This window comes from Amycolatopsis pittospori (assembly GCF_013870525.1).
Taxonomy (GTDB): domain Bacteria; phylum Actinomycetota; class Actinomycetes; order Mycobacteriales; family Pseudonocardiaceae; genus Amycolatopsis; species Amycolatopsis pittospori.
In genome coordinates this window covers 1-57671 of the sequence record NZ_JACBXD010000034.1, presented here as the reverse complement: position 1 = coordinate 57671, position 57671 = coordinate 1, and the positions used below count along the sequence as shown (strand labels likewise).

Here is a 57671-nt window from a genome sequence, read left to right as displayed (position 1 = left end):
CGGCACGACCATCCTCGGCGGCTGGCTGTTCGACCGCTACTTCCACGACCACGGCCGCTGGTACCTCGGTTCGATCGCGCTCGTGACCGTCGTACTGCTGATCCTCATGGTGAACGCCGAAACCACCGCGGAATTCACCCTGTACGAGACGCTGGCCCTCGCGGTCTTCGGCATGGCGACGATGTGCGTTTTCGGTCTGCCGCTGCGTGTCCTCCCCACCGCGGTCACCGGGATCGGCATGGGGGTGATGAACTTCGGCGGCCAGGTGGCCGGCGCGGTCGCCCCGGTGGCGATGGGTTTCCTCGCCGACGCGTTTTCCTACACCGCCGCGTTCAGTTTCCTCATCGGCACCACCATGATCACCGCCGTGATGGCGTTCTGGGTTCCCCAGACGCCGGCGCAGTTCAAGTTCTCTCCGGCGAGTCCTCAGTAGACAGCAGGGCGCCGGTGGCGTTTCTCGTGCTTACCCCGTGGCCGCTTGGTCCCGCGGAAGGGGTTGCGAAAGCCACTTTCGCAACCTTCAACGTTGCGAAAGTGGCTTTCGCAACATCTTCGCCCCACTTCCCCTCTGCGCCCTCACCCCGCTCACGACAGGAGCCTCATGACCAACGTGTCCGAAACCCTCGAAGCGATCAACGACCGCGCGAAGGAGGTGGGAGTCCGGGTCCGGTTGCACGCGGCCGAAATCGACGGCACGCGGCGGATCGGCGTCGATGAGGACGCGCCGGTCGTCACGGCGTCGGTGTTCAAGGTCCCGATCGCGCTCGAACTGGCGAGGCAGGCCGCGGAGGGCGTGCTCGACCTCGGCGAGCCCGTCACCGTCCCACCAGGACATCCGACACCGAGCCCGTACGGCCTCGCGACCTTCCGGCACGAGGTGACGATGTCCTGGCACGATCTCGCGATCCTGATGATCGGGATCAGCGACAACGTCGCCACCGACCTGATCCTCGCGAAGGTGGGGAAGGCGAACGTCGACGAAACGTTGCGGCGTCTGGGTTTCGAGGTCACCAACGTCCCGCAGGACTGCGGTGAGGTGCTCGGCACCATCGGCGAGGATCTCGGGATCTCCTACGAGGACGACGAACGGCTGCTGACCGAACTCCCGATGGAGCGGCTCACCGCGTTGCGCGCGTTGCGGCCGGCGGACACCTGCGCCACGACCGCCGAGGAGATCACCCGGCTGCTCGGGATGATCTGGCGCGACGAGGCCGCCTCGTCCACGGCGTGCGCGGACGTCCGGCGCTGGATGGAGCTCCAGGTGTGGCCGCACCGGCTGCGGTCCGGGTTCCCGGACGACGCGATCGGGGTCAGCGGCAAGACGGGAACCCTGCCGTCCGTGCGCAACGAGGTCGGCGTGGTCGAGTACCCGGATGGGGGCCGTTACGCGGTAGGGATTTTCACCGACGCCGTCGACGCGCGGTCGAGGGTGCCGGAGCGGGACGCGTTCATCGGCTTCGCCGCCGCGCGGGCGGTCGAATGGCTCAGGCTTCCCGAGGCCGGGAGCGAATGATTCGTCCTCCCGGATGAATTTTCCCGTCGCTCTCGTCGTTCCGCACGAACCGGTGACGCCCGTCACCGCCCTAGCATTCCGGAAACGCCGGTCCACCCCCACCCGGACATGAGGTCGCATATGTCGAAACTCTCCGAAATCGATGCCTGGCTCGACCAGAACCTCCCCGCCCTGCTGGCCGAACACCAGGTTCCCGGCGCGGCCGTCGCGGTCTTCGCGAACGGCGAGGTGATCGACCACGCGGCCGGTCTGCTGAACACCGGCACCGGTGTCGAGTCCACAGTGGATTCCCTCTTCCAGATCGGGTCGATCACCAAGGTGTGGACGACCACGCTGGCGATGCAGCTCGTCGACGAGGGCATGCTCGACCTCGACAAGCCGGTCCGCGACTACCTGCCCGAGTTCGTCCTCGCCGACGACGACGCCGCCGAGCGGATCACCGTCCGGCAGCTGACCTGTCACACGTCCGGATTCGAGGGGGACATCTTCACCGACACCGGCCAGGGCGACGACTGCGTGGCCAAGCTCGTCGCGACGCTGTCCGACGTACCCCAGCTGTTCGGCCCGGGAGAGATGTTCTCCTACAACAACGCCGGCTACTGCGTGCTCGGCCGGATCGTCGAGGTGCTGCGCGGCAAGTCTTACGACGACTGCCTGCGCGACCACCTCTTCGCGCCGCTCGGACTGACCCACTCCGCGGCCGGTCCCTACGACGCGATCCGTTACCGCGCCGCGATCGGCCACCTCCAGCCGACACCCGAGGACGCGCCGGTTCCCGCGCCGGCCTGGGCGCTGACCCGGTCCAACGCCCCCGCCGGCTCGCATCTCGCGATGCGCCCGCGTGACCTGCTGACCTTCGTGCGGATGCACCTCAACGAGGGCCGGGCGGACGACGGCACGCAGGTGCTCAAGCCCGAGACCGCGCGTGCCATGTGGGAGCGGCAGGTGGAACTGCCCTACCTCGGCCTGATGGGCGGGGCGTGGGGGCTCGGCTGGATGATCTTCGACTGGGACGGCGGGCCGGTGATCGGCCACGACGGCGGCACCATCGGCCAGTCGGCGTTCCTGCGCGTGGTTCCGGGCAGCAACGTCGCCGTCGCGCTCCTGACCAACGGCGGGAAGCCACTGCACCTCTACCTGGACATCTTCCGGAAGGTGCTGGGCGATCTCGCCGGTGTCGAGGTTCCCCCGCTGCCCGAGCCCAACGCCGCCGAAGCCCCGGCCGACGCGTCCCGTTTCGTGGGCGAGTACTCCTCGCAGGTCGCGGACATCGTCGTGAGCCAGGACGAGGACGGTGCCCTCTGGCTGGAACGGACACCGAAGGGCATCTTCGCCGAACTCGGTGGGCCGCCGGAGAAGAGCAGGCTCCAGGGTTACAAGGGCGACACGCTGGTCGCCGAACACGACGGGCTGGGCCTGCACATGCCGCACGCCTTCGTCGGTGACGACGGCACCGGCCGCGCGCTGTTCGTCCACACGGGCCGTGCCGACCGCCGGGTGAACCGGTGACGGCGATCGCCGCCGAGATCGAGGCCGTCTTCGCGAACGCGGGGGCACGCGGTTTCGTACATGCCCGCGAGGTCGGCGTGTCCGGCGGACCCGAGGTCGGCGTCGGCGCGGACGACCCCGTCGTGCTGGCCTCGGTGTTCAAGATCCCGGTCGCGGTCGCCTTCGCCCGGGAAGTGGCCGCGGGAAGACTCGACGAAACCGAACGGACTCGCGTCACCGCGCGGTACCGGATCGGCGGGATCGGCACCGCCGGCTGCGCCGACGACGTCGAGATGAGCTGGCGCGACCTGGCGCATTTCATGCTGACGATGAGCGACAACGCCGCGACCGACGTGATCTATCACCGGGTCGGACAGGCGGCCGTCGACCAGGTGCTCGCCGACCTCGGGCTCACCAGGACACGGCTGATCGGCTGCTGCGAGGACCTGTTCGCCTCGGTGATCGCCGACCTCGGCGCGAAACCGGACGACGATCTGGAAGCCGTCTTCGCCGGGGCCACCGAGGAACAGCTGTGGAAGCTTTCGGTGGTGGACCCGGAGCGCACCACCTCCTCGACACCGCGCGAGACCACCGCGCTGCTCGACGCCATCTGGACCGACCGCGCGGGTGACCCGACCGCCTGCGAACGGGTCCGGACGATCATGGCGCAGCAGATCTGGCCGCACCGGATCTCGTCCGGGTTCCCGGCGGGGGTCGCGATCGCGGCCAAGACCGGAACCCTGCCCGCCGTCCGCAACGAGGCGGGTGTGGTGACCCATGTGGACGGTCGCCGCTACGCCGTCGCCGTCTTCACCCGAGCCGAATCCCTCGCCGACCGCCTTCCCGCGGTCGACGCCGCGATCGGCGAGGCCGCCCGCCTCGCCGTCGACCACCTCCGCGCGCAGACCTGACCCCGTAGGAGAACCCCATGAAGAAAGCCCGGCTCACCGCCGCGATCGCGAGCGTGGTGGCCTTGACCGTGAGCGCGTGCGGGGGGACGTCGCAATCCGGGGAGGACCGGACCGCGAACCAGAAACTCACCGAAGGCAAGACCTTCACGATGGCCATCGCCACCGACCCGGGAGCGCTGGACCCGGCGATGACCGTGCTCGCGGTCGCCCTGGAGATCGGCCGCTTCCTCTACGACAGCCTGATCAACCTCGACGACGCGGGCAAGCCGATCGCCGGTCTCGCGGAGAAGTGGGAGGCCACCACGACCACGGCCTCCTTCACGCTCCGGAACGGGATCACCTGCGGCGACGGCAGTCCGCTGACCGCGAGCGACGTGGCGGCGAACATCAACTTCGTCGGCGACGCCGCCAACAAGTCCCCGATGTCGGGGCTGACGGTCGCGCCGGGAACGAAGGCGACCGCGGACGACGCGGCGCGGACCGTCACCCTCACCAGCGGGAAGCCGGACGCCTTCCTGCTCCGCAACCTCGGTGGGATGCCGATCGTGTGCGGCAAGGGTGTCGCCGACCGGTCGGCGCTGGCCAAGGGACAGCACGGTACCGGCATGTTCACCATGACCGAGATCGTGCCGAACGACCACTACACCCTCACCCGGCGCAAGGAGTACGCCTGGGGCCCGGGTGACTGGAAGCGTGAGCAGCCCGGGCTGCCCGAGAAGGTGGTCTTCCGGGTCGTCCAGAACATGACGACGTCGGCGAACCTGCTGTTGTCCCGCGAGCTCAACGCCGCCCGGATCGTCGGTCAGGATCAACAGCGCCTACGTGCCCAGAAGCTGTTCCACGGCGACCAGGTCGTGCCGATGGGCGAGCTGTTCTTCAACCAGGCGCCCGGCCGGGCCGGCGGCGATCAGGCCGTCCGCCGGGCTCTCGTGCAGGCACTCGACCTCGCCCAGATCGGCAAGGTCCTCACCAGCGGCAACGGGGCTCCCGCCCAGGGCATGGTCACCACCGAGCCGAGGCCGTGTACCGGGGACGCGGTGAGCGGCAAGGTGCCCGGATTCGACGTCGCGGCGGCGAAATCCACGCTCGACACCGCGGGCTGGGCTCCGGGCGCGGACGGTGTCCGTGTCAAGGACGGCAAGCGGCTCGCGCTCACCGCCATCTACGGCACGCAGCTCGGCCCGACGATGGCGCCCGCCGCCGAACTGATGCAGCAGTCCTGGAAGGCCGTCGGCGCGGACGTCACGCTGAAGGGCGTCGACAGCCCGGGGACCAACCAGGTGCTCTTCAACACCGGGGAATGGGACATCTCGCTGGCGCCGGTGGGGCTGCTGCTGCCGAGTCAGATCGTGCCGTTCGCCTCCGGCCCGAAACCGCCCGGCGGCACGAACTTCGCGCATATCGAGAACGACCGGTTCCAGTCGCAGGCCGCCGAGGCGGCGAAACTGCCGGGTGACTCCGGATGCGCGACCTGGCTCGCCGCCGAATCGGCGCTCATCGAGCGGCTGGATGTGGTGCCGTACGTCAACTCGGTCATCCCGACCTTCGGCAGCGACGCGAAGTTCAAGATCAATTTCGGGTCGATCGAGCCGTCGTCGATCCGGATGTACAGCTGATGACGGTCGCGCTCGCTCCCGCCGTCGTGCGCGGCAACCCGTGGCTCTCCTTCGCCGCGCGTCGCCTCGTCCGGTTCGCGATTTCGCTGTGGGTCCTGGTCACCACCGCGTTCCTGATGATCCAGCTGATCCCGGGTGACCCGGTCCGGGCGGCGCTCGGCCTCACCGCGCCGGTGGAGCTGGTGAACGCGCGGCGGGCGGCACTCGGTCTCGACGATCCGCTGTGGCTGCAGTACGTCCACTACCTCGGGGGGCTGTTCGGCGGCGACTTCGGGACGTCGATGATGAGCGGGCAGCCGGTCTCCGAGGTGATCGGCGATCGGCTGCCCGCCACCGTCGGACTGGCGCTGCCCGCGTTCGCGGTGGTCATCGCGGTGGCGATCCCACTGGGCGTGCTGTTCGCCGTGCTGACGCGCGGCGGACGTCGCCGGGGGAGTGAACTGGCGTTCACCTCCACGAGTGTGCTGCTCGCGGCCATTCCCGAGTTCCTGCTCGCGGTCGCGCTGGTGGCGTTCTTCTCGGTCCAGCTCGGCTGGTTCCCGGTCGCCGGGAGCGAAGGGGCGGGTTCGCTCGTGCTCCCGGTGATCGCGCTGGCACTCGGGCCGGCGTCCGTACTCGCGCGCATCGTCCGGGTGGAGACGCTTTCGGTGCTGGGCAACGACTTCATCCGGACGGCGCGGGCGAAACGGTTGCCGGCGCGGCTGGTCTACCTCCGGCACGCACTGCCGAACGCGCTGACCGCGACGCTGACCATGGGCGGGCTGATGCTGACCGGCATGGTCGCCGGGACGGTGCTGGTGGAGAACGTGTTCGCCTGGCCCGGTCTCGGGTCGACCATCGCGCAGTCGATCCTGCAGAAGGACTACCCACTGGTGCAAGGGATCGTGCTCGTCTACGGCGTCGGGGTGCTGCTGGTGAACCTGATGGTGGACGTGCTGCTGTCCGTCCTCGATCCGCGTTCGACGATCCGGGAGGGTTGAGATGGTGAATCGGCGCGGAGCGAAATGGTTCGCGGCCCTGCGCACGCCGGTGGGCGCGTTCGCGGCGACGTTGCTGGTCCTGGTGATCGCGCTCGCCGTGCTGGCCCCGATCCTGTGGCACGACAAGGCTTTCGAGGTCGACACCGAGGCGATCGCCCAAGGTTCGTCGGCGGCGCATTGGCTGGGTACCGACGAACTCGGCCGGGACATCCTCTTCCGGGTCTTGGTGGCGACCCGCCTTTCGGTGCTGCTGGCGGTGATCGCGACCGTGATCGGGGTGGTGACCGGCCTCGTGCTGGGCACGTTGCCCTCGTTGCTGCCGAGGCCGGCCGCCCGGTTGCTGATCTCGGCGGTGAACATCGCCGTCGCGTTCCCCGGGCTGTTGCTGGTGCTGTTCTTCTCGGTCATCTTCGGCGTCGGGACGCAAGGCGCGGTGCTGGCTGTCGGCTTCGCGCTGGCACCGGCGTTCGCCCGGCTGGCCCAGACGCTCTCGGCGTCCGTGGCCGGGCAGGATTTCGTGTCCGCCGCCCGGATCTCCGGTGTGGGCCGGATCCGGTTGCTGGTCCGGCACATCCTGCCCAACATCGGCGAACCGCTGGTGGTGAACGCGACCATCGGCGCCGGGTCTTCGCTGCTCGCCTTCTCCGGGCTGTCCTTCCTCGGGATCGGTGTGCAGGCACCGGACTACGACTGGGGACGGCTGCTCGGTGAAGGGCTCAACGGGATCTACGTCAACCCGGCCGCCGCGCTGGCACCCGGTGTCGCGGTGGTCCTGGCCGGACTCGCGTTCAACCTGGTGGGGGAGACCGTCGCCGGGGTGATCGGCGTCCGCACCGGACTTCGGAAGCTCACGCCGCGGCCGGTCACTCCCGCCAGGGAAGACCTCGCCGAGGACCGTGACGACGAGGCCGTGCTGGTGGTGGAGAACCTCCAAGTGGCGTTCCCGCGTCCGGCGGGCTGGACCGTCCCGGTGCGAGGCGTGAGTTTCACCGTCCGGGCGGGTGAGGCGATCGGCGTCGTCGGCGAGTCGGGCTCGGGGAAGAGCCTGACCGGGCTGGCGGTGTCACGGCTGGTCGAAGCACCCGCCGTCGTCACCGCCGACAGGCTGGAGTTCACCGGGAAGCCGTTGCTGACGACCCCGGAACGGGAACTGCGCGGCCTGCTCGGGACGTCACTGGCGATGGTGTTCCAGGACCCGATGACGTCGTTCAACCCGACCAAGCGGATCGGGCGTCAGCTGGCGGAAGTGGCCGAACAGCACCAGGGACTGCCGCGCGCCAAAGCGTTCGCGCGGGCCGTCGACCGGTTGCGCGCGGTGCGGATCCCCGCCGCGGAACGGCGAGCGAAGCAGTATCCCCACGAGTTCTCCGGCGGGATGCGGCAGCGCGCGATGATCGGGATGGGTCTGATGGGCGATCCGCGGCTGATCATCGCCGACGAACCGACCACCGCGCTGGACGTCACGGTGCAACGGCAGTTGCTGCGTCTGCTGGCGCGGACCAGGACCGAACGGAATACGGCGATCATCCTGATCAGCCACGACATCGCGGTCGTTTCCCAGACGTGTGAACGCATGCTGGTGATGTACGCCGGCCGGGTCGTCGAGGACCTTCCTTCCGCGGGGACACCGCGACATCCGTACACCAGGGCGCTGCTGGCCGCGACGCTCGATCTGGACACCGATCGCGACGAGCCGCTCGCGGTGATCCCCGGCCGCCCGCCGGAGCCGGATCGGGTGCCGAACGGCTGCGCGTTCGCGGACCGGTGTCCCTCGGCCACCGACCGGTGCCGCCTCGAAGACCCGGTCCTGGAGCGTGTGGAGTCCGAGCACCGCGTCGCGTGCTGGTATCCGCACGAGACGTCGTTCTCCCGGCCCGCCAAGGAAACCGTGACCGCTGGAGGTGCCGAGTGAGCGATCTCGTCTTCGACGCGGTGAGCGTGCGATATGGCGGCGGACGCGGTCTCACGGCCGTCGACCAGGTCGGGCTGACCGTCCCTTCCGGACAGGTCGTCGGGCTCGTCGGCGAATCGGGCTCGGGGAAATCGACGCTGGCCCGCGCCGCCGTCGGGCTCTCGCCGGTCAGTGCCGGGCGAGTACTGCTGGGCGGTGTGGACGTCCGCAAGCTGCCTCGGCGGCGGCCGCTGCAGATGGTGTTCCAGGACCCGTATTCCTCTTTGGACCCGAGGATGAGCATCGGCGAGTCGATCACCGAAGCGATCCCGCGTGGCGCCCTGCCCGGCCGCGCCGCGCGTCGGGACGAGGTCGCGCGGCTCCTGGAACTGGTCAACCTCGATCCGGACCGTGCCGGGCATCTGCCGGGGCAGCTTTCCGGCGGCCAGCGGCAACGGGTGGCGCTCGCCCGTGCGCTGGCGGGACGGCCCGAGGTGCTGATCGCGGACGAGATCACCTCCGCGCTCGACGTCTCGGTGCAGGGTGCGGTGCTCAACCTCGTCCGGTCCGTGCAGCGGCGGCTCGGGTTGTCGATGCTGTTCATCTCGCACAACCTCGCCGTCGTGCGGTATCTCAGCGACATCGTCGCCGTGATGTACCTCGGCCGGATCGTCGAGGTGGGCCCGGCGGAGCAGGTGCTCACCGATCCGCGGCATCCGTACACCCGCGACCTGCTGGCCGCCGCGCCGTCCGCGCACACCTCCCTGTTCGACACCGGCGCGGACGAGGCGACCGCAGACACCGAACCCGCCGACCCGCACCATCCGCCCGCCGGATGCCGCTACCACACCCGATGTCCGGTCGGCCCGCTCGTCCGCGCCGACCGCGAGCTCTGCCTCCAGGCGGATCCGGCCGAGGGCGCGGCACACCGACGTCATTCGGCGGCCTGCCATTTCAGCGAAACCGAGAGCCACCAGCCCGCGATCTCCAGAGGAGCAAGCGCATCATGACCCGACGTCTCGACCTCGACGATCTCTACGCCATCGCCGCACCCAGCCAGCCTTCGCTTTCGCCGGACGGCGGCAAGATCGTCTACGTGCTGCGCACCGCGGACCGCGACGAGGACCGGAACGTGCACACCCTCTGGGAGGTCGGCACCACGGACGGCGAACCCCGGCAGCTGACGCGCGGGAAGGCCGACGTGGCGCCGAGCTGGGCGCCCGACGGCACGCGGATCGCGTTCCTGCGGGCCGAGGACGGCGCGCCGCAGGTGTGGTTCCTGCCGGCGTCCGGTGGCGAGGCGGAACAGATCACGAAGCTCCCGCTCGGGGCGGGTGCGCCGGTGTGGAGTCCGGACGGGACCAAGATCGCGTTCTCGGCGGCCATCGATCCGGCGGGCGGGGACGACGCGCCCAACGCGCCGGTCGTCACCGACCGGCTGGACTTCAAGGCCGACGGCGCCGGGCTGATCAAGACCATCCGCAAGCATCTGCACGTCCTCGACGCCGCCACTCGCGAGGTCCGCCAGGTCACCTTCGGCGACTGGCATGCCGGCGATCCCGCCTGGTCACCCGACGGCACGCACCTGGCGTTCTCCGCCGGGCGTGACGCCGACGCGGATCTGACCTTCCGTTCGGGTGCCTACGTCCTCGACGTGACGCTGAAGACGTCGGAACCGCGGCTCGTCGGCTCCGGCGAAGGTATGGCGGGTCCGGTCGGCTGGACCGCCGACGGCGGCGCGCTGCTGGTCGTCGGCCGCGGCGACACCGAGGTCGGGCATCTCGGGCTGCTGCGGGTACCGCTCGACGGTGGCGAGCCGGTCGACCTGGCAGGATCCCTGGACCGCAACGTGATGGCCGGCGGTTCCGGCTATCCGGGCGCGCTCCCGAAGCCGACCGCGAACGGAACCGTCCTTTTCGGACTCCGGGACCGCGGCTGCACGCATCTGTACGAGGTGGGCATCGACGGCGGGAATCCGCGCGCGGTCCTCGCGGGTGCCGACAACGTGGTGTCCGGAATGGACCTCGCGGCCGGCCGGGTGGCGGTCGTGCTCGCCACCGCCACCTCGTTCGGCGAGATCGCCGTCGTCGACCCGGACACGGGGGCGGTCGACGTTCGCACCGACCACGGGGAGCCGCCCGCGGAGCTCTTCCGCCACGAGGAGCGGGAATTCACCATCGGCGACGGCGGCGTCGTCCATGGCTGGCTGCTGCGTGACCCCGCACGGACCGGCGCTTTGCCGCTGCTGCTCGACATCCACGGCGGTCCGCACAACGCCTGGAACGGCGCGGCCGATTCGATCCACCTCTACCACCAGGCACTGGTCGCACGCGGCTGGGCGGTGCTGCTGCTCAACCCGCGCGGCAGCGACGGCTACGGCGAGGACTTCTTCACCGGCGCCGTCGGTGCCTGGGGTCTCGCCGACTCCCGCGACTTCCTCGAACCGCTGGACCAGCTGGTGGCCGAAGGCGTCGCCGACTCGGAGCGGCTGGCCGTCGCCGGGTACAGCTACGGCGGCTTCATGACGTGCTACCTGACCAGCCGCGACGACCGTTTCGCCGCCGCTGTCGCCGGTGGTGTGGTGAGCGACCTGACCAGCATGGAGGGCACTTCCGACGCCGGGCACTACCTGGCCGTCGGCGAACTCGGCGGGCGATCCTGGGACAAGGGGAACGCGCAGCTGTCGCCGTTCGCCGAGGTCGGAAAGGTGCGGACGCCGACGCTGGTCGTCCAGGGCGCGGAAGACGACCGCTGCCCGGTGGGCCAGGCGGAACAGTGGTTCGGCGCCCTGCGCGCCCGCGGCGTCCCGTCCCGGCTGGTGCTGTACCCGGGCGCGTCGCACCTGTTCATCCTCGACGGCCCGCCGTCGCACCGCCTCGACTTCAACCGGCGCGTCCTCGACTGGGTCGAGCAGTACGCGGCTCCGGCGGACGGGGTGTCGCGGGTGCCGATCGAGGCGGCGCACTGGCAGCGTCGTCTCGCGGAACTCGCGCGCAAGCACCGCGTTCCCGGTGCGGCGCTGGGCATCACGCGGATCGGCGACGACGCGGAGGTGCACGCGAGCTGCGGAGTGCTGAACACGGCGACCGGGGTGGAGGTGACCGAGGAGTCGGTGTTCCAGATCGGCTCGATCTCCAAGGTGTGGACGTCGACCGTGGTGATGCAACTGGTCGACGACGGGCTCCTCGACCTGGACGCGCCGATCGCCGACGTCCTCCCCGAGCTGCGGCTGGCAGATCCGGACGTCGCCAAACAGGTGACCATGCGGCATCTGCTCACGCACACCAGCGGCATCGACGGCGACGTCTTCACCGACACCGGCCGCGGCGACGACTGTCTCGAGCGCTACGTCGAAATCCTCGACGAGGCCGCGCAGAACCATCCCCTCGGCGTGACCTTCTCCTACTGCAACTCGGGTTTCGTGCTCATGGGCCGGGTGATCGAGAAGCTCACCGGGCTGGGCTGGGACGCCGCCATGCGGGAGAAACTGTTCACCCCGCTCGGCCTCACGCACACCGTGACCCTGCCCGAAGAGGCGCTGATGTTCCGCGCGGCCGTCGGTCACGCGGTCTCGGGAGACGACGACCCGAAGCCCGTGCCGGTCTGGGGCCTGCCCCGGAATATGGGCCCGGCCGGCCTGATCACCGCCACGACCAAGGACGTCCTCGGCTTCGCGCGGCTGCACCTGACCGGTGGGCTCACGCCGTCCGGTGAGCGGATCCTGACCACCGCGTCGGCCACCGCCATGGCGTCGAAGCAGGCCGACTTGCCGGACAAGCACACGATCGGCGACTCGTGGGGACTCGGCTGGATCCGCGACGACTGGAGCGGACGGCGGGTCATCGGCCACGACGGCAACACGATCGGGCAGGCGGCGTTCCTGCGCCTGCTGCCGGATCAGGGCCTCGCCGTCACGTTGCTCACCAACGGCGGCAACACCCGCGACCTCTACGAGGAGCTGTACCGGGAGATCTTCGCCGAACTCGCCGACGTCGCGATGCCTCGCCCGCTCGAACCGCCCGCGACCCCGGTCACCGTCGACGCTTCCCGGCACATCGGCGTCTACGAACGGGCCGGTGCGCTGACCGAGGTCTTCGCCGAGGGCGACGGGTTGCGGATCCGGCAGACCGTCACCGGGCCGCTGGCCGACCTCATGCCGGAGAAGACGATGGAGTTCGACCTGATCCCGGTGACCGACTCGCTCTTCGTGTTCCGGCAGCCGGGGACCCAGACGTGGGTTTCGGTCACCTTCTACAACCTGCCGACAGGGGAGCCGTACGTGCACTACGGCGTGCGCGCGACGCCGAAGGTTTCCTGAGTAGGTAAGCCAAACATGGCACGTAGGGATCGGCGTCGTGAGTGGTAAGTGTCGTTCTAACCCTCCTTATCACTCACGACCCCTGGTTGCTCCTGAGTGCAAGTTGTCCACCGGCGAGACGGTGTTGCGAAAGCCACTTTCGCAACGTTCAAGGTTGCGAAAGTGGCTTTCGCAACCCCTCACCTGAGCCGGGCTCCAGGAGTCGAACGCGCCATGTTCGACTTACCTCTCGATGAGTCTGCTTTGGACGGGGTCGATCTCCCGTTGTCGGCCCCGTCCTCCTGCTCAAGCCTTGCGCCGCGCCAGATGGCGGACGATGAGCAGGACGATGCACACGACGGAGACACCGCCCGCGATCATGCGAAAGGTCCAGTCCATTCCGGCGAACTGGCCCACGGAGTTGGTGGCCGCGCTGACGAGCAGGACGAGCCAGAGCGAGGCGGTGACGAGGGTGCCGCGTGCTTTTTCGGTGTCGTTCATAGGAAAGACGTTAGGGATCGGCGGGATGCGGTAGTAGGGGAGTGACCCCCGGTTGTGGGGTGGTGCTGGCGCTACCGATCTCCCGGTCGTGGAGCGGTAAGGCCTGACTCGTCGTGACAGAGTTCCGGCACAGGACCTGGTGGTGGCCTCGGTCCCCGGCTTAGCGCTCGGTCGCGGTGGTGATGAGATCCGCGATGGCTTCGGGTGCGCCGAGCATGGCCACGTGGCCGGTGGGAACCTCGACGACGGTCGCGTTCATCCGCTCGGCCATGAACCGTTGGCCGGCAACGGGAATCATCTGATCCTCGGTGGCGATCGCGTAATAGCCGGGGTGTCGCTTCCACGCCGGCGCGCCGGCCCGTTCGAGCATCGCGGCCAATGCGAGCGGACGCTGAGCGGCGGCCATGACGGCGGCGTTCGCCGCTGTGGTGTCCGGGGCGAAGACCTCGTGGAAACGGGCGGGGTCGATGCTCAGCTCGACCTGCGGCGGGCCTTCGGGGGCGGCCTGGTCGGCTCCCGGCAGCGGCCGCGCGGTGGTGACCTGCTGGGCCGCGCCACCGAAACGCTGGTCGAGTTCGCCTGCGGACTCGTCCTGGTCCGGGGCGAAGGCGGCGACGTAGACCAGTGCGGTGACGTTCTCGGCGTCGGTGGCCGCCTGGGTGATCACCGCGCCGCCGTAGGAATGGCCGACCAGCACGATCGGACCGGGGGTGGTGGCGAGCGTCGTGCGCAGGTATTCCGCGTCGTGGTGGAGGCAACCAGGGCGGAGGTGCTGATCGCCGCCCATACCCAGGCTTACGCCACCGCGGGTGGTCTGGCCCGGCGAACCCGGCTGGCGGCCGAATTGGTCGCGCTGGGACAAGAACACGAACTCGTGGTGTCCGAACGTCTGGGCCTGTTGTGGCAGCTCTACGCCGCCGAGCAACGCGGCGACCTGACCGGAGCGGAGCATGCTCTGTCCAATCTGGACAGTCAGGTCCGCAGGCTCCCGCACCCCGCGAGCGCCGCCAGAGTGCGGTGGCATCGCGCCATGCTGCTCGACCTGGCCGACGCTCCCGACGAGGAGGTGACGAAGGCCTACCAGGCCGGCGCGCAGGCTCTGGAGGACGCCGGGGTCCAGCGAGCCGATCTCCTGCTCATGACCGTGCGATGGTGCCGGGCCTACCGCACCGGCCGCGCAGCGGAACTCCTGCCCGACTACGCAAACCGTTACCCGGCATGGCCCGCCTCGCCCCAGCTCTTCGCGCTCACCCTCGCCTTGGCAGGCGACCTCGACCGGGCGCGCGAAATACTCCCGGCGGCCCTGCCGGCGTTTCCGGACGCAACGTACGAACTCGACATCGCGCTGGTCGGCTTGACCGCGATCCGCACGGACGACGAGCACATCGCCGAGATGGCCTACCAAGCGCTGCTGCCGTCGGCCGACGAGATCCTCGGACCAGGAGCCTGCGTATTCGTCCCGGCCCGGCAGGTACTCGCCGAACTCACCGCCTATCTCGACGCGAGGTGACTCGGAACCACGGTCGACGGTCAGCGTGTGTAATCCACCGTTCCCAAAGCGATCGGGGCCGGATTCTTCGTGACCCAGGCGACGGCGAGTTCACTCAAACGGTCGAGGTGGCCTTCCGCGCCACGGCCTGACCTGATCTGCTTGACGATCTCCTTGGCTTCATGGAGTTCTTCGTCGCCAAGGGGTTCGCCCCGCGTCAGGAAGTCCGGGAACGCATCGGCCATCGCACGATAGTCGCGGTCCCAGTTCGCCCCGCCGTTCCGGAACATCTCGTCGGCGATCCGGCCGGTGACGCGGATGGCCTCACACTGCACGGTCGTGCCGGCGCCGCTCGACGGCACGAGAAGCTCCCAGAGCGCTTTGTGCCGCTCCTGCCAGGATCCGTCGGGTACGACGATCGGTGATGACCCGTCGTGCGTCGACCGCCGGGCGACCGGCTCGACCCGAAGATCCGGTACAGCTCACCGAGCGCGGCGTCGGTCTCTTCGAGGAAGTCGGGGTTGAAGTTCTCCCGGTGGAACTCGAAACCACGGCCGATCCGCTCGACCTGCCTGCGGGTCTCAGCCGTGATGCTCGCTCCGTGTGCGAGCAGCAGCTTCATGATCTCGACGCACTCCGGGATGTCGGCGTTTCGAGTACCGATCAGGCCGCGCATCATCAACGTGACGCCGCGCCTGTCGAGAACCTCGGTCGAGGCCCCGTGCTCGATCAGCACTCGCGCCGCCTCGGCCCGCAGCCCGGCCACCGCGACCTGGAGCGGCGTTTGCCCGGATCTGTCGGCCGCCTCGATGTCCGCGCCGAGTGAGAGCAGCAAGGGGATCTGCGCGACCGGTTTCGGAGTGGCGCGGGAAGCTCGCGCATGGAGCGGGGTCCTGCCGTGGCTGTCCGCGGAGTCGACGGCGAGCCCCTGCCCCGTCAACCAGACGATGAGCTCGTCCGGGCACGCCGGGAAACCGATGGCGGTGCCTTGGGCATAGCCGCCTCGCGCGTCGATCTCACATTTGTCGAAGACGGCTTCGAGTTCCTCCACCGAGGCCGAGGTCAGCATCTCCTCGAAGTCTTTGGGGAGGGTTTTCCGCTTTCGTGCCATCGTTCTCGTCCTTTCAGCCGGACTCCGGACGCGGTCGGCGGCTTCGGAGCACATCAGGAAGCTCACCGTGCGCACCGCGTCGTCGACGAGGTCCGGGTAGGCGCGGCGAACCGCACGCTCGACCTCGTCCTCGATTCGTCGCCAGTCACGCCGCTTCACGGCGTGCTCGCCTCCGCGCCGATCGCGAGAAATCCGCATCCCCGCGCACGCCTGCTCCGCGGTGGCGATCACCCTCATGACCTCGGGCAGCAGATCGGGATCGACGGCATCGGGCTCCCTCGCCGGGGCCTTCCCGCCCTGCAGGTGGCGGTCCGTGTAGTTGAGGAGCGCTTCGTCGAGCGGGCCAAGCCGGACGCCCCGCCGGGCGCGGTCCCGGCCCGCGTCGTACTCCCGGACGAGTGACCAGTCGGACCGTTCGGTAGCGGAACCCAAGGCGGCGAAGACCCGGCCGTCTTCGAGCAGCTCTACATCCGCGCCCTGAGCGACGAGCCGGCGTTCGTCCCAGCGGATGTCCCGGAACAACGACTCGACGTCGGCCGGCGCGCCGAAGAGGATCGGGTCCAGCAACGCGACCGCCGCGCGTTCGTCGAGAGGACCCCGGATCCCCGCCGCCACGCAGAGCGGCAGTATCGCGCTCCACAGCAGCAGGTGCCGGGTCAAATCGGCCCGGATCACCTCGAGATGTGCCTCGGAGACCGGGAAGGCGAACGTGCGAGTGTCATGGTTGGCGTCGGCTCCGGCACCGAGTTCGAGCTTGAGCGCACCCCCGTCGCGGATCACTCGCGGAATCCAGCCGTTCTCACGGGCGAAGAGGACCTCGGTCATGTTGCCCGGCCGCGCTTGGCATCGCGCCGGCGGCACCAGTGCTCCGCGAAGGCCGTGCGTGCCAGGGCGCCGGCGAGGGGTGGGAGGGCGGGGCTCGTCATGCGGTTCCTCCGCGGTTCCTCGTGATCGTAGACACGGCGTCTGGCCACCACCCGCACCCCAGGGAGGTTGCTCTGCACCCCTTCGCAACATCAGCGGTTAGCTGAACCAGTCGTTGGAACGACCCGAAGCAAGCACGACCGCATCGAGGGGAGCGTCAGCTTTTCCCGCTCAGGTAAGCCAAAACCGCCAGCACTCGACGGTGTCCGCTGTCCTCCGGTAACCCGAGTTTCGCGAAGATGTTCCGGATGTGCTTGTGCACCGCGCCATCGCTCACCACCAGCAGCTCCGCGATCGTCGTGTTGTTGTATCCCTCCGCCATCAGCCCGAGCACCTCGCGTTCCCGCGCGGTCAGGCCTTCGAGCGGGTCGGCGGCGCGGCGATGTGCCATCAGCTGCGTGATGACCTCGGGGTCCATGGCCGTTCCGCCCTTGGCGACGCGGTCGAGGGCGTCGAGGAACTTCTCGACCTTCCCGACCCGTTCCTTGAGCAGGTATCCGACGGCGCCCTTGCCGTCGGCGAGAAGCTCGGCCGCGTAGCCGGTTTCCACATGGGCGGACAGCACCAGTACCGGCAGACCGGGGTGCATCTTCCGGGCCTTGACGGCGGCGCGGAGGCCTTCGTCGGTGTGAGTCGGCGGCAGGCGGACGTCCGTGATCACGGCGTCGGGGCGATCGCCGGTCACGAGCGTCAGGAACTCGTCGACGTTGTCCACCGCGGCGACGACGTCGATGCCGGAGGTGTTCAGCAGCAGGACCAGACCTTCGCGCAGTAGCGCGTCGTCCTCGACGATCACGACCCGCATGGCAACTCCACTTTCACTACGGTCGGCCCACCGGCCGGGCTGGACAACTTCACGGTTCCGTCGAAGGCTTCGGCGCGTTTGCGGATCCCGGCGAGACCGCTGCCGCCGGCTTCGTCGGCGCCGCCGTGGCCGTCGTCGCGGATTTCGATGAGCAGGGTGTCGGCGGTGCCGTCGAGCGTGATCCAGGCGTGTTCGGCACCGGAGTGTTTGGTGATGTTGGTCAGCATCTCGGCGACCACGAAGTAGGCGGCCGCTTCGACGGCGGCGGGGCGACGGCTGCTGCTGCGAACGTCCACAGTGCACGGAACGGGACAACGGTCGGCGAGCGCCGTCACCGCGCCGTCGAGACCGCGGTCGGTCAGCAGCGGGGGATAGATGCTGCGGACGACGGTCCGGAGTTCGGCGAGCGCGCCGGTCGCGGTGTCCTGCGCCTTGCCCAGCAACTCCCGCGCCTTCCGCGGGTCCTTTTCGAAGATCGAGTCGGCGATGCCGAGCTGCAGGACCACCGCGGCGATCCGTGCCTGCGTCCCGTCGTGCAGATCCCGTTCGAGGCGGCGGAGTTCGGCGCCGTGCGCTTCCAGGGCGGCGGCACGCGACGCGGCCAGTTCGACGACGCGGTCCGTCAGCACGACGCCTGCCGCGGGCGCGAGGAGTTTCCGCGCGGTGGTCGCCTGCCAGCGGGCGACCCAGGGCAGCAGGAACGTGATCGCGATCATGCCGGCACCGGTCACGGCGCTGAGTGCCGCCAGCGGCCAGGACGTCACCATGAACCCGAGTGAGCTTTCCACCCCGCCCGGGACCGTCGGCCAGACGAACGCGCTGATGATCTGCCGAAGTCCGCCGAGCGGCAGCCCGATCGCGAAAGCGCCGATGACGAAACCCGTGGCGCCGTGGAACGCGAGCCAGCCCAGATCCCGCCTCGAGGCCGGATCCGTCACCGGATTCCCGGAGCGGTACGGCTCCGGGATCGGCTCCTCCAGGAAGCGGGCGGCGCGGCGACGTTCGAAGTTGACGGGACGCCGGATCAGCTGAAGCGCGACCGGCAACGCCGGGATGCCGACCCCGAACGGGCACATCAGCAGGACGAACAGCATACCGACGAGGACGAACCAGGCGATCGCCGAAGAGCCCGCGCCGACGAGCAGATACCGGATCGCGGACCAACAGGACCGCAGCCGGGTGATCACCTGTTTAGTGTCCCATCCGGACCGCGGCGGCATCGTGGTGCCCGCCGTCCCACGAGTCCTCCGTCACTCAGTCCCTGGCACGCCTGGTGAAACCCCAGATTCCGATGGCGCCGAACACCACGATCGACAACAGCAGGCACAGCACGTCGATCGGCAACGGGATCGACGGGAGCAGGGCGGCCGACAGATGCGCCCGCATCCCTTCGCTGAGATAGGTCAGCGGGTTGAGCGCGCACACCACCTGGTACCAGCGCATCTCGCCCAGTCCGTGCCAAGGGAACTGGGTGGAACCGGTGAACATCAACGGTGTGAGGATCACCGCGAAGGCGAGTTGGATACGGCTCGGTGGAACCAGCGTCCCCAGCACGAGGCCGAGCGAGGCCCCGCTCAGGCAGCCGAGGGCGAGCAACCCGAGCGTGAGCGGCCAGGCCGCGAGGTTCCAGCTCACCTCGTCGAGCATGAGCAGGCCGATGGGGATCATCACCACGGCCGCGACGAGGCCGCGGAGCGCGCCGAACACGATCTTCCCGATCGCCACCAGGCCCACCGGTGCCGGTGCCAACAGCCGGTCGTCGATCTCCCTCGTCCAGGAGAAGTCGACGACCAGCGGGGACGCGGTGCTCTGGATCGAGGTCAGGAATCCCGACAGCGCGACGATTCCCGGCAGCAGGACCTGGGCGAAGCCGGGCGCCACGAACCCCATGGCGGTCAGCACGTGCCCGAAGATGAACAACATGAAGAACGGCTGGATGAGTACCTGCGCGGCGAAGGAGCCGAGCTGCCGGCCGGTGACGATGACGTCACGCAGCAGCATCATCGCGAAGGTGTGCAGGGCGCCTGTGACGACTTCGAATCGTCCGATCGCCACGGACGGCAGGTCGGTCCTGGATCGCGCCGGGGCGAGTGTTCGTGTCATCGGAGATCCCGTCCCGTCATGCGGATGAAGACGTCTTCGAGGCTGGGCTTGCCGATGCCGAACTCCTGGATCGCTCCGCCGAACCGGGCGATCATGCCCAGTGCGGATGTCAGGAGTTCGCCGGGCTCGTGATCGGCGAAAAGGCGCAGCCGGACCAGGTCGGCCTTGCGCTCGGCGAGCTCGGCCTCGCGCACTCCGGGCAGGGAGGCCAGCGCGGCGACCAGACGGTCCGTTTCGCCGCGTAAGCGCACGGCCAGGTCGAGGGTCCGGGTGACGGGCAGCGAACGGGTCAGTTCGTCCGGTGTGCCGATGGTGAGCATCCGGCCGTGGTCGACGATGCCGATCCGGTCGCAGAGTTTCGCGGCCTCGTCCATGTCGTGGGTGGTGAGCAGGACCGTGGTGCCCCGCGCCCGCAGATCTCCGATCCGTTCGTGCACGAACAGCCTGGCCTGCGGGTCGAGCCCGGTCGACGGCTCGTCGAGGAAGAGCACCCTCGGGCGGTGCATCAGCGCACGGGCGATCATGATCCGCTGCGCCTGCCCGCCCGACAGATGATCCAGCCGTTCGCCCGCCTGTCCGGTCAGCCCCATCACGTCCAGCAGTTCGCCGGCGCGCCGGTTGCGTTCCGCGCGTGGCACGCGGTGATACCTGGCGTGGAACAGCAGGTTCTGCCGCACCGTCAACGACCGGTCGAGGTTGTTGCGCTGTGAAACCGCCGCGAACAGCCGGCACGCCGAACTCGGTGACCGGACGACGTCGACGCCGTGGAGCAGCACCGTTCCCGCGGTCGGGCGGATCCGGGTGGTCAGCACCCCGATCGTGGTGGTCTTGCCCGCGCCGTTGGGGCCGAGCAGACCGAAGACCTCACCCGGCATCACCCGGAAGTCGAGCCCGTCCACCGCGGGAGCCGGATCGTTCCGGCGGTAGCGTTTGACCAGCCCGGTGACGGCCAGCGCAGCGGTTTCAGGAGCGTCCACTGACATGTCGTTCCTTTCGGTCCGTCAAGGCGGCCGCGATCAGGTGGGCGACGTAGGCCTCGTCCACGGTGTGCACGCCGAGGCGGTTGTTCGTCATGTGCAGGTACGACCACAGCAGGGAGACGGAGCCGCCGGCACGATCGCGCAGCTCCCGGCAGTGCGTGGCCCATTCTGTCCACTGTGGACCCGGCCGGACCAGGCGGCGGAGCTGCTCGGCCGAGCGATCGTAGGTGGCGTCGTACATTTCGTGCAGGCGCTCCCGCGACGATGGCGGCTCCCACGAATCCCGGTACCTCGTCAAGAACCCGGCCAGCTCCGTGGTGTCGCTCAAGAAGGTCGTGCACAGGATCGCGCTCAGCTGCACCGAAAGGCCGAGCCTGGCCGACTTCGTCGAGTAGCGGTCGAGCACTTCGAGAACCGCGTCACTGGACCGCTCGAAATGCCACTCCGCGAGCTCCACGCCTTCCACCCCGCCGTAGCGGTCGTACTCCGGGACGTATTCCGCCGGATAGCAGCGATTGGTGGCGCGCTCCGGCATTCCGGCCGAACCGTAGGCGAGCTCCCAGGCGGTTTCGCCGTACTCTGCGACGAACATCGCGCGCCTGCCCTCTTGATTCGGCAAGGCGACGGACAGGCTTTTCCCGGACGGGTTCCGGTCCAGGTATCCGCTCAACCAGCGAGTGCTCAGCCGCCGGACCGTCTCGGTGTCACCGGCGGCGGGCCGAAACCGGAGGCGGACGTGATCGCCTTCGACCCAGTACCGGATGAAGAACCAGCCGACGATGAGCCGTCGCAGGCGTAGCCGCCGCACCAGCGGCGCCACGGCCTCCCGCAGCAGCGGGTCGGGACTGCCCGGGTAGTGCAGGTGCAGGGCGAGCCAGGGGTCAGCGGTATTCGGCGTCGGCACGGTTCTCCCTCCCGAGCAGGAAACAGACCAGGGCGCGTTCTCCGGTGCCGGTGAGCTCCAGTGCTTCGTCGACCACGAGGTGATCGAGGCTGAGGATCGCGCCGCAGCCGAGCCTCGCCGCGGCGGCGGCCAGGTAGCACGACTGCACGACCTGACCGGCCGCGGCGTTGAGGATCCGGTGTCCGCGCGGGCCGAACCGGGCGACGAGATCGTCCAGGTCGCCGGAGACCACCAGGACCGCCGCGGCCTGCTGCAGGCTGTAGTTCGACGTCCTCCTGGTGATCGCGGCGAGGGTGTCCCGCCACCCCGCCACAGATGGGGTCGGACCGGCCGCGCGCAGACCGTTGCCGGGGCCGTCGTACCGATAGCCGCCCGGCGCCAGCCCGCCGACGTGGGTGGCCAGCACCGAAAGTCTCGTCCACCCGCCGGTGGAACCCTCGGCACGGAGGTCGTCGTCGTGCAGCCGGGTGCGGTGGACGAGGTCAAGGACCTCGTCCAGTTCTTGCCGTCGCACCGGCTGCTCGGTGGTCAGCCCGCCGAAACTGGACCGGCGGCGGCCCATCAGCACGTCCGCCGACTCGCCGCAAGGCCGTCCGGGCGTGCCCGCCGCGGACTCGAGCAGGACCGGATCGGGACGACGCCGCCCGGAGAGCAGCGTGGTGCGGTGTACTTCCTGGGTCCACGAAAAGCGTTGCACGGTGCGGGAAATCTCCACCGGTTCGGCGGGTGGCGGCGAGGGGACCGGATCCGGGGCCTGCCCGGTACCGGTCCGCCATGGCAGCGGGATCACCGCCAGTACGGACTCGTCCTCGACGTCCACTCCCAGCACGGAATTGATCGTCTCGTCGTCGAACCACAGGAGATGCCGCAGCGGCACGTCGATCCCGTCCGCCAGCGCGCCGAGCGTGCCGAGCAGGACCCCGACATCGAGGGTGCCGACCTGATAGGCGAAGTTGGCGTATTTGAAGGCGTTGTTCCAGAACCGCAGCGTGATCACCAGGAACTGGTCGGTGCGGTCGGCGTCCGGATGCCGTACCGCGGCACGGATCGCCTCGGTCCGGTCGCCGGTCCGGATCTGGTCGAAGGCGTGCTGCGCGGTCGAATAATGGTGCACCCCCGGGGCCACGGCGCCCTTCGGCCCGGCCACCAAGTAAAGGCGCAGGGGATAGAGGCCACCACCGCCCGCCGCGCCGCGGTGCCAATTCGCCAGCGGGTAGCGGCTGAAGCCGGCGTTGGACTGGGCCGAGTCGAACCGCAGACGACGACCTCGCGGACCGTAGGAGGCGCGTAGCAGCCAGGCCAGCGTGTCCAGGTCGAGCGCCCGGGTCCCGTCCCCGCGTTCGCCGAACGGGCGCGCGGCTGGCGGCGGCGACTCGGGCAGCGGTCGCAGCAGGCCGTCGGTGAAGGACGGGAAGAGCGCCGGGCGGTCGGACCACCGCACCACCCGGTCGGTAGGCGGGAGCGGGTCGGCGATCACGGCGTGCACGGCGGCCGCGTACTCCCGCACGGTCGTTCCTCGCCGATCGGGCACGGTCCGGACGTCCGGCGGCCCCGAGGTGGCCGGGATCGAAGGCGGCGGGGCCGCGTCCGGACGGCAGGCGGGGCAACCGGTGGTGACCTGGTGAGTGACGGCGCGCAGCGTCCGCAGGTGCTGCACGGTGGCGGTGCTTTCCTCGCCGGAGATACCGGTGAGCAGCCGGAACGCCTCGAACGCGAGTGTCGCGCCGAGAGACCTCGCCAGTGTGGGCGTGTACCCGACCGCGGCCGGGGCGTCGACGGGCCCGACGGCCGCCCACACGCAGCACAGACCGAGCGCTTCTCCCGCTCGCACGGCGGGCGAGAGGACCACCCAATCGCCACGGGCGGCGAGTGACACCACGGCTCCCGTGCGGGGCGCGGCGGGCAACGGTCCGACATCACTGCACGCCAGTACCAGGTCGTAGCCGTCGTCGGGGTGCGCGTGTGGGTCCCACCGCACGGGGGAATCGGCCTCGGCGCGGAGGAGGTCGAACTCCGGGCCGTCATCGGCCGCGATCAGCACCGAGCCCGCGCCGTTGCGCACCAGCCCGAGCGCGGCGGCCGCGAGCGCGGGGCCGGAACCGGTGAGCAGGATCCGCGCGGACCGGAACCTCGCGAACGCGCGGGCCGGCTCTTCGGTCAGATGCGCGACGTAACGGATCTGGTCGAGGAACCGCGTCAGGACGTCGGGCTCCAGTTCTCCCGGGTCGAGGTCGATGAGGAAGCCGCGTTCGAGCAGTTCGGCGAGCAGGTCGCAGATCCGGTCCCGGGCGGCCGCGGTCAGTCCGGCGCAGATCTCCGCCGTCGTCCGGGTGCCGTCCAGATGGCCGCGAAGCCTGTTGAGGAGCCGGTAGGCCTCGTCACCGGTGAGATGGGCCTTCTCGAGTTCGCTGGTCAGCAGCACACCCCGGGCGTCACGGAGCAGCACCGTGTCCGCGCGCAGCAAGGGACGGACACCGAGCAAGGCCGGCCGGGCATCGACGAGGGTCATGCGGAACTCCGGGTCAGTTGAAGGGATGCGGGTGCCGGGGCAGATCCGCGAGGGCGAGATCGGCCGATGTCCGGCCGAGCAGACGCGGCACGGTCAGCAGGCGGGGTGTGTTCGCGGTGGCGCGGAGCAGATGCCCGAACGTCAGCCGGAGCGTGCCCGGCACCACGACCTTCACCGCGTGCAGGCCCATCCCGCGGCTCCAGTCGTCCGTCTGGTCCACCACCACGGTGTCCAGGCCGTATGCGGCCAGCCTGTCCACCAGGCCGGTCAGCACCCGGGTCAAATCCGTCTCCGGTTCTGGCGCCTCGGGCAAGACTTCTTGATAGGGCAAGGGATTCGACACCGACGGGTCCGAGAGCAGGAACTCGTGGAGTTTCCGCGCCGACGGCAGGCGGTGCAGGTCGATGTGATCGTCCAGTCGTCGGACCAGCGTCGGATCTTCGAGCATCCGTTCCAGCCGGTGCCGTTCTTCGGCGTCCGGGGCGGCCCGGTCGGCGCGGCGGAACGCGCCGACCGCCGTTTCGACGATCGCCGACCGGAGCGCGACCAGCGGATCCGGATGGGCCCCGGCGGAGAAGTAGACCTGGGGCAACGGGGACAGTTCGGATCGCTGCCGGGCCAGGGACAGCACGACCGGGATGCCGAACTCGGTGGTCGCGTCGAAGAGCAGGAGTTCGTAACCGATGCGGGCGAGATCGTCGGCGAGGTGCCCGGCGAGGTCGTCCCCCTCGGGCGGTGCGATCCGGCGCAGCGGCGCGTTGGCGTACCACGCCATCAGGAAGGCGTCCCGCTCGACGACTTCGAGCAAACCGGCCAGCGCGGCTTCTTCGGGACTGTTGCCCAGCCCGTTGCCGTTGCTGTTGCCGACGAGGACCCGTGGTGTCTCCGGCCGGGCGGGGACGCCGTAGTAGACGAAGTGCTCAGGAACCGCGAGCGCCCGATCCCTCGTCATGGACCAGCCGTGGACCCAGGAGATCGGCAGATCCGGCCGGTACGGCGTGCAGGCGTCGGAAAGGCCGGTGAACTCCGGGTCCGGCAGGCCCAGCGACGCGGGGTCCACCGCCCTGTCCGCGCCGAGATCGGCGAAGGACGCCCGCACCACGGTACGGCGGCCGTGCGGGCGCAGCGCGAGTCTGCGTTCCAGCGCCTCGAACACGGCCACGCGCTCGGCGTCGGCCACGGTCGCCGACCTGCCGAAACTCCACTCCCGCACCTTGCCCACGACGGTGGCGGCGGAGACCAGCGGCATCGGCGACCGGTCCGTGCGGCCCAGGGCCGTCACCGGCCCGAAGGAGGAATCGGCCGCAGTCTCGACGAAGGCAGGGCCGGTGGTGAGCCGGTTTTCCTGCCGGAAGACCCCGCGGGGTACCGGCCGCGGCAGGGGAGTGAAGCGGGCCGATTCCGGTTCGTCCGCGGGCAGTGGGGCGCATTCGGGACAACCGGGCCGGATCGGCACGGTGTGCGTCGTGAACGTGCCGTCCCGGTTGTCGAGTTGCCACAGCAGGGAGGCTTCGGGGTGCGCGGCCGGCAGCCGGACGAGCGCGGCCAGCGCGGGAAACGACGAGGGTGGAAACGCGCCGCCCAGCCTCGCCTCGGGATCGGCCGGCAGATCCAGCGCGTGGACGCGGCCGAGCTCGGCACATCGGACGCAGCCGGCCAGGCCCGGCCCGGTGATCGGTCCGATCACGGTGAGGACCCCGTCGGCGCGCACCGGCAGGAATCGCGCACCCGCCGCGGCGATGGTCCCGGCCAGTTCTTCGAGGCCGGCCACGGTCCATTCGTTCAGCACGGCCACGACGAGGGCGCCGGGGACGGGTTCCGCCGCGAGTCCGATCCGGACGGCCGGATCGGACCGCTCACCGCGCAGCCACTTCGAGCAGAGCGCGGCCTCCCGCAGATCATGCGTCATGGCGTGCTCCTCAGGTCGAGCGCGACGAATCCGGCCGCCCGCAGCGCGGCGGACAATCCGGGAGCACCGGTGCCGACGGCGGGTCGCGGTGGCCTGACGTCCGGCAGTGCCCGGCGCAGACAGCGCTGCAGCTCCGGTTCGTGATCCCTCGGCGCCGACCACAGTTCCGGCCGGGGCCCGGCCACCGGCAACGCCGCCCCGCACGACTGGAACGGTTCCGCCGGGGGAGCCAACCCGGACCGGCGGGCCTGTTCGGCGCCTGCCGCACCCAGCCAGGCGTGCGCCGCCGCGTCCTCCGCCGTTCCCTCCACCGCCCGCGACAGCACTCCGGCCCCGTCGGTGACGACGGCGACGAAGACACCTTCGGCGGGCCGTGAGACCCGGCAGTGGGCGTCCAGTCCGAATCGGACGGTCACAGTGGACAGCCAGCGGGCCGAGGCGGTGTCCGGGCCAGGCCGGTACTCGTCTCCGTCGAGGAGCGGCGTGCGGCCGAGTATCGCCCGCCGCCAAGCGATCCCGGTGGCGTGGAGTTCGTCGCCGCCGACCGCGGTACCGCCGTCCGGATCGAGCCTGCGTTCGGCGGCGGCCAGTCCGGCCGCTAGGCGGGCCGCGTCGACCGTCGTCCCCCAGGCGGGTATCCCGTCGGCGACGGCCATTCCCAGCGGAACCTGCCGCAAGCCGGTGAACTCGGGCGCGGTCAACGAGCCGAGTTCGGGGTCGCACAGCGCGTCGAGAGCGGTCATCGCGGCGGTGAGGTCCGTGGGCGACGTCGCGGCCCCCTCCGGCCAAGGATGCGACGTGGCGCGCAGGGGATCCGGCCGCACGACGAGGACTCGCGGCCAAGAGGTGTCCGGTTCCGCGACCTTCCGCAGCAACCGTTGTACGACGAGGAAGCCTGCCAGTTCGGCGACCGGGCTTTCCGGAACGGACGCGTCGATCCCGAGCCGGTCGGCGATCGGGCCGCCGTCGTTCGTCCTGGTCTGGACGGCGAACCCCTTCCGACGGTCCGCGCCCGCGAAAGCCAGGAGTTCGGCCCCCACGTCGTCGGCGGCCCGCACCAGGACGAGCCTCGAATCCTCTCCATCGCGACGACGGATCGGTATTCCGCTCAGTGCCAGTGCGGCGGCGGCCGCCTCGGCGACCGGGCCGGTGCCGAAGACGGTGAATCGACAGGCGACACAACGGTTCCACGCCTCGGCCGGATCGACCGTCACCTGGTCGAGCCAAGCCGCGAAGTCCGGTGTGGGCCTCGGGATCGCGTGCTCCGCCCAACCGGCGGGCGAAGTCACCAACATGCCGTGCTCGTCGAGACTGTCGAGCAGCCCGCGTACGATCCGGCCTGCCTTCCCGTTCGAGCAGACGGACTCAGCCGCCTCGGCACTGAGGCCCCCGGCCAACGCCGGGGAGATCCGATCCCAGAGAACCGACAGGTCCGGGCCGCCGGTCGCGGTGAAGGTGCCCAGCGGACCACGGAACAGCAGGCCGTCGGGCGTGGACGTCGTCCGGACTCCCGGTCGCAGCCTGCGCGTGGACTCCCGCACGGCGGTCATCGAGAACCCGCGGCGAGTTGCTTGCGCCGCGCCCGCTCGATACGCGCCCGCCAGTCGAGGCAGGTGATCGACTCGACGGCCCGGCAGACCAGGGCCGCCGCGAGATAGCGTTCGGCGGGCCGGACGTCGCAGACGGCCAGCGCCAGGTACAGGATGTTCATGACGAACCGCTCGATCTCGAATTCCCGGCGGTCGCCGGTATCCGGACTCCAAACCTCTCCCAGCAGCCGGTGGAACTCGCTGACGTCGTCCCGCAAGTAGGTCCGAGCCGTGACCGGATCATCGAAGGCGGCCGCCCTGGCCGACGTCTCCCGTCCGTCCGCGGACCGGAGCTCGCCGCGGTCGTACGCCATCGCGGCGATGCTCCTCGCCGCGTCGCCCCAGGAACGCCAGGCGGCCACGAGCGGCTCGTCGAGGTCTGCGGCATGCCGGACGATCCGGCGGGCCCGGTCCGCGTGCGCCTGCCACATCGCGTCGTGACCGGCGCGGATCCGGCCGTCGTCGTCGGTGACGTGCAGATGCGCTTCGAGGTGGGACTGGTAGGAGAAGTAGCGTTTGTCCAGCCCACCGGGACTCGCCTCGGCATGGGCGCTCAACACGGTCATCACCGCCCGGACCCGTGCACCCGCCCGGTCCGCGTGCTCGCCCGCGTCGGCGACGGTCACCGCCACGGCGGGTACGGCCAGTGTCAGCAGGCGGTCGCGGACCGCCGCGGTGGCGGGCCCGCCGGGGAATCCGGCCCGAGCCGTGGGGTCGGGATCCTCGACGCGCACGCTGTTGTCCGGAGGGTACGGTCCATAAGGCGGCGGCACGAGTTCGGCTCTCCCGGCGGCCGTCGCCAGCGCTTCGAGGTCCACTTCGGACAGTGAGGCTCGGGAAGGGCGCTGCCGTAGGTGCCGCTCCAGCGCGATGGCCAGCCGCTCGGCCGACCCTGCCGGACCGGAAACCCTGACCCGCAGATGCGGGCCGTGCAGCCAGCCGCGTTCCAGATGCGCGGTCACGCCGGGCAGGTCGGCGAGCGCGGGAAACACCGCCTCGCGCAACAGCGGCGCTTGCAGGGGATCGTGGTAGTGGCAGACCACGTCCCGCACGATTCCGGCCATGTCGGTCACATCCCTCTCCGATGGGTTTCGACCACCAGCTCGGTCGTCCGGCCGAGTCCGGGCACCGGCAAGGCCTCCTCGATCTGGACCGGCCCGTCGTGCTGGTGCAGGAGTTTGGCCAGGCACCGCAGGTGGAGCGCGTTGCCGAAGTCCACGAACTGCGGCTTCGGCTGCACCACGTAGCGGCGCGGCTTCTCGGCCACCACTCCAGGCGGCCGCCTGGCGCCCGACACGAACACCGCGTCCGGCAGGTCGAGTTCCGCACGCCGGCGCGCCATCGCCGCGGCGGCGGTACCGGATTTGAGGGCGTGCACCCATTCCGCGGTCGTTTCGGCGTCGAGTGCCCAGGTGCGCCGGGCGAGTACGAGGTCTCGGAACCGGAGCCGGGCGCGGCCCCCTGTCGCCGTCTCGACCGGGGCGATCTTGCCGAAGCCGGCCCGGTCGGCGGTGAGGTCGAGGTAGTACGGGGCGACCCTGTCCGGCAAAGCGAGCTGGACCAGGAACCCGATGTACAGCACGTTGAGTGGCGCGCCGGTGGCGACGACACGCAGCCGGACGGTGTCGGTCGCCGGATCGTGTGCGACTTCGAGGTCCTGATCCAGCAGTGTCGACCACGCGGGGTCTTCACCCACCTCGTCGGCGAAGAGCAGGGGGTGCAGGTTGGCGTTGAAACCGTTCACCGGCCTGAACTGTGCGGTCCGTTCGCCGTCGAGCGTCCGGTGCAGTCTGGCGGCGACCGCGTCACGCAGGCCGGGCCCGAACACGTCGAGGAACCGGGTGGTGAACCGGCCCCAGCCGCTGTTGACCGAGTTCAGGCACCAGCCGCGCCTGCCGTCTTCGTCGAACGGCTGCACGAAATGCGAGTACGACGCCGGCCGGCGCAAGAGCCACCTCGGGAGACGTTCTTCCACGTGCCCGATGAGATCGTCGGGCAGCCACACCTCCCTCCCACCGCCGGATCTCGCGGTCGCGGCGATTTCCCGGCGCAAGGCGGCGAGTTCGGCGACCTCGTCGGGCAAGGTCTCGCCCGGCGGGAGGCGGACCGTGCCGTCCGTACCCACCGCCATGGCGGTGTCCCAGAGCTGAGAGGCGTCGGCCACGAGTTCGGCGACCCGGCAGTGTCCGCCGGGGCCGAACCGGGTCAGCAGCCGGTGCCGCACCAGTGCGCGCAGCACCGCGCCCTCGTTGAGCAGTTCGGTCAGCGGGGCGAGCCGGATCAGGTCGTCTCGGATGTCCGCACCGACTTCGGAGCCCAGCCGGAGCCTGGCGGGCAGCAGCACGTCCTCCCGGAGCGGCATCGTCGCCGGGCGTGGAGCGCCGAGGTCGGCGAACACCGCCGTCCATTCGGCGTCGAGGTCGCGGATCGCCTCAGGGCGGTCCGCGGCCGGAAGACACGCGATATCGAGCCCCGCGTGGTGGATCCGGTGCAGCCGGGCCGCCTGGACGTCCTGGTCCGCAGTGCTCAGCCACTCGGCCAGTGCGGGGAGCGGATCGGGCAGCTGGGGATCGACGGGCGAGATCGGGATCAGCACCTGCTCGTCGGCGAGGCGGTCGAGATAAGCCCGGACCGGCGCTCCGGAAGCGGAGGGCGGCAGCAGCCGGCCGAGGGCGGTGGCGAGCTCCGGGAGGGTCCTGCCCTCTGCGCCGGCCGCCCGGACGTCGGTCAGCACCAGGTCGAGCGCGGCGTTACGGGGAAGCCGGACACGTTGTTCGCGAACCGCGACGTAATTGCTCTTCACCTCGAAGTCGTCGCGTAGGCAGCTGAAGCGGTCCGCGTCCAGGCTTACCGCGGGAGCGAGCCGGTGCGGCAACGACCAGCGCAGACCTCGTTCGGCGAGCAGCGCGCGGAGAAGGGTGCCGACCAGCGTCTGGTTGGGCAGGACGTGGGCGACCAAGTCGAGTTCGCCGGTGATGTCACCACCCGGCTCGTCCCAGGTTCCCCAGCCGACGGCGGTGAACCACGACCACGGACTGGTCTTCGTGGCGGCACGCAGTACATACCGCAGGACCTTGGCCTCGGCCTTCCTGGCTTTGGCGCCGTAGCGCGGATCGGCGACGTCGGCGAGGCCGTGCAGCAGATCGACGCTCGACAACGCCACTGCCCGCCGCAAGGTCTCATCGGCCGCCCGCCGGCTCAGCCGCTCCCGCTCGGCGGTCAGTGCGTCCGCCTGCGCCGGTCCGAGTTCGGCGCGCAGGCGCTCACGCGTGTCGATCAGGTCCAGCCAGCCGGCGAGCGGGGGCAAGCGATCGATCAGCTCACCGGCGGCCGCACGCAGTCTGGGCCGGGGTGCCCGGCCGTTGTGCAGGTCCCGCCGCAACGGGATCGCGACCTGTCGGTGCGTTTCCCCGGGCAACCAGGATCTGGCGTCGTGCAATTGCTGACCGAGTGGTCCCGACGCGAAGGAAAGCAGCCGTCGCTCACAGGTGACGAGCTCATGCGACAGGCGCCGGAAATCGCTGTTCTCGACGCTTTCCGGCCACAGTCCGGAGAGGGTCGTGCGCACCAGGGCATAAGGCGCGGTCTCTGTTCGCCCGGTCACCGATTCGGCGACGGACAATTGGGGTTGTCGCACCACTCACTCCTTTCCTGTCGTTCCTTCATCGGGAGGTGTCACCCCGGCGTTCGCCACCGGGGTGACACCTGTTCGTCAGAATCCCGGTGAGATCACTGGGGGTCGACGCACGAACCGGTGTTGGTGCCCGAACCGTTGTTGCTGGAGGAGGCCGCGGTTTCCGGCAGCGCGACGGTGTCGCGCAGCGACGTGACGTCGAGCTCGTCCAGGTTCAGGTCGTCCAGATTGAGGTTCATTTCTTCTCCCTTTTCGGAAACCGATCCAACTTCCCGGAAGCTTTCATCCGGTGAGATGAATCTATCCGCGGGCCGCCGCCGGCACATGGGCAATTCCTGCCTATATTGGTTTCGTGAACGGTTGGCGGAGCCGAAATTGCCTCAAGGGCCGCTGATGCCCACTGAAAGCTCCGGAAGAATGCCGAGGTCGATCGCGGCGGAAACAGCGGCACGCCGGGAACCCACGGCCAGCTTGGTCAAGATGGCGGCGACGTGGTGATCCACCGTGCGGACCGACAGCTGCATTCGTTCGGCGATTCCCGCGTTGCTCAGCCCGGACGCGACACACGCCAGCACCTGGGCCTGGCGCCGGGTGAGTCCCGCCGGATTCGCCGCGGTCGCCGGCCGGGGGCCGCGCGGAATCCGGCGGACACCTTCGCGCCGCAGGTGTTGCCGCAGCCGCCGGGCAGCGCCGGCGGCACCGAGCCCGTCGAATATTTCGAGTGCGCGCAACGCGCCTTGCTCGCCGCTCATCGCCAGACTGTCGGCACGTTCGTAGGTGCCGCCCAGTTCGGCCCAGACGTCCGACGCTCGCCGCCACTGCCCGGCCGCGAGCAGCCGGTACGGTTCGGCGAACCAGTCGACGGCGGGCGTCGCTTCTCCCGCCCGGCGCAACCACAACGCCAGTTCCCCCGCGTACCAGGGATGTCTTGCCGCCATGGCCAGCCGGAACACCGGCCTCAGCTCGTCCGCCGCCGGCCCGCGATCGCCGCCGAGCCACGCGGACTCGGCCCGCGCCACGGCGAGCAGCACGCGATCGCGCAGGAGTTCGGGTTCCGTGCTCGCGGCGAGCGACGTCGGGGTGCCCCGGCGGGCGCTCAACCGCGTGAGCACACAACGAGCAGGCAGGAGCTCCCCGGCGGCGCGGGCGTCTTCCTCGGCGCGCGCCCAGTCACCGGACGCGAAGCGCGACCAGGACCGGATCGAGAGCAGCTGCCGCGTGGCGGACGTGAGCCGATTCTCGGTCGCGATGGCGAACGCGCGCGTCAGGTCTCGCCCGCACAGATCGAGTTCACGCCGTCCGGCTTCGTCCGAGCACAGCCGGGTCAGGAAGCGGACGGCGTCGTCGACCCGATCGTGGTCTTGCAGCCGGCGAACGGCATCCAGCAGATCCGGTCTGGCCGAAGGGTCCTTGCTGTACTCGACCAGTGAACGCACCGCTCCGGCCTGTGCGATACCGAGTGGCAGCCCTAGTTTCCCGGCCAGGTCGACCGAGTTCCGGGCGGCGATCTCCGCCTCGGCGTACCTGCCCGCCAGGACGTCCGACTCGGCGCGTACACAGTGGGCCGCGACCAGCTGGGCACCCGCCCCTCGGGAAGTAGCGACCGATTCGGCTTCGGAGGCGGCCGCACAGGCCTCGGTCACGCGGCCCAGATCCCGGTGATACCCGGCCAGCGCGACGAGATCGCCGCAGGCGCGGGCGTGCTGGATCAGCCGAGCGGCGTCGGGGGAGTCCGTTGTGGACAGTTCGCCCAGTATCCGCCGATGGAGCGCACGCCTGCGATGCTCCGGCAAAGACCGCTCCACCACCAGCCGCAGCAGTTCGTGACGGAAGAAGAGCCGATCCTCCCGCTGTTCCAGCAAACCGGTGTCCAGCAGTTCGTCGCGGCCCGCGAGCAGACCTGCCTCGACCCCGTCTGGACTGACCGAGATCCTGTTCACCAGGTCGATCGCCGCCGGACCCGCGACGGCGAGGCGGGAAGCGACCAGGGCCCGCAGCCTGATCGACTCCGCGGCCGCGTCCCCGTGCCGGGCGATTTCGCCGATCAGCAAAGGGTTCCCGCCGGTGTGCCGGTGCAGTTCGGCGACGGTCGTCGACAGGTCGGCCGCCAAGGCTTCGATGGTCGTCTCCGCCAACGCGGGCAAGGGAAAGTGGCGGACACGCTCCGACGGCATCCCGGCGAGGACCGCGTGAAGCCCGTGCGTCCCGCTGATCTCCTCGTCGCGGTACGTGATCACGACCGACGCGTCTACCTCGTCCAGTCTGCGCGCGACGAACGACAGCAGGTCGAGCGTCGCGTCGTCCGCCCAGTGCACGTCCTCCAGCGCGAGGATCGCCGGCCTGGCACGGCAGCGCAGGCCGGTCAGGAATCCGTCGAACAGTTCGGCGCGGCCCCCGGCCGGCGCGGTCAGTGCCACGCCACCGGACCGGGCCAGGTCGAACAGCGGTGCGAGCGGCCGTGCGGCGCCGAACGGGTCGCAGCGGCCGTACATCACGTCGGCACCGTCCGCGGCCTTGTCCAGGAAAGCGCGCAGCAGGGTCGATTTCCCGCTGCCCGCTTCCCCGGTCACCACGGCGATCCGCGCCGGCGCGGCGCCTTGCGCCATGGCGACCAGATCGGCCAGGACACCGTGGCGCTCGGCGAACACGCCGCCGTCGTGCGCTGTCATCGTTCCCCCTCAGGACGACGAACCCCTCACGAGAAAACGTGCCGTGGGATCAGCTGTCGCCCGCCGGGGGAGGGCAAGGGGTGGCCGACCGGAAACCCACGCAGTCCCACATGAAACCCGTGCCGGGCGGGTCCGTCGGAGCCGGGACGTCGTCGGCGAGCGCGGGTGTCGCCGCGCCCACCGAAAGCACCAAAGCGAGCAGGGCACCGGTAGCGATTCTTCGGAACTGTGCTGTCCTCATTTTCCACCCCTCGTTCTCGACTGCGTTGAGCAGACTTTGTCAGGTGGGAGGGATGCTCGGAAGCCTTCCGCCGGTCAGCAAGAGGACACCTTTTGGCAAGAAGGTGACTGTAATGAGGTCAGATCCAGCCGCGGCGTGCCGCTTCGACACCCGCCTCGAACCGGCTGCCGGCGCCCAGTTCCGCCATCAGCCGGGCCACCCGGCGGCGGAGGTGGCGGACGGACACGCCGATCACGCGCGCGGCGACCTCGTCGGTGCTGCCCTCCGCCAGCAACGCCAGCACCTTGCGATCCTCGCCGCTGGGCCCGGCCGCGGCCGGATCGGTCTTCGGCGGCGGGTACACGGACGCCTCGTTCCACAGCCGGTGGAACAGCCTCAGGAAGCCCACGATGAGGCCGGGCTGGCGGACGATCAGCGCTCCTTGCCCGCTGTTCTGCGGATCGATCGGCAGCACGGCCACGACGTCGTCCATGATGACCATCCGCTCGATCGGATCGTCCGTGACCCTGATCTCCGCGCCCGCCGCGGTCACCTCCTGTACGTAGTCCAGGAACATTTCGTCGTCGAGCGCGCCGGTGTTGTAGATGGTGCGGACGGCGATGCCACGGCGCAGCCCTCGCAGGTCCAGGGGCTTGCTCGCCTCGATCGCCGATCGGCTGATCGAAGCACCGGGTTGCACCGACCAGACGCTGCGCCGGGTGAAGAACGCCAGCTCCGACAGCCGCTGGCGGACCTGATCGAGATCCTCGATCCGCTCCAGCCCGGTCGCGGGGTCGACCGACCACGGCCGGGCGGAATACCGTTCGGTCAGCTTGGCGACTTCGGCCCGGGTGTCGCCCACCTTCCGTTGCAGGTTCAGCAGTTCGTCCTCGCGGCGCTCGATCAGCTCGCCGAGCGCGGACGCCGGGTACTTCAGGGCCACCCCGGCGGGTGCCCCGTCGGCCGGTGTCGCCACTTCGAGTTCGGTGAGCGCCGTCAGCGCGGCATTGAGCTCGTCGTTCCCGCAAGCGAGGGCGGCCGACAAACCGGCGACGTCCAGCTCCGGGTTGTCCAGCAGCGCGCGGTAGACACGTTCCGCGAGTGGTGTGAAGCCGAGATCGGTCAGAGCCACCGAGTACCTCTGCGTGACCGGTTGCTGACACGCCTGGCAACTACCTGACCACTCTCGGCACACCGTCGAACGGCGGAACGCGTCATGATGGGCGATGACGGAAGGAACGACGGGGGCGTGTCCGAGATATCCCTTCGCCAGGTCAGTCCGGGCGCCAGCGACCCGGCGATAGTCGCCGCGCGCCTTTGCCTCGAGCTAGGACTGGCCTGCTGTGTCACCATCAGTCCTGACCTCCACCACATGCGGGTGCATACCGCCGTGGGTTGTCCGGAGGCGGCCGACACCATCTCGATGCTGCTTACGGAACCACGATTCCACGGCTGGCGACTGGACACGGAGACCGTGCGCCGAGAGACCGGCCGATTCGAGCATACCGCCGATTCGTGATGGCTCCGACCTGCGCTACTCCTGTGAATCGGCGAGCAATTTCAGCGCGAGCGCCTTGAGCTCCGGACTCGCCTTCGCGGCATTGCCCGAGTCGAAGGGCGGTTGTGGGTCGTATTCGACGGCCAGCTGGATACCGCGGGCGGTTTCCTCGTCCGCCAGAAGGGACGCGAGATGGAGCGCGAGATCGATGCCGGCGGAGACGCCCGCCGCGGTGATGACCTTGCCGACCTGAACGTACCGCTCGGGCACGTAGCGCACGCCGAAGGTCTTCTCCAGATAGTCCGCCGAGGACCAGTACGTGGTGGCCCGATCGCGGAGCAGCCCCGCCGCGCCGAGGATCAGGCTTCCCGTGCACACCGACGTGGTCCATGCCGTGTGCCGGTGGACGCGACGGATCCACTCGAGCAGAACCGGGTTCTCCATGGCGGCGACCGTGCCGCGGGTACCCGCCCCCGGAACCAGCAATACGTCCAGACGGTTCACCTCGGCCACCGCACGTTCCGCCAGCACCGCGACGTCCCGGGTGTCCGTGCGCACCGGGCCGCGGTGCTGGGCGATCATCGTCACGGTCGCACCGGGCAGCCGGGACAACACCTCGGCCGGGCCGGTCGGGTCCAGCAGGCTGAAACCGTCGTAGAGCAGGATGCCGATCTTCGAACCCCCGGTCTCCGCCTCAGCCGTACCGGTGGTGAGGCCGAACGCGGCGGCCGCCGCGACGCCGGTCAGTACGGTCCTGCGCGTGGTCTTCACACTGTTCATGCCGCCGGATTCTGGGGCGCTCACGGGCCGATCGGGCGTGGCATGTCCGTCATCCTGCGAAGTGTGTCCCCGGTGAGCCCGTAGCGCTGGCGGAACGCCGTTCGCAGGGTCTCCGCCGAGGCGAACCCGCATCGCCGCGCGACCGCCGAGAGCGGCAACGCGGTGGACCGCACCAAATGTGCGGCGGCCTCGGTCCTGGCCGTCCGCACGGTACGGGCCGGCGTGCTGCCCAGATGGGTGCCGAACAATCGGTTGAGGTGCCGGGTCGTCACCCCGGCCCGCACCGCCAGCGCCGACGGGCTGAGGTCTTCGGCGAGGTGCGCGGCGATGTAGCCCAGCAGATCACGCACGACCCGGTTGCCGGGTGGCGGCGCGGCCAGGAACGTACTGATCTGAGCCTGGTCGCCCGGACGGTGCAGATACGTCACCAGCTCACGGGCGACCTCGCGGGCCAGCGTCGGACCGTGGTCGTCCTCGATCAGCGCGAGCGTGAGATCCAGTGCGCTGATCACCCCGGCCGAGGTGAAGACGTTGCCGTCACGAATGTAGAGCGGGGCGGAATCCACTGTCACGGCGGGAAAAGTCGCGGCGAGCAGCTCGCTGTGACCCCAATGCGTGGTGACCCGCCGGTCGTCGAGCAGACCGGCGGCCGCCAGCACGAACGCACCCGTGCACACCGAGGCGACCCGCCTGCTCCGTTCGGCCAGCCGTCGCACCTGCGTCAGCAAATGCTCGTCCGCCGCGGCCGCCCCGGTTCCCGCGCCCCCGACCACGAGCACCGTGTCCATCCGCCCGGACACTTCGGCCAGCCGCCGGGCACCGGCGAGCATGATCCCCGACGAACTCCGTGTCGTCAGCCCGTGAACCGTGGCCAGCTCGACGACATAAGGCGGTGCGGCGCCGTACGAGTTCGCGATCTCCAACGCCCCGCTGGGACAGGCCACATCGAGGATCTGTGCGTCGTCGAAGGTCACGATCACCACCCGGCGCACGGGTTTCACTCCAGATGCCACAAGGCGAATCTACCCACCGGTGCCTGCCTTCGGACCGTGCTCCGTGTTCGGGTCGGCGACTTTGGCCACCCGATCGATCTCCGCACGCCCTCCCGGGCCGCGGCGACCGTCGGTCGCGTAACCGGAAAGAACCGGCGACGCGCTTCACCCGCTCACCCCGGACGTGATCGAGCGTTTCGCGGGCGGGTCGCGGGGTATGCGGGGATATGACCGACTACCGCCACACCGCCACGATCGAGATGCCCGCCGCCGAGCTGTTCGCCTTCCTGCGCGAGCCTCGGAACCTGCCTCGCTACTTCCCTCAGATGACCCAGGCCGAACCGGAGGGCGGTGACGCCGTGCACGTCGAAGCCGAGGTCCATGGTGAACACGTGGAGGGTGAGGCATGGCTGAAGGTCGACGAGGACGACCTCTCCCTGCGTTGGGGAGCCCGAGGGCCACATGACTACCAAGGAGAGTTGTCGATCGTCGATGACGGACCAGCCGCGTCCCGGCTCACCGTGACCTTGCACAGCGTCCGCGACGCCGACGACGCGGAGGTCCAGCGCGGGCTGGAGGAGACCGTGGCGGCGCTGGCGCACACCGCGACCGCCGATTCCGATGTGGACGCCGCCGAACAGCAAGGCGGCTGGGCGGGGAACTGAGACGGTCGACCATGGGCGTCTAAGGGCGGCGGCACGGCGGACTCGCCAGTGAGCCCGACGCGCGCTGGCTGTCCACAAAGGACATCTGTGGTGGCGCCAGTGACCGTTGTGAGCTATTTGTACCGTCATGAAAGGGGGTTGTGAGTGATAAAGAGGGTTAGAACGACCCTTGCCACTCACGACCCCGACCATGAACTGTACATTTGGTATCAATCGGACGTCTTTCCGCTGGAAATAGTCCTTTGTGGACAGTCGAGAGGTGCCTGGGTCCCTAAGGCCGGTCCGGCGCCGACACCTGCTCGCCACGGTCGACACCTCCGTGATCGCCAAAACGGTGTTCCCCGAACGCCTCCAGTGGCTCGATGCCCGTCGTGAGGTCGAGTGGATGCACCGCACCGTCCTCGTCTGGAGGCTGACTCCTGCGCGGCGAGCTGGTTCGATCGGTGCGATCCTGACGGTATGACCGATCGGCCCGGGCCTCGACGAGAGCTGGAGCGGATCCGGGAGAGTGCCGGGCCGGGCGCGGATCATTCCCGGATCGCGTTGGGTGCCGGGCCCCTTCGGGAGCGGCTGCGGGCCGCGATCCTCGCCTTGGCTTTCGCGCGAGGCGCCGGCAGCAGCACCTGCCCTTCGGACGCGGCCAGGGCGTTGTCGGACGATTGGCGCCCGCTGCTCCCGTGGGCTCGGGAACTGGCTCGCGAGCTCGCCCGGGCAGGCGATGTGCGACTGATCCAGCGTGGCCGGTCGCTCGACCCGGACGGGGAGTGGGAGGGGCCGATCAGGATCCGGCTGGCCGGGTACGGGAATGGCTGAGCCGGACCGCACGCCCGACGGGCACTTCGTGGTGATCGACGGCCGGCGTTGGCGCGCCACCGATCCGGAGATCCCGGAGGAAGCGGCGGCTCGGTTGCGTGGTCTGTTGATGCGGGCTCGCCGGGACGTCGGCTCGGCTCGCCGTGCTCAGGACTCCGAAGCGGAACGGGAGGCCAGGGCGCGGGTGCACACCGCCAAGGTCGCCTTGGGTGAGCGTGGTACCCCATGGTGGGACCAGGATTCCGCGGAGCGGCGGCAGCGGTGGCAACGGGGCCTGGACGCCTTGAGCTGAACGCGGAAGGAGGAATCGCCGCTTCGGCGTCCTCGGGCTGGACACGGTCAGGGGAACCGGGTCGGTCACGCATACGTCAGAGTGACACTCAATGCTACGGTGTCACATCAATCTGAGGGAGTGCGTCACATGTCAACTCGCTTCTTGCCCGTGCTCGCCGCGGGACTTGCTCTGCTGGTCACCGCGTGTTCCGGCGACAGCGGCGGCGCCGGTACGACGGCGCCCACCGGTGATGCGCCGTTCGATAGCTCGGCCACGGCCCAGTCCGGTCCGAAATACACGCAGTTCGCCGACTTTCCCGGTCAGGCCCTCGTCACCACGGAGCCGGGTCTGGACCTGGCGATACAGGTCAAGGCGGTCGACGTGGTCTGGACGCCCGAACTGGCCGGCGTGTCGGCGAAGGCGGGAAAGCATTATGTCGCGGTGTATGTGGCCGCGACCGGAGAGCTTGCCGACCGTGGCGTGCAGCGCGCCAAGATCAAGTACCTGCAGCTTCGGCGCAACAACACGACCGGGAAGACCTGCGACCCGTACCAGCCGAAAGAAGTCCCTCAGTACTGCTTCACCGAGGCGTATCCCGCCAGTGACCTCAAAACCAAAGTCGCGGACAAGACGTGGCGCGACGCCAGTTGGTCCGCGGACTCCCTGATGGGCAGGAACCTCGACCGGGGTGAGACCGCGATCGGCGTGGTGGGATTCAGTCTGGAGGACGGCGCGAACACCGAAGGCCTCCAGCTTTGCGGACCGACCAAGGAGGCCACGGTCGACACCGGTCGTTTCCCGTGTGTTCCGATCCCGAAGCCGGAAGGCGTGTGAAGCCGACCAAGTCGCGGCCGTCAGGGTGGACGGGACCACGCGCAGGTCTTTGGTCATAGGGCGGAATCCCCGCGCTCAGGGCTCCAGCTCTGTGCCGCGGGGTTCTCAGTCGATGTCGATGTCGCCGTCGTCCTCAAAGCCGCTTTCGCGCTCTGTGGGGCCGCTGCCGCCGTGCGATCCTTCGGGGAATCCGGCGATCGCGGCACCCATGGTCGTCAGTCCCAAGACGATGTGGACCAGTCCGACCAGTATCCGGGTGACATCGGTGGTGGGCTCGCCGGAGCCGTTCATGACGGCGATTTCGCCTGTCGCGGTCAGCAGGGCCAAGACCGTCATGCCGGCACCGAACAGAAACGCGGCCACGCGGCCCACTAGTCCCCAGAAGCGCTGAGCGGGCTTCTGTCCCTTGGACATGGCCACGACGCTACGCGGACTCCGACGCCTGGTGCACCGCTAACCGGAGTCCGAGGGACCAGCGCCGGCTCGGCGCGGAGTCGTGGTTGCTTGTTTGAGTCATGATCTCTATGTTTGGTATTCACCAACGCATGGCATGACTGGGGAAGGAATATCTATGCGTCGTCTGAATGTCGCTGTCCTGGCCGCACTGGCCACGACCGCACTGATCGCCGCTCCGGCGGCGGCGATGGAAACGAAGTACGTCGCCCCTGAGCGGGGCGCCCAGGCGGTGGCCGAGCTCAACATCCAGTACCAGATTCAGGAGACCGGCTACTGGTGCGGCCCGGCCGCGACCCGGATCGCCCTGTCGGCGAGGACCGGCGACCTGCCGAACCAGCAGCAGCTCGCGAACGAACTGGGGACCACCACCAACGGCACCGATCACATCGGCCAGGTCACCGGGGTGCTGAGTGCCCGGGTCGGCTGGTACCAGACAAAGGAGATCCCCAACGATCCACCGACCCAGGCGCAGCGAGACCTGCTGTGGAACGACATCGTGGGAGACATCGACAAGGGCTACGCGATCGTCGCGAACATCGTCGCCCCGCCTGAGAACCACCCGCCGGGCTACCCGAACGAGACGATCTACCACTACTTCACCATCGTCGGCTACAACAGCGACAACATGACGGTGAAGATCGCCGACCCGGCGAACTTCGGGGGTAACCAGATCTACTGGCTCACCTTCGATCAGCTCGCCAGCCTGATCCCGCCGAAGGGCTACTCGGCCTGACGTGTTCCCGACACGGCACCGTCCTTGACGGACTTCTGTTGAGTGGTGGGCACTTTCCTTGTCTACACGGGAAAGTGCCCACCGCTGCGGTGTCCCTCGTCGGACGCGCTCTAGACGGCGGCGTGCTTTCCGCGAGGGGCATCGTCGGCCGCCTGGTCGAGGATGCGGTTCGCGACCCGCTCCAGCGCCGCGTACAGGTCTTCGTATCCTTCCGTGCCCCAGTCTTGGAGTCGTTCGGCGAGCCAGTCTTTCCAGGCTTGGAGGAGTTTGGCGAGTTCGGCGCGGCCCGCCTCGGTCGTGGCCCAGCCACCGCGCTGATAGGTCAGGTGCCCGGTCAGTTCCAGCCTCGCGAAGGCCGGTTCGAAGACCTCGGGCGGGACGCCGTGACGCTCACTGATCGCCGTCAGCGACGTGGGCTTGTCCCGCCGTTCCCGCAGCCGCACCTGTCCCACGCACCACAGTCCGCCGCGGTCCAGTTCGCAGCCGGAGCGGGCCGTGATCCTGGCCGTCGCTGCCCGCCCTTCGCGGGCCAGCAGCCTGCCGACCGCACGTTCGAGGTCCTGGTCGCGGTCGCTCGGATCCGGCATCGCGAAGCCGTCGCCGATGTCCTGTGCACCGGCCCGCGCGGTGTCCCGCAGCGGAACCTCCTTGAGGAAGAACGCCAGCACCAGCGCCACGAGACCGACCGGCGCGGCGTAGAGGAACACCGAGTGCAGGGAATCGGAGTAAGCCTGGACGTAGGGGAGCGACGCCGAATCGGGCAGTTGGTGCAGACCGCTGGGGACCTGCACGATCCGCGGGTCGAGGCCCGGTGGCAGCGGGTGTTCCGCGGTCGCCTTCGCCATGTTCGGCGCCAGCTGGTTGGCGTAGATGGTGCCGAAGATCGCCGCGCCGAACGAAGAGCCCAGGGACCGGAGGAACGTCACCCCGGACGTCGCCACCCCCAGGTCTCGGTAGTCGGCGGTGTTCTGCACGACGATGACGAGCACCTGCATGCTCAGCCCGATCCCCGCGCCGAGCACCGCGAAGTAGAGAGACATCTCCCAGAACCCGCTGGTCGGCGTCAGCCGGGAAAGCAGGTACAGGCCGAGCGTCAGCCCGACCCCGCCGAGGATCGGGAAGATCTTGTACCGCCCCGTCTTGCCGACCAGATTGCCCGCGATGACGCCCGCCACCAGCAGCGCGATCACCATCGGCAGCATCCGGACGCCCGAATCGGTCGCCGAGATGCCGTGCACGTACTGCAGGTAGGTCGGCAGGTACGACAGCGCGCCGAGCATCGCGAACCCGACGACGAAGCTCAGGACGGCCGACACCGTGAACACCGGATTCCGGAACAGCCGCATCGGCAGGGTCGGTTCCTTCGCGCGTTTCTCCGCGAAGACGAACAGCACCAGCAGGATCACCGAGCCGATCGACATCCCGATGATCGTCGGCGAGTCCCAGGCGTACTGCGTGCCTCCCCAGCTGGTGACGAGGGTGAGACCGGTCGCGGCGAGTCCGATCAGCGCGATGCCGAGGTAGTCGATCACCGGTTTGGCGACCGCCTTGACCGACGGCATCACGCTCGCCGTCACGATCAGCACGAGTACCGCCACCGGGATGTTGACGTAGAACGCCCATCGCCACGACAGGTGGTCCACGAACAGCCCGCCCAGCATCGGGCCGAGCACCGTGACGACACCGAAGACCGAACCGAGCACACCTTGGTACTTGCCGCGATCACGCAGTGGGACCACGTCGGCCACCAGCGCCGTCGCCGTGACCATCAGACCGCCCGCGCCCAGGCCCTGGACGGCCCGCGCGACGATGAGCCAGATCATGTCGTCCGCGAAACCGCAGAAGAACGAGCCTGCGGTGAACACGATCACCGACAGCTGGAACATCAGCTTCCGGCCGAACAGGTCACCGAGCTTCCCCACGACGGCGGTCATGATCGTCTCGGCGAGCAGGTAGGAGGTGATCACCCACGACAGATGGCCGGCGCCACCGAGATCGCCGACGATGGTCGGCAACGCGGTACCCACGATCGTCTGGTCCAGCGCGGCGAGCAGCATCCCGAGCAGGACCGCCGCGAAGATCGCGTTCACCTGCTTGCGGCTCAACTCGGGCGGGGCGCCGCCCGGCCGGACGGCGTCCACGATCGTGGCCATCGAACCTCCCTCGCGTCAGGCTCAAACCTAGGTGCCCGACGTGGTCCGCTCCACTGTGGACGATCACTCGTTCCGGTGATCCGCCCGGCGAACAGCGTGGCACCGGCACCGGGACGGGTGGGATCGCGCGGATGATCGCAGGGAGAACGAGAGGTCTTCCTCTGAGTCACACAAGGGGAGTTACCCTGCTCCGAGCGTGTCGTGCCGCCACCTGTTCGCAGCAGTGGGTCGCGCGAGCGTCCGTGCCGATGCGCGGCCGGGTCCCCCTGTCGGTGGTTTTCTTCGTCTGCCAAGGGAAAAAAGTCTCCAGCGGTGGATTTCACGCGGGGGAGTGAACCGGATTCCGGTGTCACGCCATCGAGTGGACAATCCTCGGAGTCGGAACCGAGGAAGGGCGCTGAATCGATGACGGTGACCGCGGACGACCGGGTGAAGCTCATCTTCACGTTGTTCGACGCCGACGAGAACGGCTACCTCGAAGAGGGTGACTTCTCGACGATGGCGGGCCGCGTGGTGAGCGCGGCCGAAGGTTCCGGCGACGCCGCGAAGCAGGCGATGAAAGCGGCCTTTCAGCGGTACTGGACGACCCTGGAACGGGAACTGGACGCCGACAGCGACGGCCGGGTGAGCCTCGACGAGTTCGTGGCCTGCGTCCTGTCGCCCGACAAGTTCCACGAGACGATCGCCGAGTTCGCCAGAGCGCTGGCCGCGCTGGGCGACCCGGACGGCGACGGCCTGATCGAAAGGGCCGAATTCGTCGCCCTGATGACGGCGATCGGGTTCGAGCGCCCGAACATCCACGCGCTCTTCGACGCGTTCGTGCCCTCTGCCGAAGACCGCGTCAGGGTACCGGTGTGGGCGTCGGGAATCATGGACTACTACAGCCCGGACGCGGACGACATCGCCGGTGACCACCTGGTGACGTGATTCGGCCATCGCCCGCCCGGACCTGCGCGGCTTTACGCGACTTCAGTCGACGAGGACGTTCTTGTAGAACAGGTTCGCGTAACGGTTGGCGTTGGTCATGCTGCTGCGCGACCCGAATCCCATGTACAGCCGGGTCTCCCCGGCCAGGCTCCGGTAGATCCCCAGACCCTCCGGCTCGCGGTACACCAGCGACTTCCCGGCCTTGGTCAGCGCGCGGCTCTTCACCTTGCCGGTGTTCATGTCGATGCACGTGACGTAGGAGTTGATGTCGGCGGGGTTCTCGTGGCCCTCACCGTCCAATGTGTACAGATATTGGCCGTAGATGGTGTACCCCTGGAACGTCACCGAATGGTCGGCCAGCGCGGGCTGCGCGAAATGCGCCAGAGGTGAACCGAAGTCGCCGGCGGCGGCCGACGCGAGCGGGTAGACGCTGATGTGCATCTTGCCGCCTTCCTTGCGGCGTACCGCGATCCGCTTGTTGATCGGATCGGTGGCACAGGTGATCGTGTCGCTGCCGGTGAGGAACTTCTTCACCGACGGCGTGCCTCCGTTGACGAACTTGAACCTGGCCAGCGCCGTCCCGCGACCGTCGCCGGTGGGACCGTCCGAGTCGCATTCCATCCAGATGTAGGAGTCGGTGCCCACCGGCTCGACGCCGATCGACACCCCGTGCCCGGCGTTGCCGAGATGCATCGAGCCCTGGATCTCCCCGGAGAAGTTGACCTGGGTGACGCACAGGTCGTCCCCGGTCCCGCCGTTGCGGGCGTTCACGATGAAGATGCGCACGTTCTGGTTGTCGAAGGCGAAGCCCTGCATCACGTGGTGTGACTCGTGGAGGAGCTTGCCGCGGAACTCGTCGTAGGACGGCTCGGTGAGGTCGAAGCGCTTGGACACCGGCAGCGCGGTGATCGCGGCCGAAGCCGGGCCGGCGACCATCGCGCCCGCGCCGAGCAGCGCCGTCGCCGCGGCGAGGCCGCCGCCGGTGCGCAGCAGCGAACGTCGGGAGAACGTGGACCGGAGGAGATCCGGGGGCACCTGCTCGGACATGAGCGCTCGCCTTCGTCGAGTTGCGTGGTCCATCCGAAAATTCTTCAAGCTCGTACAAGATCCGTACAAATCGGCCGCGTGGCCGCTCTCGGCGAACGGTTCGAACTCGTGCTCCTCGATGCTCGCACTTTCCGCTGACACGGCTCTTGCGCGCGCAGCCGGGGAGACCTATCGTCATTTCACTACAACATGTAGCGAAATGGAGTCGGTATGCCTGGTCGTCGCCGAGATCCCGATCTCGAGAAGCGGCTCTCGGCCGCGGCGTGGTCACTGCTGCAAAGCCGGGGTTACGACGCGCTGAAGCTGTCCGAGGTCGCGGCGCAGGCCCACGCGCATCGCACCGACGTCTACCGGCGGTGGTCGAGCAAGGCGCAGCTCGTCGTCGATGTGCTCGCCGAGCACCTGCCCCCGGTCTCGGACCCCGACACGGGGGCACTCCGTACGGACCTCAGGGCGATCGTCCAGGACTTCGCGGCGTCCTGGTCCTCGTCGTGGATCGACGGGCTCATGGGGCTCGTCGCCGATCTGCACCACGAGCCCGACGCCGAGCTCGCCTTCCGGAGAATGGCCGAGAGCAGAGGTGAGCCGCTGCGGCAGGTGGTCACCCGGGCGGCACGGCGAGGTGAGATCGGTGAGCTTCCCGACCTGTCCTTGGTGGGTGATCTGATCGAGGGCCCGCTGATGCACCGCCGGATGCTGGGCCGCCGGCCGCTGACCCCGGACTATCTCGACGCCGTCGCCGCCTTGGCCCACGACGTGCTGACCGGGACCACGGTGGCTCCGTGAGCGCCGAACCGCACGAGCTTTCCGCCGCGGAACAACTGAGTGCCCTGCGCAAGGGCGACCTGAGTTCCCGTGAACTGACGGCGCATTACCTGGAACGTATCGAGAAGTTCGATGGCGGACTCGGTGCCTTCGCCACCGTCGTACCGGACCTCGCCTTCGAGGAGGCCGTCCGCGCGGACGAGCGCATCGCCCGTGGAGAATGGGCACCTCTGCTGGGACTTCCTCTGGGTATCAAGGATTTGTATCCGACAGCGGGAGTGCGGACGACCTTCGGCTCCGCCGCTCTGGCGGGCTTCACCCCCGCTGCCGACACCTGGACGGTGGGACTGATCCGGCAAGCCGGCGCGGTGCTCGTCGGCAAGACCAACACCGCGGAGTTCGGAGCCACCTGCTACACCGACAACGACGTGACGGAGCGGCCGACCGTCACCCCGTACGACACGACGCGCTATGCGAGCGGTTCCAGCGGTGGCGCCGCCGCCGCCGTCGCCGCCGGGCTGTTGCCACTGGCACAGGCGGGCGACGGGGCCGGATCGACACGAACGCCCGCGGCGGCCTGTCACCTCGTCGGCGTGAAGCCCAGCCGAGGGCTGGTCAGTTCCTCGGTACCGCCGACCTCGCTCACCGCCACCACCGTCGAAGGTCCCATCGCCAGGACGGTGGAGGACGCCGCGCTGCTGCTGGACGTGATGGCGCGGCCCTGGAGTGGCGATCCGGACGGCTGGCGAGCCGAAGAAGGCTTCGTCGACGTCGTCAAGTGGCCAACGGTAAGGCCGCTTCGCATCGCCGTGTGGACGGATCCTGGGCTGGACGGCGTTCCCGCGAATCCGGAGGTCGTGCGTGCGGTGGAGCGAGCGGCGAGCCTGCTCCGGGAACTGGGGCATGAAGTGCGAGAGGTGAAGATCCCGGCCGGCTGCGACGATCCGGTGCGCCTGGCACTGCGCACGCTGTTCGCCTCCTCCGTCGAGGCGGCGGTGCGATCGCTTGTCCCGCCTGAGCGCAGGGAACTGCTCCTGCCGTACACCCGGTACCTGTGCGCCGAAGGACAGACGTTGTCCGGCCAGGACCTCTTCGCGGCACAACAGGTCCTGGCGCGTTATGCGAGCGCCTTCCTGGCGGCCCTCGACGGGTTCGACGTCGCGCTGACCCCGGTGACGAACGGCCCCCCGGTTCGGCTCGGACACTTCGAGACCGGTGGTGTGGCGGCGATCGCCGACGCGATGCTGGACTGGTCGGCCCCCACCCCGTGGGCCAATTTGACGGGGCGACCCGCGGTGTCCCTGCCGTCGCACCTCGATCGCGACGGACTCCCGTACGGCGTTCAGATCGTCGGACGCCGGCGGGAAGACGCGCCGTTGCTGGCCCTCGCCGCGCAGCTCGAACGCTCGGGGCTGTGGAAAGACGTCCATCCGTCCTGCTGGGATGATTGAGAGGCCACGCCCGATGAACACACAGACGAACCTCACAGGTGGAAGTCCGGAGCACCGCCATCCGGGGCAGGGACTGACCGAGAAGTTCGTCGCACTGCCCGACGGGCGACGGCTGCGGGTCGTCACCGCCGGCGAGGGCGACGGGCCGCTGGTCGTATTCGAGGCGGGCATGAGCGCTCCCGCCGCTTCCTGGGTGCACACCCAGCGCGAGATCGGCGCGCGCACTCGCACGGTGTCCTACGACCGGGCGGGTTACGGCGGGAGCGATCCGGACCCGCGGGACCGGACGATCGAGCGGATTGCGGACGACCTCACCGGGCTCCTCGACGTCCTCGGTGAGACCCGGCCCGTCGTCCTCGTCGGACACAGCTGGGGCGGACCGGTCATCCGCCTGTTCGCCGAGCGTCACCCGCACCGGGTCGCCGGACTGGTCTTCGTCGACGCGACCGTCGCCGAGATCATGAGCGACCGCGACGCGCGGATCCTGTCCTGGTCGTTCGGTGTGCTGGCGCTGCTCGCGCGCCTGGGCGGCCGGAAGCTCGTCGTGAAACTGACCGTGCCGCACGTGTCCCGCGTCATCGATGAGTCCGATGTGGACATCCTCGTCCGCGACTACGCCTGTGTCCGTGCGATGCGCGCCGGGCGCCGCGAGGCGGCGCAGATCGTTCCGGCGCTGTCGACGATGCGACGTCTCCAGGCCGCGGGTAGTCCGGACGTCCCCACGATCTGCCTTCAGGCCGGGCGGATCGACCGCGGTATGTCCCGGGCGCGCCCCCTGTTCAACCGGGTGGCCACCGAGCTCATGGCCGCCGTCCCGAACGGGCGCGTGGTCGTCGTCGAAAAGACCGGGCATCTCATCCCGCAGGAGAATCCGGTTGTCGTGCGCGAAGCGATCCACGAGATCGTGGACGCCGTCGCGGGGCCGAGATGATCCCCGAGGCGGTGGTCCCGCAGACCGAGGCGGCTTCTCTCGGTACCGTCACCCGGACCGGTCAGCCACGCCTCATCGGGGCCCTGGTCGGCACGAACGCCGCCGGCTACATCGCTATCGCGGTGCCGATGAACCTGTTGCTGGTCACCCATCTGTCGGCGATCGCCGGCGCCGGGGCGACCTCCGCCTTCAGCCTGGTGACCGGAATCGGCGGGCTCGTCGGGCTGCTGGCGAATCCGCTCGGCGGGCGCGTCAGCGACCGGACGGCCGCGCGGTTCGGCAGACGCCGCACCTGGATTCTCACCGGTGGCCTCGGAGCGGCGATCCTGCTCACGATCATGGGCTGGACGACCGAGGTGTGGCAGGTGGCGCTGGGCTGGGCCCTGATCACGGCACTCGTCATGTTCCAGCTCGCCGCGAGCGCCGCGCTGGCCGCGGACCAAGTGGCTCCGGAGCGGAGAGGAGCGGCATCGGGAGTGGTGGCGTTCGTGGCCCTCGCCGGTCCCGCCCTGGGTTTCGCCGTGGTGAGCGCCCTGCCCGCCCTGCCTCGGCTGCAGTGGGGCGTGGTCGGTGTGCTCAGCGCCGCGGGCGTAGTCATGGCCGTCCTGCTCGTGCGTGATCCCCGGCACCGGACACCGGCTGACGAACCACGGCTCGGTCCGGCGATCATCTTGCGGTCGTACTGGGTCAGTCCGCGCAAGCATCCCGCGTTCGGCTGGGCGTGGGCGGTGCGCTTCCTGATCACCGCGGCATGGGCGTCCAACAGCTACCTGGCCTTCGTGTTCACCCAGCGCTTCGCCGTCCTGGCCGACAAGGTCCCGGGAATGATCTTCCTCCTGACCCTGATCGGGATCGTCTGTGTCGCCGTCACCGCCTGGCTGACCGGCTGGCTCTCCGACAAGATCCGGAGGCAGAAGCCGTTCGTGCTCGTCGGAGGTCTCGTGCTCGCCGCCGGGCTGGTCCTGGTGGCGGTCTCGCCCGGGATCCCGGTGGTGTTTCTGGGCACCGCGATCATGTCGCTGGGCTATGGGACCTTCCTGGCCACCGACTTCGCCCTCTGCCTGCGCATGCTTCCCGACCCCGAGTCGGCGGGCAAGGACTTCGCGGTGCTCAACATCGCGAGCACACTGCCTGTCGCTGTCGTGCCCTTCGTGGCGCCGGTCCTTCTCGCGGCCGGTGGATTCCCCGCACTCTTCACCTGCCTCGCGGTGCTCAGCGTGGTCGGCGCGGTGAGCGTGGTTCGTGTCCCCGACATCGGACAGGAAGGCCAGCCGCGCTTCGCGGCTATGCGTCGCGACGTCGGATGACACCGGGGGAGCGAGGCGACCATCTCCGCTTTCGAATGTGTACATCATCTGGATTTTCGAGGTATCCTGATGATGGAAATTCAGAGGAGGGGCAGGATGGTCCGACTGACTCGGGTACAGCAGCAGGAACGCACGCGGGCGTCCGTGCTGGCCGCGGCGAAGGTGGAGTTCGTCGAGCGCGGCTACGCCCTGGCGAAGGTCGACCGGATCGCCGAGCGGGCCGAGCTGACCCGTGGCGCGGTGTACTCGAACTTCCCGGGTAAACGCGCCTTGTACCTGGCGGTGTTGATCGACCTGGTCGAGAACGCGGCCGCCGGTGAGTCGTCGGCGCCGCCGGTGTCATTGGCCGACGCGCTGGGCGCCTTCGCCCGCATCTGGCTCGAACGGCTGCCACTGGTCGGTGACTCGGCTTCGGGAGGACGGCTGCAGCTGCGCTCGCTGGACGGTGTTCTCGACGACGAGCGCGGGCGCGAGGTGCTTGCTCAGGTGGCCCGGCTGGAGGCTCTGCTGCTCGCCACCACGCTGGAGTTGTACACGCCGGCGGGGCGGCGGGTCCGCCTGGCCGAACTGGTGCTGACCCTGCTGGACGGCTCGAGTCATCGTGCCGAGACCGCGCCGGGGTTCGGCGACCCCTTCGACCTGGCGCACGCGTGCCGTCACCTGGCCGGGATCGATCTGGCCGACACCTGGGCGCCGCCGCACCTTCCCTATGTGTCCCCGGCGGAGCCGTGCGCGGACGCCTGGGAGGCGCCGACGGGACTCGCGGACCGGCTCGGCGACGACCAGGTCGACTTGGCCGCCGACGGTCTCATCGCGGTGCTGGGGGCGGGGCGCCTCGGCGCCGCCGAGGAGGCCGTCCGGTCCGCCCGGCCCGGCGAGCAGGTGACGTTGGTCGTCGTCACGGACGATCCCGCCGAGACCGGTCGCCTCGTCCGGCTCAGGATCACCGACCTCGTCGGCTGCCTGCGGAGGGTGTTCGCGACCGAGGCATGGCGGCATCTCCGGCTGGTCCTCGACGGCGGGTCCGTGGCGTCGGCGATCGGCCTGACGGAGCCCGGCGACGCGACCGAGGCCGCGGTGCGCGTCCGAGGCGGCCGGATCGTCGCCCGGGCCCAGGGACGAGGTGCCGCCCACGCGGTGGCGACCGTCGACGGGCAGAACGTCGCACGGCCGCCGAAGGACACGATGTGAACCTCCTGGTGTTGCATGCCCTTCGTTGCGTCGGCACCGCGGGTCTCACCCGCTTGGCCGCGGCGACGGGGCTGAGTGAGTCCGATGTGGAGTCCGAGCTGATCGATCTCGCGGTCGCCGGTCTCGTCACGCACGTCGCCGACTTCCGGGTGTGGGCCCTGACGGACGACGGCCGCGTCGCGGATGCCGAGCGGACCACCGCGGAACTGGAATCGGCCGGCGCCCGCCCCGCCATGGCCACGGCGTACGACGGCTTTCTCGTGCTCAACCCGGAACTGCTGGACCTCTGCACGGCTTGGCAGCTCCGGTCGGTCGACGGTGTCGTGGTCACCAACGATCACAGCGATCGGTCCTACGACGACCGCGTCCTCGGCCGGTTCGCCGATCTCCACCGGCGCGCCGTCGTCGTCTGTGCCGGGTTGTCCTCGGCGTTGCCCCGGTTCGATCGCTACCGGGTCCGGCTCACCGAAGCCCTCGGCCGCGTCGAAGCGGGCGAGTGGGAGTTCCTGGCCGACGACACCGAGTCGTATCACGCCGTGTGGGCCCAGCTTCACGAAGACCAGCTCGCCACCCTCGGGATCCCGCGATGAAATGGATCCGCCCCCTCTCCGCCGAGCTCGGGGAGGCGGTGGAGGCGGTGGGCGGCAAGGCGCAGGGCCTCGTCGTCCTGCACCGTCTCGGGCTGCCCGTGCCCGCCGGGTTCGTCATCACGACGGAGGCGTGTCGCGCGTTTCTGCGTGACGGGCGTCTTCCCGACGGTCTCGACGACGAACTCGTGTCGGCCATGACCGGCCTCGAGGCCGTCACCGGACGCCGTTTCGGGGGAGCGGACACGCCGTTGGCGGTGTCCGTTCGCTCCGGGGCGGGAGTTTCGATGCCCGGCATGATGGACACGATCCTCAACCTGGGGCTCACGACCTCGGCCGCCGCCGGCTTGGCGGCCGAGACGGGTGATGCACGGTTCGCGCGGAGTTCCCGGGAGCGGTTCCTGTCCGGCTTCACCGCCGCGATCGCCGGTGACCGGCGGATTCCGGACGACGCGACCGGGCAGCTGGAACTGGCGGTGGAGACGGTGTTCTCGTCCTGGGACACACCGCGCGCGCGAACCTATCGGGAGCTGCACGACATCCCGCACGATCTCGGCACGGCCGTGATCGTGCAGGCGATGGTGTTCGGGAACCGCGACGCGCGCAGCGGCACCGGAGTCGCGTTCAGCCGCGATCCCAACACCGGTGAGCGGATCCCGTTCGGCGAAGTCCTTTTCGGACACCAAGGTGAGGACGTCGTCTCCGGCGGCGCACTGACCCGGCCCCTGCGTGAGTTGGCCGACCGGGAGCCGGATGTGTGGAGCGGGCTGCTCGATGCCCTGAACCGGGTCGAGGAGCACTATCGCGACGCGTGCTACGCCGAGTTCACGTTCCAAGCCGGTGAGCTCTGGCTGCTGCAGGTCCGGCCGGGCCGGTTCGTCGGAGCCGCCGCCGTCCGCGTCGCCACCGACCTCGCCGACGAACGCGCCATCGACCGTCACGAAGCACTGCTCAGGATCTCGCCGCGGCAGCTCCGGCACGTCCGCACACCGAGGATGGCGTCGACCGCGGAGGCCGACCTCCTGGCCCGAGGGCTGGGCGCCTGTCCCGGTGTCGCGGCCGGGCGGGTGGTGACCACGGCCGACGGCGCGGTGCGCATGGCCGCGGCAGGCCCGGTGATCCTGGTCCGGCCGGAAACCTCCCCGCACGACATGCGCGGCCTGGCCGCCGCCGCCGGCATCGTCACCGCTCGTGGAGGTCCGGCCAGCCACGCCGCCGTCGTCGCGCGAGCGATGGGAAAGCCCGCTGTCGTAGGGATCGCAGACCTCGTCGTCGCCGATGCCTCGGTGAGTGCTGGTGGGCGCACCATCGGCGAAGGCACCTTCATCACCATCGACGGGACCAGCGGCGAAGTCGCCCTCGGCAGCCCCCTCGTAGTCACGACCACGGCGGATGCCCACCTGAGCCGTCTGCTCGGCTGGGCCGACGACGTATCAGGCGATCACTCCGAACGCGGGGAAGCCCAACGCCTGAGCGCCGCTCATGCCGTGCTTCGTCAGGGCTGACCTCGCTCCGGCGACCTTCCGGAAGCTCATGGCCGCACGCCGGGACCGAATCCCGTCCACCGCAGTTCGGCCGGAAGGTGGCCCATGTCGTTGTACGTCAGCACCGTCGGCGCGAGGCCGTCGCGATACTCGATCGTCGTCAGCGCCGTGTTCCCACAGCTCAGCCCGAGCCACCGCGCGGGCGGCGCGTCGAGCGCGTGCCGTACCAGCCAGGCCACCTGATAGGCGTGGGTGACCAGGACCTCGTGGGTCTCGGTTTCCGCGGTCCGGGCGAACCTGTCGATCAGCGCATCCGCGAGACGTGCTCCCGAAGCCGCTTCCGCGGCGTCGTACCCGTCGAAGAACCCCGCCCAGGCGGGAGGTACCTCGTCCGGCACGTGCGGAACGTGGTCGATCAACTCGGCCGCTTCCCGCACGGCGACCCCCGGCAGATGTGCGCCCAGGATCTGAGCGGACCGCGCGGCCCGGGGGAGAGGCGAATGCCAGACGGTGTCGACCGGCAGGGCAGCCAGGCGCGCCCCGAGCAGTTCGGTCTGCCGCTGCCCTGCGTCGGTCAACTCGCCGAACGGATCCGCCGCACCGTGCCGAACGACGTACAAATGCCGAACCATCGCTGCTCCCACCGTCGACAACCACATCAGGATACTCAGATAATCCAGATGTTCACAACATCTATAGAGGTAAGTCAGGCGCGTCGGGTCTCGGGGTGGTGCCTGCGCGGCGCACTCGCGTGCTCGGAGACGGATCTCGCGTGCTCGGCGCCGTGCACCCCCAGGTGCGGTAACCAGAAACGCAGCCACGTCCCTGAGCACGCGAGATCCGGGCCCAAGCACGCGAGCCACGCCCACTCTCACCCCGGCGAGCGGGCCCCTGCCGCGCGGCCGGACGCAACGACCTCCGCCGACGGCGCCACGTTCGCCTTGTTCCTCAAGGGAACCCTCGTCGCCACTCGTGACCAGGGTTGAGAACTAGCCGTCTAGGTATCAAACAGAGAATTTTCGCCGCGAAATGTCTTTTGTGGATAGCCGGGAGTGGCCGAGCTCCGTCGGCCAGGCCGGACCTGTGCCGCGAACACCTCCTGCAAGGAAGCCGGCGAGGCAGACCTCACTGCGGAGATCCGGTCACGCCAAGTTTGCCTTGGTCTCGACAAATACTTTGCCGCCGGGTTCGGTGGCAACCTGGCCGATGGTGAGGCGTCCACTGGATATGATCTTGACGAAGCCGCGTTTCCCTCGGGTGGTTCATCGAGTCGTCGTGTTGGCCGGTGTTTTCGCGACGGCGCTGATGCCTGTGGCCGCGCCGGCGTCGGCGGCCGATGAGCGGGTGGTGACGACGGTGAGCGAGGCCGACCGGGCCGCGGCACTGGCCCATTGGACGCCGGAGCGGATGCGGCAATGGGTCGGCGACGACGAACTGCCGCCCGCCGAGAAGATCGGCCGCGTATGGGCGGGGCCGGTGCCGCCGGGTGTGGGGCGACTTTTCTTCACCGCCGAACCCGGCGTCGACGGATCCTGTACCGCGACGGTGGTCCCCAGTTCGAGCAAGGACGTGGCACTCACCGCCGGGCATTGTGTGAACGGCGGACTGGACCGGTTCGACAACCCGATCAAGATCGTCAATGTGGTATTCGTTCCGGGGTATGACCACGGCGAAATCCCGCACGGGGTGTTCGCGGCCCGGGCCTTCGCCTGGTCCGGTACGTATGCGGGCCCGATGAGCGGAGCGGACGACGACGCGGTGATCGCCCTGGATCCGGTCGATGGCCGGCACGTCGCGGACGTCGCGGGTACGCAGGAGATCTCGTTCGGGACACTTCCGTCCACTGTGGACGCGACCATCCTCGGCTACCCGGTGTCGCGAGCGGCCGCGGGAGAGGCGCTGTTCTCCTGCGCGCGGCCCGCGGACCTCCGAGCGAACTCGGTCACCACGACCTGGAACACGGATTGCGACCTGGCGGGCGGCTCCAGTGGCGGCCCTTGGCTGCGGAACTTCGATCCCGTCAGTGGGAAGGGGACCATTTTCAGCGTGACGAGCCGGGGAACGATGACCGAGGACGGCGTGACCACGGACCTGAGCGGCGCCGCGCTGACCGAGCCGGTGCGGAAGTTGTACGAGCGAGCCGGCGAACTCTGAGCCGGAGACTTCCCCGGATCACTGTTCCGGCAACGTGAATCCAGAGTCGACTCGAGTATCCGCCGATCCTGTGGCGCCGGGACCACAAAGGTCTCGCCGCGGTATCGGCGGACCGGCGGCGTTGCGACATTCGGTGAATATCGCCGGTAAATCGCCTACGGAGTTCCCCTTTTTTCCAGCGAACCGCTCACGGGAGGTTCGCTGATGCCCGGCGTCCGTCGCTCTGAAGAGTGAGAGATGCCGAGGTCCGCTCAACCCCTTGGCGCAACGCGGATATGAGCCGCGTAGACCGGAATCGCGACGGCAACTCGTTGGGCGTCTTGACATAGGGCGCTCCGGGTGACGCATTAACGAAACGCGGGGCATCGCGTCTTTCTCAGACAACCCACAGGAATTCCGGCCGCCGCCGGGTCTCGAAAGGGAAGTCCATGTCGCGAAGACCACTACTCGTCGTCCTGACCGCCGTCACGGCGCTGCTCGCGTCCACGGCGGTCGCCGTCGCGGCTCCGCCGGGGGTCGACCCGGCCACGGTCGATCTCACCCTCGACGCGGGGCAGAGCACGACCGTGACCAAGAACGTGACGACGTCGGCGGTGCCGCCGAACCCCGACCTCGTCCTGCTCGCCGACACCACGGGCAGTATGGGCGGGCCGATCGGCAACGTGAGGTCGAACGCCAGCGCCATCACCGGTGACGTGCTCGCCGCGCAGCCCACCGCGCGGTTCGGTGTCGCCGAATACAAGGACTTCACCGACTCGGTGCCGTTCAAGGTCAACCAGGGCATCACCGGTGACACCACCGCCGTCCAGGCCGGAATCAACCAGTGGGTGGCTTCGGGCGGCGGGGACACGCCGGAAGCGAACTTGAACGCGTTGTACCAGCTGGCCACCGGCGCGGTCGACTTCCGTCCGGACGGTACCCGCATCGTCGCCTGGTTCGGCGACGCGCCGTCGCACGATCCGAGCGGAGGGCACAATCTGGCGCAGACCATCGCGGCACTCCAAGCGGCGAAGATCCGTGTCGTCGCCGTCAACGTCGGTGGTCTCGACGCCACCGGGCAGGCCTCGGCGATCACCTCGGCCACCGGTGGCGTGTTGCTGAACAACGTGCCCGCCGGTCAGGTGTCGCAGGCCATCCTGGACGGCATCAAGTCCATCGAGGTCACGGTGACCCCGAAGGTGACCAGCTGCGACCCGCAGCTCACGGTCACCAACGACCCCGGCAGCGTCAAGGTGACCAGCGGCGAAGTCGCCACGTTCACCGAGACGATCGCGGCGTCGGCCGGTGCCGCTCCCGGCACCTATCACTGCGTGGTCGACTATCAGGTCGACGGCGTCTCGCGTGGGTACATCGAGACCACCACCGTGCGCGTGCTCGGCCTGAGCGTCGACGACGTGACGGTCGCCGAAGGCTCGGGGGGCGCGCAGGTCCCGGCGACCTTCACGGTGTCGCTGCTCGGTGGCCCCAGCCCGAATCCGGTGACCGTGCAGTACTCCACCGCCAACGGCAGCGCGACCGCGCCCGCCGACTACGCCACGGCGAACGGCACGGTCACCTTCGCTCCCGGGCAGACGGTCAAGCCGGTGACCGTGCTGGTCGCCCCGGACACCGTCGACGAGCCGGACGAGACGTTCACGGTGAACCTCTCGGCCCCGTCGGGCGCCGGCCTCGTCGATCCGACCGGTGTCGGCACGATCCTCGACGACGACCGTGACGGTGTCTTCTCCTGCACGGGCACCGCGGCGAACGTGCTCGGGGTGACCGCGGCGCAGGCGAACCCGGCGAACCTGCCTTGTGCCGACGACGCCCGCACCGTCGCCGCCGCGACGCTCAACGCCGGCCTGATCAAGGTCGAAACCCAGGTACTGACCGCGTCGACCGATCTCACGCCGGACAACCAGTCGGCGGCCCCCGCCGCGGGCGATCGCGCGCTGGCGTCGGCCAAGATCGACAAGACGGTGATCAGCACGCTCGGGCTGAACATCGAACTCGGTGTGATCCAGTCGCAGGCGACGGCGACCTGTCAGCCTGCACCGGGTGGTCTCGCCCCCGTCTTGGCAGGCAGTTCGAACGTCGCCTCGCTGAAGATCAACGGCCAGGCCATCACGGTGGGCTCGGCGCCGCTGACCATCCCGCTGGTCATCGGCTCGCTGAAACTCAACGGTCAGACGGTGGCGAACGGCGTCGTGAAGCAGCAGGCCGTCGCGCTGGACACCGCGCTCGCGAAGATCGTGCTCGCGGAATCCCAGGCCGACGTGCACGGCACCGCCGCGCACCCGGCCGGAAACCCCTGCCGCCGGTGATCCGGTGAACCGGGCCGGGGCGGACGATCCAGTCCGCCCCGGCTGTCCACAAAGGAGGTCTTGAGTGGCGGGACGGTTCTATTGAGGGCTAGGGCAAAGGTGTCGTGTCGGGTGCCGAGTCCGTGAAGGCCTCCTTGAGGGACTCTGGGTCCCTCAAGGAGGCCTTCACGGACCGGTGATCAGCAGTGATCAGCGGGGTGAAGGGGACTTTCCGCTCGTACAGTGAGGGGAAAGGGCCCCTTCGACGCGGGTCTGCGGTCTTCGTGGGCGGCGGAGTCCCGGG

The 57671-nt window shown here is 69.4% G+C and carries 49 protein-coding genes (1 of these 49 running past the window's edge); 25 read left to right on the top strand and 24 right to left on the bottom strand.

Annotated features, from left to right (window positions below; translation table 11 throughout):
• From H5J31_RS20355 to H5J31_RS20315, 9 genes are all read left to right on the top strand, one after another.
• Positions 1-433, top strand: partial view of an MFS transporter gene (locus H5J31_RS20355; RefSeq protein ID WP_181774198.1) — the final stretch only. Its footprint begins 827 nt before the window's first position; only the last 433 of its 1260 coding nucleotides appear in the window; the start codon falls outside the window, past its left edge; the stop codon is at positions 431-433.
• A 168-nt stretch (positions 434-601) separates the two neighbouring features.
• Positions 602-1513, top strand: coding sequence for a serine hydrolase (locus H5J31_RS20350; RefSeq protein WP_181774197.1), 912 nt, complete (start codon positions 602-604; stop codon positions 1511-1513).
• 120 nt (positions 1514-1633) lie between these two features.
• Complete coding sequence (locus H5J31_RS20345) at positions 1634-3022, top strand: serine hydrolase domain-containing protein (RefSeq protein WP_181774196.1); 1389 nt, start codon at positions 1634-1636, stop codon at positions 3020-3022.
• Positions 3019-3912, top strand: coding sequence for a serine hydrolase (locus H5J31_RS20340; protein ID WP_181774195.1), 894 nt, complete (start codon positions 3019-3021; stop codon positions 3910-3912). Before H5J31_RS20345 ends, H5J31_RS20340 begins: the two co-directional genes overlap by 4 nt.
• A gap of 17 nt (positions 3913-3929) precedes the next feature.
• A complete protein-coding gene (locus H5J31_RS20335; protein ID WP_181774194.1) occupies positions 3930-5528 on the top strand; it encodes an ABC transporter substrate-binding protein in 1599 nt (532 codons plus the stop codon).
• A complete protein-coding gene (locus H5J31_RS20330) occupies positions 5528-6508 on the top strand; it encodes an ABC transporter permease (protein ID WP_181774193.1) in 981 nt (326 codons plus the stop codon). The genes H5J31_RS20335 and H5J31_RS20330 overlap by 1 nt, the downstream gene beginning before the upstream one ends.
• A gap of 1 nt (position 6509) precedes the next feature.
• On the top strand, positions 6510-8420 hold the full coding sequence (locus tag H5J31_RS20325; protein ID WP_181774192.1) for a dipeptide/oligopeptide/nickel ABC transporter permease/ATP-binding protein: 1911 nt from the start codon (positions 6510-6512) through the stop codon (positions 8418-8420).
• A complete protein-coding gene (locus tag H5J31_RS20320; RefSeq protein ID WP_181774191.1) occupies positions 8417-9409 on the top strand; it encodes an ABC transporter ATP-binding protein in 993 nt (330 codons plus the stop codon). The genes H5J31_RS20325 and H5J31_RS20320 overlap by 4 nt, the downstream gene beginning before the upstream one ends.
• The gene (locus H5J31_RS20315; protein WP_181774190.1) at positions 9406-12717 is read left to right on the top strand and encodes a serine hydrolase; all 3312 of its coding nucleotides are present in this window, start codon (positions 9406-9408) and stop codon (positions 12715-12717) included. The genes H5J31_RS20320 and H5J31_RS20315 overlap by 4 nt, the downstream gene beginning before the upstream one ends.
• Positions 12718-13002: 285 nt before the next feature.
• Here the strand turns inward: H5J31_RS20315 and H5J31_RS20310 are convergent, their stop codons facing one another.
• Both H5J31_RS20310 and H5J31_RS20305 read right to left on the bottom strand, forming a co-directional pair.
• The gene (locus H5J31_RS20310; RefSeq protein WP_181774189.1) at positions 13003-13197 is read right to left on the bottom strand and encodes a hypothetical protein; all 195 of its coding nucleotides are present in this window, start codon (positions 13195-13197) and stop codon (positions 13003-13005) included.
• A 160-nt stretch (positions 13198-13357) separates the two neighbouring features.
• Positions 13358-13984: an alpha/beta hydrolase gene (locus H5J31_RS20305; protein WP_181774188.1), complete on the bottom strand. Its 627-nt coding sequence runs from the start codon at positions 13982-13984 to the stop codon at positions 13358-13360.
• Here H5J31_RS20305 and H5J31_RS20300 point away from each other — a divergent pair.
• Positions 13946-14707, top strand: coding sequence for a hypothetical protein (locus H5J31_RS20300; protein WP_207898328.1), 762 nt, complete (start codon positions 13946-13948; stop codon positions 14705-14707). The genes H5J31_RS20305 and H5J31_RS20300 overlap by 39 nt on opposite strands.
• Before the next feature lie 20 nt (positions 14708-14727).
• On the opposite strand, the gene H5J31_RS39925 is transcribed toward H5J31_RS20300, so the two are convergent.
• The 18 genes from H5J31_RS39925 to H5J31_RS20215 all read right to left on the bottom strand — a co-directional run bounded on the left by H5J31_RS39925 (position 14728) and on the right by H5J31_RS20215 (position 37334).
• Positions 14728-14931 carry a hypothetical protein gene (locus tag H5J31_RS39925; RefSeq protein WP_236005295.1) on the bottom strand — a complete coding sequence of 68 codons (204 nt, stop codon included), beginning with the start codon at positions 14929-14931 and terminating at the stop codon, positions 14728-14730.
• Positions 14904-16658: a DUF6357 family protein gene (locus H5J31_RS39920; RefSeq protein ID WP_328701567.1), complete on the bottom strand. Its 1755-nt coding sequence runs from the start codon at positions 16656-16658 to the stop codon at positions 14904-14906. The genes H5J31_RS39925 and H5J31_RS39920 overlap by 28 nt, the downstream gene beginning before the upstream one ends.
• A gap of 220 nt (positions 16659-16878) precedes the next feature.
• Complete coding sequence (locus H5J31_RS20290; RefSeq protein ID WP_181774186.1) at positions 16879-17526, bottom strand: response regulator; 648 nt, start codon at positions 17524-17526, stop codon at positions 16879-16881.
• Positions 17514-18713: a sensor histidine kinase gene (locus tag H5J31_RS20285; protein ID WP_181774185.1), complete on the bottom strand. Its 1200-nt coding sequence runs from the start codon at positions 18711-18713 to the stop codon at positions 17514-17516. Before H5J31_RS20285 ends, H5J31_RS20290 begins: the two co-directional genes overlap by 13 nt.
• Positions 18714-18780: 67 nt before the next feature.
• Positions 18781-19629, bottom strand: coding sequence for an ABC transporter permease (locus H5J31_RS20280; RefSeq protein WP_181774184.1), 849 nt, complete (start codon positions 19627-19629; stop codon positions 18781-18783).
• The gene (locus H5J31_RS20275) at positions 19626-20612 is read right to left on the bottom strand and encodes an ABC transporter ATP-binding protein (protein WP_181774183.1); all 987 of its coding nucleotides are present in this window, start codon (positions 20610-20612) and stop codon (positions 19626-19628) included. Before H5J31_RS20275 ends, H5J31_RS20280 begins: the two co-directional genes overlap by 4 nt.
• Complete coding sequence (locus H5J31_RS20270) at positions 20593-21513, bottom strand: thiopeptide-type bacteriocin biosynthesis protein (RefSeq protein WP_181774182.1); 921 nt, start codon at positions 21511-21513, stop codon at positions 20593-20595. The genes H5J31_RS20275 and H5J31_RS20270 overlap by 20 nt, the downstream gene beginning before the upstream one ends.
• Complete coding sequence (locus H5J31_RS20265) at positions 21491-24022, bottom strand: SagB family peptide dehydrogenase (RefSeq protein WP_181774181.1); 2532 nt, start codon at positions 24020-24022, stop codon at positions 21491-21493. Before H5J31_RS20265 ends, H5J31_RS20270 begins: the two co-directional genes overlap by 23 nt.
• 13 nt (positions 24023-24035) lie before the next feature.
• Positions 24036-25931, bottom strand: coding sequence for a TOMM precursor leader peptide-binding protein (locus tag H5J31_RS20260; protein ID WP_181774180.1), 1896 nt, complete (start codon positions 25929-25931; stop codon positions 24036-24038).
• Entirely contained in the window at positions 25928-27481 is a 1554-nt protein-coding gene (locus tag H5J31_RS20255; RefSeq protein ID WP_181774179.1) for a hypothetical protein, read from the bottom strand. Before H5J31_RS20255 ends, H5J31_RS20260 begins: the two co-directional genes overlap by 4 nt.
• The gene (locus H5J31_RS20250; protein WP_207898326.1) at positions 27478-28593 is read right to left on the bottom strand and encodes a lantibiotic dehydratase C-terminal domain-containing protein; all 1116 of its coding nucleotides are present in this window, start codon (positions 28591-28593) and stop codon (positions 27478-27480) included. The genes H5J31_RS20255 and H5J31_RS20250 overlap by 4 nt, the downstream gene beginning before the upstream one ends.
• A complete protein-coding gene (locus H5J31_RS20245; protein ID WP_181774177.1) occupies positions 28590-31157 on the bottom strand; it encodes a lantibiotic dehydratase in 2568 nt (855 codons plus the stop codon). The genes H5J31_RS20250 and H5J31_RS20245 overlap by 4 nt, the downstream gene beginning before the upstream one ends.
• A 92-nt stretch (positions 31158-31249) precedes the next feature.
• Positions 31250-31393: a thiazolylpeptide-type bacteriocin gene (locus H5J31_RS20240; RefSeq protein ID WP_181774176.1), complete on the bottom strand. Its 144-nt coding sequence runs from the start codon at positions 31391-31393 to the stop codon at positions 31250-31252.
• A gap of 141 nt (positions 31394-31534) precedes the next feature.
• Complete coding sequence (locus tag H5J31_RS20235; RefSeq protein ID WP_181774175.1) at positions 31535-33823, bottom strand: AAA family ATPase; 2289 nt, start codon at positions 33821-33823, stop codon at positions 31535-31537.
• A gap of 49 nt (positions 33824-33872) precedes the next feature.
• On the bottom strand, positions 33873-34064 hold the full coding sequence (locus tag H5J31_RS20230; RefSeq protein WP_181774174.1) for a hypothetical protein: 192 nt from the start codon (positions 34062-34064) through the stop codon (positions 33873-33875).
• A 118-nt stretch (positions 34065-34182) separates the two neighbouring features.
• Positions 34183-35175 (bottom strand): hypothetical protein, encoded by a 993-nt coding sequence (locus H5J31_RS20225; protein WP_181774173.1) that lies wholly within the window; start codon positions 35173-35175, stop codon positions 34183-34185.
• A gap of 402 nt (positions 35176-35577) precedes the next feature.
• Positions 35578-36321, bottom strand: a complete 744-nt coding sequence (locus H5J31_RS20220; RefSeq protein WP_181774172.1) for a DJ-1/PfpI family protein — start codon at positions 36319-36321, stop codon at positions 35578-35580.
• A gap of 20 nt (positions 36322-36341) precedes the next feature.
• The gene (locus tag H5J31_RS20215; protein WP_328701566.1) at positions 36342-37334 is read right to left on the bottom strand and encodes a GlxA family transcriptional regulator; all 993 of its coding nucleotides are present in this window, start codon (positions 37332-37334) and stop codon (positions 36342-36344) included.
• Positions 37335-37540: 206 nt separating this feature from the next.
• On the opposite strand from H5J31_RS20215, the gene H5J31_RS20210 reads away from it, so the two are divergent.
• The 4 genes from H5J31_RS20210 to H5J31_RS20195 all read left to right on the top strand — a co-directional run bounded on the left by H5J31_RS20210 (position 37541) and on the right by H5J31_RS20195 (position 39899).
• Complete coding sequence (locus H5J31_RS20210) at positions 37541-37978, top strand: SRPBCC family protein (RefSeq protein WP_181774171.1); 438 nt, start codon at positions 37541-37543, stop codon at positions 37976-37978.
• Positions 37979-38437: 459 nt separating this feature from the next.
• Positions 38438-38791 (top strand): DUF3253 domain-containing protein, encoded by a 354-nt coding sequence (locus tag H5J31_RS20205; RefSeq protein WP_181774170.1) that lies wholly within the window; start codon positions 38438-38440, stop codon positions 38789-38791.
• On the top strand, positions 38784-39083 hold the full coding sequence (locus tag H5J31_RS20200) for a hypothetical protein (protein WP_181774169.1): 300 nt from the start codon (positions 38784-38786) through the stop codon (positions 39081-39083). The genes H5J31_RS20205 and H5J31_RS20200 overlap by 8 nt, the downstream gene beginning before the upstream one ends.
• A gap of 144 nt (positions 39084-39227) precedes the next feature.
• Positions 39228-39899 carry a hypothetical protein gene (locus tag H5J31_RS20195; RefSeq protein WP_181774168.1) on the top strand — a complete coding sequence of 224 codons (672 nt, stop codon included), beginning with the start codon at positions 39228-39230 and terminating at the stop codon, positions 39897-39899.
• Positions 39900-40004: 105 nt separating this feature from the next.
• Here H5J31_RS20195 and H5J31_RS20190 read toward each other — a convergent pair whose 3' ends face one another.
• Positions 40005-40313, bottom strand: coding sequence for a hypothetical protein (locus H5J31_RS20190; protein ID WP_181774167.1), 309 nt, complete (start codon positions 40311-40313; stop codon positions 40005-40007).
• Positions 40314-40470: 157 nt separating this feature from the next.
• Between H5J31_RS20190 and H5J31_RS20185 the strand changes: the two genes are divergently transcribed.
• Positions 40471-41088: a C39 family peptidase gene (locus tag H5J31_RS20185; RefSeq protein ID WP_181774166.1), complete on the top strand. Its 618-nt coding sequence runs from the start codon at positions 40471-40473 to the stop codon at positions 41086-41088.
• Between the two features lie 110 nt (positions 41089-41198).
• On the opposite strand, the gene H5J31_RS20180 is transcribed toward H5J31_RS20185, so the two are convergent.
• On the bottom strand, positions 41199-43241 hold the full coding sequence (locus H5J31_RS20180) for an MDR family MFS transporter (RefSeq protein ID WP_181774165.1): 2043 nt from the start codon (positions 43239-43241) through the stop codon (positions 41199-41201).
• 405 nt (positions 43242-43646) lie between these two features.
• Between H5J31_RS20180 and H5J31_RS20175 the strand changes: the two genes are divergently transcribed.
• Positions 43647-44168: an EF-hand domain-containing protein gene (locus tag H5J31_RS20175; RefSeq protein WP_181774164.1), complete on the top strand. Its 522-nt coding sequence runs from the start codon at positions 43647-43649 to the stop codon at positions 44166-44168.
• 42 nt (positions 44169-44210) lie between these two features.
• Here the strand turns inward: H5J31_RS20175 and H5J31_RS20170 are convergent, their stop codons facing one another.
• Complete coding sequence (locus H5J31_RS20170) at positions 44211-45215, bottom strand: phage baseplate protein (protein WP_181774163.1); 1005 nt, start codon at positions 45213-45215, stop codon at positions 44211-44213.
• A gap of 210 nt (positions 45216-45425) precedes the next feature.
• Here H5J31_RS20170 and H5J31_RS20165 point away from each other — a divergent pair, with 210 nt between their 5' ends.
• The 7 genes from H5J31_RS20165 to H5J31_RS20135 all read left to right on the top strand — a co-directional run bounded on the left by H5J31_RS20165 (position 45426) and on the right by H5J31_RS20135 (position 52952).
• Positions 45426-46001 (top strand): TetR/AcrR family transcriptional regulator, encoded by a 576-nt coding sequence (locus H5J31_RS20165; RefSeq protein ID WP_181774162.1) that lies wholly within the window; start codon positions 45426-45428, stop codon positions 45999-46001.
• Entirely contained in the window at positions 45998-47431 is a 1434-nt protein-coding gene (locus H5J31_RS20160) for an amidase (protein WP_181774161.1), read from the top strand. The genes H5J31_RS20165 and H5J31_RS20160 overlap by 4 nt, the downstream gene beginning before the upstream one ends.
• Positions 47432-47444: 13 nt before the next feature.
• On the top strand, positions 47445-48362 hold the full coding sequence (locus H5J31_RS20155; protein WP_181774160.1) for an alpha/beta fold hydrolase: 918 nt from the start codon (positions 47445-47447) through the stop codon (positions 48360-48362).
• Positions 48359-49669 (top strand): MFS transporter, encoded by a 1311-nt coding sequence (locus tag H5J31_RS20150; RefSeq protein WP_181774159.1) that lies wholly within the window; start codon positions 48359-48361, stop codon positions 49667-49669. The genes H5J31_RS20155 and H5J31_RS20150 overlap by 4 nt, the downstream gene beginning before the upstream one ends.
• Positions 49670-49765: 96 nt before the next feature.
• Entirely contained in the window at positions 49766-50860 is a 1095-nt protein-coding gene (locus tag H5J31_RS20145) for a TetR/AcrR family transcriptional regulator (protein ID WP_181774158.1), read from the top strand.
• A complete protein-coding gene (locus tag H5J31_RS20140) occupies positions 50857-51450 on the top strand; it encodes a transcriptional regulator (protein ID WP_181774157.1) in 594 nt (197 codons plus the stop codon). Before H5J31_RS20145 ends, H5J31_RS20140 begins: the two co-directional genes overlap by 4 nt.
• A complete protein-coding gene (locus H5J31_RS20135) occupies positions 51447-52952 on the top strand; it encodes a pyruvate, phosphate dikinase (protein ID WP_181774156.1) in 1506 nt (501 codons plus the stop codon). Before H5J31_RS20140 ends, H5J31_RS20135 begins: the two co-directional genes overlap by 4 nt.
• A gap of 26 nt (positions 52953-52978) precedes the next feature.
• On the opposite strand, the gene H5J31_RS20130 is transcribed toward H5J31_RS20135, so the two are convergent.
• A complete protein-coding gene (locus H5J31_RS20130) occupies positions 52979-53563 on the bottom strand; it encodes a histidine phosphatase family protein (protein WP_181774155.1) in 585 nt (194 codons plus the stop codon).
• 646 nt (positions 53564-54209) lie between these two features.
• On the opposite strand from H5J31_RS20130, the gene H5J31_RS20125 reads away from it, so the two are divergent.
• Positions 54210-55085, top strand: a complete 876-nt coding sequence (locus H5J31_RS20125) for a trypsin-like serine peptidase (protein ID WP_236005294.1) — start codon at positions 54210-54212, stop codon at positions 55083-55085.
• A 428-nt stretch (positions 55086-55513) separates the two neighbouring features.
• Positions 55514-57388, top strand: a complete 1875-nt coding sequence (locus H5J31_RS20120) for a Calx-beta domain-containing protein (RefSeq protein ID WP_181774154.1) — start codon at positions 55514-55516, stop codon at positions 57386-57388.
• Positions 57389-57671 lie beyond the last annotated feature (283 nt).

Excerpts from the sequence above, each read along its gene's own strand:
- H5J31_RS20220 (WP_181774172.1), bottom strand. The coding sequence starts at position 36,321 with ATGAACAGTGTGAAGACCACGCGCAGGACCGTACTGACCGGCGTCGCG.
- H5J31_RS20350 (WP_181774197.1), top strand. The coding sequence starts at position 602 with ATGACCAACGTGTCCGAAACCCTCGAAGCGATCAACGACCGCGCGAAG.
- H5J31_RS20265 (WP_181774181.1), bottom strand. The coding sequence starts at position 24,022 with ATGACCCTCGTCGATGCCCGGCCGGCCTTGCTCGGTGTCCGTCCCTTG.
- H5J31_RS20240 (WP_181774176.1), bottom strand. The coding sequence starts at position 31,393 with ATGAACCTCAATCTGGACGACCTGAACCTGGACGAGCTCGACGTCACG.
- H5J31_RS20235 (WP_181774175.1), bottom strand. The coding sequence starts at position 33,823 with ATGACAGCGCACGACGGCGGCGTGTTCGCCGAGCGCCACGGTGTCCTG.
- H5J31_RS20305 (WP_181774188.1), bottom strand. The coding sequence starts at position 13,984 with ATGGGCGGCGATCAGCACCTCCGCCCTGGTTGCCTCCACCACGACGCG.
- H5J31_RS20170 (WP_181774163.1), bottom strand. The coding sequence starts at position 45,215 with ATGTCCGAGCAGGTGCCCCCGGATCTCCTCCGGTCCACGTTCTCCCGA.
- H5J31_RS20325 (WP_181774192.1), top strand. The coding sequence starts at position 6,510 with ATGGTGAATCGGCGCGGAGCGAAATGGTTCGCGGCCCTGCGCACGCCG.
- H5J31_RS20190 (WP_181774167.1), bottom strand. The coding sequence starts at position 40,313 with ATGTCCAAGGGACAGAAGCCCGCTCAGCGCTTCTGGGGACTAGTGGGC.
- H5J31_RS20175 (WP_181774164.1), top strand. The coding sequence starts at position 43,647 with ATGACGGTGACCGCGGACGACCGGGTGAAGCTCATCTTCACGTTGTTC.
- H5J31_RS20130 (WP_181774155.1), bottom strand. The coding sequence starts at position 53,563 with ATGGTTCGGCATTTGTACGTCGTTCGGCACGGTGCGGCGGATCCGTTC.
- H5J31_RS20165 (WP_181774162.1), top strand. The coding sequence starts at position 45,426 with ATGCCTGGTCGTCGCCGAGATCCCGATCTCGAGAAGCGGCTCTCGGCC.
- H5J31_RS20280 (WP_181774184.1), bottom strand. The coding sequence starts at position 19,629 with ATGACACGAACACTCGCCCCGGCGCGATCCAGGACCGACCTGCCGTCC.
- H5J31_RS20145 (WP_181774158.1), top strand. The coding sequence starts at position 49,766 with ATGGTCCGACTGACTCGGGTACAGCAGCAGGAACGCACGCGGGCGTCC.
- H5J31_RS20275 (WP_181774183.1), bottom strand. The coding sequence starts at position 20,612 with ATGTCAGTGGACGCTCCTGAAACCGCTGCGCTGGCCGTCACCGGGCTG.
- H5J31_RS20315 (WP_181774190.1), top strand. The coding sequence starts at position 9,406 with ATGACCCGACGTCTCGACCTCGACGATCTCTACGCCATCGCCGCACCC.
- H5J31_RS20330 (WP_181774193.1), top strand. The coding sequence starts at position 5,528 with ATGACGGTCGCGCTCGCTCCCGCCGTCGTGCGCGGCAACCCGTGGCTC.
- H5J31_RS20120 (WP_181774154.1), top strand. The coding sequence starts at position 55,514 with ATGTCGCGAAGACCACTACTCGTCGTCCTGACCGCCGTCACGGCGCTG.
- H5J31_RS20155 (WP_181774160.1), top strand. The coding sequence starts at position 47,445 with ATGAACACACAGACGAACCTCACAGGTGGAAGTCCGGAGCACCGCCAT.
- H5J31_RS20150 (WP_181774159.1), top strand. The coding sequence starts at position 48,359 with ATGATCCCCGAGGCGGTGGTCCCGCAGACCGAGGCGGCTTCTCTCGGT.
- H5J31_RS20255 (WP_181774179.1), bottom strand. The coding sequence starts at position 27,481 with ATGACCGCCGTGCGGGAGTCCACGCGCAGGCTGCGACCGGGAGTCCGG.
- H5J31_RS20200 (WP_181774169.1), top strand. The coding sequence starts at position 38,784 with ATGGCTGAGCCGGACCGCACGCCCGACGGGCACTTCGTGGTGATCGAC.
- H5J31_RS20260 (WP_181774180.1), bottom strand. The coding sequence starts at position 25,931 with ATGACGCATGATCTGCGGGAGGCCGCGCTCTGCTCGAAGTGGCTGCGC.
- H5J31_RS20345 (WP_181774196.1), top strand. The coding sequence starts at position 1,634 with ATGTCGAAACTCTCCGAAATCGATGCCTGGCTCGACCAGAACCTCCCC.
- H5J31_RS20335 (WP_181774194.1), top strand. The coding sequence starts at position 3,930 with ATGAAGAAAGCCCGGCTCACCGCCGCGATCGCGAGCGTGGTGGCCTTG.
- H5J31_RS39925 (WP_236005295.1), bottom strand. The coding sequence starts at position 14,931 with ATGGCCGATGCGTTCCCGGACTTCCTGACGCGGGGCGAACCCCTTGGC.
- H5J31_RS20210 (WP_181774171.1), top strand. The coding sequence starts at position 37,541 with ATGACCGACTACCGCCACACCGCCACGATCGAGATGCCCGCCGCCGAG.
- H5J31_RS20185 (WP_181774166.1), top strand. The coding sequence starts at position 40,471 with ATGCGTCGTCTGAATGTCGCTGTCCTGGCCGCACTGGCCACGACCGCA.
- H5J31_RS20230 (WP_181774174.1), bottom strand. The coding sequence starts at position 34,064 with ATGAGGACAGCACAGTTCCGAAGAATCGCTACCGGTGCCCTGCTCGCT.
- H5J31_RS20205 (WP_181774170.1), top strand. The coding sequence starts at position 38,438 with ATGACCGATCGGCCCGGGCCTCGACGAGAGCTGGAGCGGATCCGGGAG.
- H5J31_RS20180 (WP_181774165.1), bottom strand. The coding sequence starts at position 43,241 with ATGGCCACGATCGTGGACGCCGTCCGGCCGGGCGGCGCCCCGCCCGAG.
- H5J31_RS20135 (WP_181774156.1), top strand. The coding sequence starts at position 51,447 with ATGAAATGGATCCGCCCCCTCTCCGCCGAGCTCGGGGAGGCGGTGGAG.
- H5J31_RS20290 (WP_181774186.1), bottom strand. The coding sequence starts at position 17,526 with ATGCGGGTCGTGATCGTCGAGGACGACGCGCTACTGCGCGAAGGTCTG.
- H5J31_RS20310 (WP_181774189.1), bottom strand. The coding sequence starts at position 13,197 with ATGAACGACACCGAAAAAGCACGCGGCACCCTCGTCACCGCCTCGCTC.